The sequence below is a fragment of the Rhodococcus mengyinensis genome, assembly GCF_048381435.1.
GTDB lineage: Bacteria > Actinomycetota > Actinomycetes > Mycobacteriales > Mycobacteriaceae > Rhodococcus_F > Rhodococcus_F opacus_D.
Genome location: NZ_JBLWIT010000103.1, coordinates 1 through 51,585, shown reverse-complemented (window position 1 = coordinate 51,585; position 51,585 = coordinate 1). Strand labels below are relative to the sequence as shown.

Genomic DNA, 51,585 nt, shown 5'->3' with positions numbered 1-51,585 from the left:
GGCGTATTCAGTCGGTCGACGCAACATCCCTGGTAAGGAAGGGTGTTGTGGATGGTGTTCAAGGGGCGGCCGCCGATCGAGCGGCGAGTGCGGGAGCAGTTCTGGGAGTGTTTGCGGGCGGGGCAGGACACGGTCAGCGCGGCGTGTGAGGTGCAGGTCTCGCTGACCCAGATGCGGCGGTGGCTGGTGCAGGTCGGTGGAGTGCGTCCCCGCCGACCTGTTCCCCCGTCGGGGCGGTATCTGTCGCTGTCCGAGCGGGAGCAGATCGACGAATTCCGCCGGGACGGGTGGACGATCCGGGCGATCGCCCACGCACTGGGCCGCAGCCCGTCCACGATCAGCCGGGAACTGCGGCGGGCGTTGTCCTCTCGCGGGAAGTATCTGGCCTCACGGGCCCAACGGGACGCCGAGGCCCGCGCCCGGCGCCCCAAGACCGCCAAGCTCGCCGCCCACGCCGAGTTGCGGGAGCAGGTGCAGGGGTGGCTGGGTGAGGACTTGTCACCGCAGCAGATCTCGCACAAGCTCAGGCGGGAGTATCCGAGCCGGCCGGAGATGTGGGTGTCACACGAATCGATCTATCAGGCGTTGTTCGTCCAGTCCCGGGGAGCGTTGACGCGGGAGCTGACCGCCCATCTGCGGACCGGCCGCTACCTGCGTAAACACCGAAGCACGGTCGGTGAGCGGCGGGGGAAGTTCCCGGACATGGTGATGATTTCCGAGCGTCCCGCCGAGGTCGAGGACCGGGCGGTGCCCGGGCACTGGGAGGGCGATCTGATCATCGGGGCGAACAACAAGTCGGCGATCGGGACGTTGGTGGAGCGGTCGACCCGGTTCGTGATGCTGTTGCACCTGCCGGATGGGCATTCCGCCGAGCAGGTGCGGTCGGCGATGACCCGCAAGATCACCGAGCTTCCCCAGCACCTTGCCAAGTCGATCACCTGGGATCAGGGTGCGGAGATGAGTCAGCACGCCCGGTTCACTGTCGAGACGGGGGTGCCGGTGTATTTCTGTGATCCGCGTTCGCCGTGGCAGCGCGGGACGAACGAGAACACAAACGGCTTGCTGCGCCAGTACTTCCCCAAGGGGATCGCGTTGGACGGGTTCGAAGAGGTCTACCTCGACGTGGTGGCCGATAAACTCAATCGTCGTCCCCGTATGACGCTCGACTGGGACAGTCCAGCCGAGCGTCTCGGGAAACTCGTTGTTGCGACGGCCGCTTGAAAACGCCGTAGCTGTAACTACCAAAAAGGCGCACGGGCGGCGGAGCCGCCTCACCGGAGGGTGAGGACACTCTTCCCGACGGTTCGGCGATGTTCGAGATCGAGCAGGGCCTCGGCTGCCGCGTCGAACGGGTACCGGGTCGGCTCCGAAATCGTCAACGCGCCCGACGCGAGCAAGGGACACAATTCGCTCCACTGCGCCGACAGTCGTCCGGGGTCCTCGGCCCACCACGAGCCCCACGCGACTCCGACTACGGACGCGTTCTTCAGGAGCAGCCGGTTCACCTTCACCGAGGGGATGTCCCGGCCGGTGAAGCCCATCACGAGAATCCTCCCGCCCGTCGCCAGCGATCGGACGCTGTCGGTGAAGCGGTCGCCCCCGACGGGATCGACCACGACGTCCACCCCGCGGCCGTCGGTGATCGCGAGGACCTCGTCCCGCCAGGTCCCGGTGGCCACGACGTCGGAGGCGCCGAGACTCCGCACGTACTCCGCCTTCTCCTCACTGCTGACGACCGCGATGGTCCGCGACGCGCCGAGGTGAGGCGCCAGTGTCGTCGCGGCGGTGCCGATGCCTCCCGCCGCGCCCTGGACGAGCACCGACTCCCCCGCCTCGAGGCGTCCACGACGTGCCAGCGCGAAATGCACGGTGAGGTAGTTGAACAGCAGGGCGGCGCCTGCGGCCATCGAAATCGTTTCGGGGAGGAGGAAAGTCGTCTCCGGCGGCAGTGCAACCACTTCGGCCATCGCGCCGCCCACACCGGTCAATCCGACGACCCGGTCGCCCGGAGAGTATCCGCTGCCGCCAGGCGCTGACCGTACGATCCCGGCGACCTCTCCGCCGGGGACGAAGGGCAGTTCCGGCTTGTACTGGTACCTGCCCTGGGTGAGAAGCAGATCCGGGAACGACACCCCGACCGCATGAACCTCGACGAGGATCGCGGATTCGTCCGCGACGGGTTCGTCGACCTCGACCGGGGCGAGCGCCCGGGGACCGTCGAGCGCGGTGACCATCAGGGCGCGCATGCGGTTGTGCCCGTTCATGTGATCGGGAGTTCGCGGACGGCCGCCCGGCGCAGCTTGCCGACTTCGGTGCGCGGGAGGTCGGGCCGGAAGTCGACGACTTTCGGTGCCGCATAGGGGCCGACGCGCTGCGCGACCAGGTGTGCGAGTTGCGTGACGAGGTCGCTGTCGTCGGCCCGGTCGTCCGCGCGGACGACGACGGCCCGGACCACTCCGCCGCGGATCGGATCGTCGTACGCGACTGCCGCGGCGTCGGCGACCGCCGGGTGCTGCAACAGCGCGTTCTCGACCTCGACCGGGCTGATGTTGTGCCCCGACGCGATGATCATGTCGTCGTCCCGGCCCAGTATCTGCCACCGCCCCTGGGGGTCTGTGACGGCTCGGTCCTCGGTGAGGAATACGTCGCCGCGCCAGCGGTCGGCCCACAGGTCGGGGGTGTTCTCGTAGCCGCTGGACATCTGGTACCGGGGCTGCCGTACCGCGATCAATCCCGGTTGGCCGTCGGCCACCGGTTGCCCGTCCCGGTCGGCGAGGAAGGTGTCGAACCCGGGAATCGTGGCGGACATCCAGCCCGGGCCGGACCTCGTTTCGGTGCCCTGGGTGTCGCCCAGGAGCATGCCGACCTCGGACAGTCCGTACCCGTTGCGCACGGCGGGTGCACCGGTGCCGGCCCAGGCCGCGGCGACCACTGCGGTGAGCGGTTCGCCGGCAGCGGCGACGGTGCGGAGCGTCGGCGGGACCCCGTCCTGCGCGAACGTCGCCGTCAGTCGCCGCAGGGCGGCCGGCGCGGTGGTGAGGATCGTGGCCTTCTCTTCCCGGATGACGCGATGCCAGGCCTCGGGGACGAACTTCCCGGAGTACATGACGCGTGGCACGCCCAGCGCCATGACGGCGGCACCGGTGCTGTACAGCCCGAACGCCCACGCCGGGTCCGACGTCGAGAAGACGACGCTGTCGCGGGTCGTCCCGAGAACGGCCTTCGCGTAGGGCATGACGGAGACGAAGGTGGCGTGGGTCATGGTGCACGCCTTCGGTGTTCCGGATGTTCCGCTGGTGAACAGCAGGGTGGCGGTGTCCCCGAGCGCCGTGGTCGCGAGCGGGCCGTCGGCGTCGGCCCGGTCGACCTCGGTCCAGAAGGACCTGTCGTCCGTGCCGGCCGCGACGTCGCCGACGACGAACACCGCGGGATCGAGTCCGTGGGTCGCCTGCGCTTCCGCGAGGACCGGCCGGTACCGCTGATCGACCACGACCGCGCGGACTCCCGCCGCGTCGAGGCGCAGGCCGATCGCATCCGGGGCGAACCCGCCGAACAGCGGCACGTACACCAGCCCGGAGCGCCACGCCGCCAGTGCGGTGATCCAACTCTCGACCTGTCGCGAGAGCAGTCCGCCGACGCGATCTCCCCGCGTCAGTCCCGCGCGTGCGAACACCCGTGCCGCCTTCGCGGCGAGCCTGTCGAGTTCGCGGTACGTCCAGCGGTCGGCCGAGCCGTCCTCGTGCCGGACGGTCAGCGCCACCCGATTCGGGTCGGCCGCATAACGGGTGCAGATTTCGTGGGCGGTGTTGAAGTCGCCACCGAACGGGTCGCGGTCCAGCAGGGATTCGATGTCCTGCCAGGCACCGGCGAGTGCGGACGTTGCGAGTCTGTCGGGAGACATCAGTGATTCACCTTTGCAGTTTTCGTCAGGGTCAGGACCAGGACCGTGATGGCGCACGCCGCTGCGATGTACGCAGCCAGTGCCCACGAACCGTCCGTCTCGGCAGCGATCGCCACCGCGATGAACGGAGCGGGAGCACTGAACACGACACCACCGAACTGGTAGGCGACGGACGCGCCGGTGTATCGGACTTCGGCCGGGAACAGACCGGTGACGTAGCCGGCCACCGCGGAATAGGTGACGGCGTGACCGATAGTGATGATCAGAATCATCGCCAGAAGGACGGCGACACCCACTCCGGTCGACAGCAACCAGAAGAACGGATACGCGATCGCGGCCATGTAGAGGGACCCGTAGATCAACATCTTCCGTGCTCCGATCCGGTCCGCGATCATCGACGTGTAGGGCACCGTCAGGATGTCGAGGACGCACGCGACGAGGATGCTCAACAGAATCGTCTGCCGCGAGATGCCGAGTTCCTTCGGACCGTACGACAGGACGAAGACGGTGACAAGGTAGAACGGCACGAGGGAGGCGGCCTGGGTGAGAATCCCGACGCCCAGCGCCCGCTTCTCACCCCGCAGGACCGCGAGGATCGGGAAGTCGGCAATCTTCTTGTTGCGCTTGACGTTCTCGAACTCCGGCGATTCGACGACCTTCAGTCGCACGTACATGCCGACCGCGACCAACCCGGCACTGGCGAGGAACGGAAGCCGCCATCCCCATGCCTGTACCAGGTCATCCGGAAGATGCTCGACCAGGAGGAATGCGAGCGTTGCGAGAACGAGTCCGGCGGGCACGCCGGCCTGCGGCCAGCTGCCGTAGAACGCCCGCTTCTCGCGCGGTGCGTGTTCGACTGCCATCAGCACCGCGCCGCCCCATTCTCCGCCGACCGCGAAGCCCTGTGCCAGGCGCGCGAGGACGAGCAGCACGGGCGCGGCGAGACCGATCGCTCCGTAGGTGGGGATGAGTCCGATCGCGACCGTCGACGACCCCATCAGCACCAGGGAGAACACCAGCATCTTCTTGCGGCCGATCCGGTCTCCGAAGTGCCCGAAGACGATCGCGCCTGCGGGACGCGACACGAACGCGACACCGAACGTCGCGAACGCGGCCAGCGTTCCCGACAGCGGACTCAACGACGGGAAGAACGCCTTCCCGAATACCAGTGCGGCCGCGGTCCCGAAGATGAAGAAGTCGTACCACTCGATTGCCGTTCCGACGAAGGACGCGAAGGCAACCTTCCGGGGTTTGACCCGAGTGACCTCCAGGTCGTCGATGACTCTCATATCGAATCTCCCATCGCTGCTGATGTGGGGCGGTGCGGCTGCCGCGTGTCGATCCGGTGCCACCGCGGTTATGAGCGGGCCGTCGGGCCTCGTCCGGGGTTCGCCGATCGGACATCGTCCGCGCCGTCGCCCCGTGTGGCCACGGTCACAGGTCTAGCACATCCCGGACGTCGACCGCAAGCATTCTTGTACCGATCGATCCATGTCGCGAACCGCTTCAAATCTCCAGTTAATACAAGTTTCAGACCGACTTTCACGAACACTCTGGACTATTTTTGGATCGATCAGTACATTTCTGAACATGAACGAGAACGATCACGACGATCCCCGCGTCGCGCTGGTCTCCGGCGGTTCCCGCGGCATCGGAGCCGCCGTCACCACGGCCCTGACGCAGCGCGGCTGCCGGGTGGGATGCACGTACCGGACGAGACGTGACGACGCCGAGAAACTCGCCGCGGACGCTCCCGAGCAGGTACTTCCGATCCGCTTCGACCTGCACGACGACACCACGGCGCTCACGGCGGTGGAGCGCGTCGTCTCCCACTGGGGACACCTCGATTCGCTCGTCCTGAACGCGGGCCAGTGGTCGGGCGGGCGGCTCGTCGAGACGGACCCGGACGCCTGGTGGAGCGTGATCGAGACGAACCTCCGCGGCACCGTCGCTCTCGCGCGGGCAGCGCTGCCCCACCTCGTGCACGGCAGGTCACCGAGCATCGTGCTGGTGTCGTCGGTCGTCGGCCTGATCGGTCACGCCGGCGACACCGCGTACGCGGGTGCGAAGTCCGCGATGATCGGCTTCGGTCGTTCACTCGCCAAGGAGGTCGCGCGGGACGGCATCCGGGTCAACGTGCTGGCCCCCGGCTTCGTCAGTACCGACATGACCGATGCAGTGCCCGACTCCGCGCGCAGGCGCATCGAACGAGAAACCGTCCTCGGCCGATTCGGCACCGTCGACGAAATCGCCAAGGCCGCAGTCTTCCTCAGCGAAGACGCCACATTCTGCACCGGCTCCGTCCTCACCGTCGACGGCGGCTGGGCGCTGTGACACACCACGACCGCAACGACCAACAACGAAGGGACACAACACCATGACCGCGACACTCACGCATTCGGTCGGCATTCCGGAGTCGGAGTACCTGGCGCTCCGGGACCGCATTTTCGAGGCGATCTGGTCCGAACTCGATCCACTCGAACAGCGGATCGAGAACGACGAGCAGGTTCCACACGACATCGTCATGCCCATCCTCGAGCGGATCGGCGCGCTCGGCCTGCTCGTCCCCCGCGAGTACGGCGGCAGCGGCCTGTCGATCGCCCAGTACCTGCCGGTCATCGCCGAGTTCGCCAAGGTGCAGGGCGGGCTCCGGGTCATCGTCCACGTGCACAACTCCTTCGCCCACGCGCTCTCCGAGATCGGCAGCGACCGACAGAAGGCGGACGTCCTCCCGGGCACGGCCACGGGCCGGAACTCGGTCGCGTTCGCGCTGACGGAACCGGGTTTCGGGACGGGCGCCGACCTCGGGTCGACCGCGGTGCGCGAGGGCGACGACTACGTCCTGAATGGCGAGAAGTGGTTGATCACCAACTCCGACATCGCGTCTCACTTCATCGTCTTCGCGAAGACGACCGCGACCGACGTCTCCGCGTTCCTCGTTCCCCGCGAGACCGACGGTCTCTCGATCGCAGCGCTTCCCGAGACGATGGGATGCAAGGGCACCGAGCACGGACGCGTCACCCTCGATTCCGTCCGGGTGCCCGCCGCCGCGCTCGTCGGCGTGGAGGGGCAGGGAAACGAGCACCTCGAACGCGCACTGGAGATCAGCCGGGTGTTCATCGCCGCTAGCTCCCTCGGCACGTCCGAGCGCGCCCTCGAACTGTCGATCGCCCACGCGAAGAGCCGTGTCACGTTCGGCAAGCCGATCGGCACACGGCAGGCCATCCAGCGCTACCTGGCGGAGATGGCCACCGACGTCTACGCCCTGCGCGGGATCCTCGCCGACGCAGCACAGAAGTGGGATGCCGGCGAACGGATTCCCGCCGAGGCCAGCATGTGCAAGCTGTTCGGCCTCGAGGCCGTCGGCCGGGTGACCGACCGGGCTCTGCTCATCCACGGCGGAATCGGATACACGCGCGCGCACCCGATCGAGCGCCTCTACCGGGATGCCCGCCTCAACTGGCTCGAGGAGGGCACCCCGACGATCCAGTACCTGGTCACGGCGGGACGCCTGCTCGACGGGTACGCGTTCTCCGACGCCTTCGAGACGTCGCGTACTGACTGACATCAGCCGCCCTGCGGCCGGGAACGGCCGCAGGGCGGCACCACGCTCGCGAAGGAGACGAACAATGACCGACCACCACGACCCCACCGTCCTCGTCGCGGGGGCACGAACCCCGTTCGGACGCTTCATGGGATCCCTGTCGAGCCTGAGCGCCCAGGTACTGGGTGGCCACGCGATCGGTGGTGCGCTGGAATCGGCCGGTGTCGACGCACGCGCCGTCGACCACGTCGTCATGGGCCAGGTGCTCACCGCGGGCAGCGGCCAACTGCCGGCGCGCGTCGCGGCGGCAGCCGCCGGAATCCCCATGACCACACCGGCACTGACCATCAACCGGATGTGCCTCTCGGGAATCGACGCGATAACGCTGGCGCACCAGATGATCTCCGCCGGCGACGCGGACATCATGGTCGCCGGCGGTCAGGAATCGATGAGCACGGCGCCGCACCTCCTGACGAACAGTCGGCGCGGGCACAAGTACGGCGACACGGTACTGATCGACCACCTCGCGTTCGACGGGCTCCAGGACGCCTTCACCGGGTCGTCGATGGGGGCGCTGACCGAGTCGAGGAATCCCGAGTACGGGATCACCCGGGACGCCCAGGACGAGTGGGCCGCTCGCTCGCACCGTGCGGCCGCACGCGCGCGCAAGGACGGCGTCTTCGCGGCCGAGATCGTTCCCGTTCCGATCAGGTCCGGGCGGGGTGAGTCAACCGATTTGAGCCACGACGAGGGCATCCGGGCCGACACCTCGGCAGCGGACCTCGCGGGTCTGCCCCCGGCTTTCGCCGCAGGGGGCTCGCTGACGGCCGGCAACTCGTCACCAATCTCCGACGGTGCCTGCGCCGTCGTGGTCACACGGAAGTCGACGGCCGTCCGGCTCGGACTGTCGTGGCTGGCCGAGATCGGATCACGTGCCGTGGTCGCCGGACCCGATTCGGGTCTGCACGAGCAGCCGTCCAACGCCATCCAGGCTGCATGCCGACGGGAGGGGATCGCACCTCGCGACCTCGATCTCGTCGAGATCAACGAGGCGTTCGCCGCGGTCACACTCGTTTCGTCCGAACGCCTCGGTCTCGACGCGGACCGGGTGAACGTCAACGGCGGCGCGATCGCGCTCGGCCACCCGATCGGTGTCTCGGGGGCACGGATCGTCCTGCACCTCGCGCTCGAACTGCGACGCCGCGGCGGTGGCGTCGGCGCAGCGGCGCTGTGCGGGGGCGGCGGCCAGGGGCAGGCCCTGATCGTGCACGTCGAACGGTGATTCGATGAGCACCAAATACGACCTCAACCGCGCCGAAATTCTGCGCGTGTCCGCCGAGTTGTTCGCGAGGTCGGGCTACCACGGCACCGGGATCGCCGACCTGGGCACGGCGGTGGGGCTCGGCCGCGGGGCCCTGTACCACTACATCGGCAGCAAGGAGGAGGTGCTGTTCGCGATCAGCAGCCGGCAACTCGCGCAGATGAACGACGTGGCCGACGAACTCGCCCTGACCGAACCGGATCCGGAGCGCCGCCTCCGCGGTCTGGCACGGGCCCTGCTCCGCAACATCGCCGAGTACCGCGCCGAGTGGACGGTGTTCTTCCGCGAGTACCACGCCCTGACCGGTGATCGGCGTGCGCGGGTCGTCGCGGCACGCGAACGGTACGAATCGCATTGGCGGCACGCGTTCGACGAAGGCGTCCGAGACGGGGTGTTCACCCTGTTGCCGCCGTTGATAATCAAGGGTGTGCTCGGCATGTTCAACTACAGCTACCTCTGGCTCACCGCCGACGGGGCCCGCACCCCCGAAGAGATCGCCGACGGCTTTCTCGACGCCCTGATCACCGGACTGGCCGCGCCGAACCCGTGATCTGGGCCGTCTAGACTCACATCTTCGACCGCCGGGAGACAAAGGGGCCCTTCGATGAGCGACAAGTACGACGCCAACCGGGACCGAGTCCTGCAGGTGGCCGCCGAATTGTTCGCGAAGTCGGGCTACCACGGCACCGGGGTCGCCGAGATCGGTGAGGCGACCGGGCTGGGCCGGGGAGCGCTGTACCACTACATCGGCAGCAAGGAGGCAATCCTCTACGAGATCAGCAGCCGGCAACTCGCGCAGATGAACACGGTGGCCGACGAACTCGCGCTGTCCGAGGCCGATCCGGAGAAACGGCTGCGCGGCCTCGCACGGGCGCTCATGCGGAACATCGCCGAGCACCGTGCCGAGTGGACGGTCTTCTTCCGTGAGTACCACGCCCTAACGGACGAGCGTCGTGATCGCATCATCGCCGAACGTGAACGCTACGAATCTCATTGGCGGAACGCGCTGGAGCAGGGTATCCGCGACGGACAGTTCCGTGCTCTGCCGCGGCTGATGGTCAAGGGCCTGCTTGGCATGTTCAACTACAGCTACCTCTGGATCACCCCCGCGGGCGCCGAGACACCCGAGGAGATCGCGGACGAGTTCCTCGACGCCGTCGTCACGGGGATGCGGGCGTGAGGCGCTTCGCGCCCGTGCGCGGTTAGCGAGTCTCTGCACTCGTTCGCCGCGCACGGGCGGCGGAGCCGCTGGCTTGGACGCACCAAGCCAGTACGGACTATCCTCGTTGCATGAGTCCGTCGTCGGCCACCCCTGCCCGTTGCTCCATCGCGCGCACCCTCGAACTCCTGGGCGACAAGTGGACGCTGCTCATCGTCCGCGACGCCTTCTGGGGCCACAGCCGGTTCTCGGAGTTCACCCGCAGCCTCGGGGTGGCGTCCGACGTGCTCACCGCACGGTTGGCATTGCTCGTCGACGAAGGGATCCTCGCACGTCGCGCCTATCGTCAGGAGGGGTCGCGGGAACGTCTGGAGTATGTGCTGACGGAGAAGGGCAAGCAGTTGCATGTCGTGATCGGGGCGCTGGGCCAGTTCGGTCGCGACCATCTGCCGCGTCCGGGTAGCACCTCCCCCGAGTACACCGACGAGACCACCGGCGAGGCCGTGTCCCTCGCCTTCGTCACCGACGACGGTCGCCGCGTCCCCGCATCGACTCTGCATGTACAGCAGGGTGCTCCGGCCCCGGCGGGCGATTCGCAGGGTTAACCCGAACTCGTGAAGAACGGGGCGCGACCTCGTCGTATCCATGCTAACTTGGAAATTCCAAGTTAGCGAGGGAGCAAGGAAACCATGTCTGTACAACACGGAGTTCACGCAGTCGAGAATTTCTGGGCCCGGGTGTGGCAGTCACCCCAGGACCCGCACGCGATCGACGAGCTCGTCGTCGACGACTTCGTCATCGTCACCGGCGGGGAGGCGATCCGCGGCCGGGACGCCTTCAAGGAATGGGTGCTGAAGTTTCAGTCGACCGTCGAGGATCTGGAGTTCATCCCCGTCGAAACGTTCCAGAACGAGGACGGTTCCCGCGTCGCGTCGCTGTGGGAAATGACCGGCCGCAACCGCGGATTCATGGGCACCGAACCCGACGGGCAACCCATTCACCTGACGGGAACCGCGGTGTGGAGCGTCCGCGCCGACGGGATGCTCGAATCCAATCGCGTCGAGCGCAATGCCTGGGAGCTGCACCTGCGGCTGACGGCCTAGGCGCTTCGCGCCCGTGCGCCTTTCTGGTTGCGGGAGCTACCAAAAAGGCGCACGGGCGGCGGAGCCGCCTACCTGGCTGCGGCGATGCGGGCCTCGGCGACGGCGTCGGCTGCGGCGCCGGCGAGGATGCCGTCCCGCTTCGCGACGTCGAGGATTTGGACGACGGTGGCGAAGATCTTCTCGACCTGCGCGCGGACGTCGTCGGCGGACGTGCCGAGCCGCTCGCCGGCGACCTGGATGAGTCCGCCGCCGTTGGCGACGTAGTCGGGAACCCAGGTGATGCCGCGTTCGCCGAGGTCGTGCTCGACCGCGGGGTGGGCGAGCTGGTTGTTCGCGGCCCCGCAGATCACCTGGGCGGTGATCGCGGCGACGGACTCGTCGGTGAGCGTGGCGCCCATCGCGCAGGGTGCGTAGACGTCGAGCTCCTGGTCGATGACGGTGGACGCGATCTTGACCTCGGGGAAGTCGCGGGCCACGCGGTCGAGTGCGGCGGCGTTGACGTCGGTGGCGACCACCGACGCGCCGTCGGCGAGCAGCAGCTTGATCAGCTGGTAGCCGACCTTGCCGGTGCCCTCGACGCCGACGGTGCGGCCGGCGAGGCTCGCGGTGCCCCACGTGGCCTGGGCGGCGGCGCGCATGCCCTGGAACACGCCGAGGGCGGTCATCGGGGCGCTGTCGCCGGACCCGCCGGCGGCCGTGTTGCGTCCGACGACGTAGTCGGTGGCGCGGCCCATCACGTCGAGGTCGTCGGAGTTGGTGCCCACGTCGCCGGCGGTGATGTACCGGCCGCCGAGCGTCTGAACGAACCGGGCGTACGCCTCGAGCAGCGCCTCCGACTTTCCGGTGGCCGGGTCGCCGATGATGACGGCCTTACCGCCGCCGAGGTCGACTCCGGCGATCGCCGACTTGTAGGTCATGCCCCGCGACAGGCGCAGGACGTCCTTGAGTGCGGCGGCCTCGTCGGCGTACGGGTAGAAGCGGGTTCCGCCGAGCGCCGGTCCGAGGGTGGTGTCGTGGATCGCGACGATCGCCTTGAGTCCGGTGGCGGGGTCCTGGAAGAACGTCACCTGCTCGTGGGCGGTGTCGGTGGGGAAATCGGTGCGCTCGAACACTCCAGCGTTTTCGGGCAGTGCGGTGTCGTGACGTTCCGCGGTGAGAGTCATGTCTTCTCAGGACCTTTCCGGAGTGGTGGCAATCGTGATGGTGGAGGTGTCGACGCCGAGTTCGGCGAGACGCTGGAGGTAGACGGTGACGTTGCGCAGCTTCACGTCCTCGTAGCCCCGGACGAGGTCGGGGGTCGCGGCGATCAGCGTTGCGGTGTCGTAGGTGTCGGCGGTGAGGTCGGCGACGAGGCGGGCCACCGTGGTCTCGTAGTGTGCGAGCAGCTGACGCTCGAGGCGACGGACCTTGGCGTAGCCGAACGGGTCGAACGCGGTGCCGCGCAGGAACTTCGCCTTGGCGAGGGTCTTGAGCGCGACGTGCGAGCGGGGGCCGAATCCGATCTTGGTCTTGCGGCCCATGGCCTTGAGGACGGGCGGGTGCAGCTTGTAGGTGAGCTTGCCCGCGCCGGGGACCTCGCCGGCGGCGGCGTCGAGGAACGCCTGGTCGGTGAGCATCCGGGCCACTTCGTATTCGTCCTTGTAGGCGGTGAGCTTGTGCAGGCCGGCGGCGACGGCCTCGCTGAACTCGGTCCGGCTGCCCAGTTCGCGCTCGGCGTCCCATGCCTGCTGCACCAGGGCGATGTAGCGGGCGGCAACGCGGTCGCCCTGGAAGGCAACGAGGTTCGCGGCGCGGCGTTCGGTGAGCTCGAGCGTCGTGCCGTCCAGGGTGGATCCGGCGAACAGGTGCGTCGGGACGACGCTGTCGCTGCGCTGGGGCACGGCGGCCGAGCTGGTGGCGGCGAGGAAGGCTTCCCGGTCGGCGACGGCGACGCGTCCCCAGTGGAATGCGGCCTTGTTGGACTCGACGGCCACCCCGTTGATCTCGAGGGCTTCCTCGATGAAGCGGGCGGGGACGGGCAGTCCGCCGGCCTGGTAGGCAGCGCCGACCAGCAGGAAGTTGGCGGCGGCCGTGCTGCCGAACAGTGCGGTGGCGGCGGCGAGCCCGTCGATCGCGGTCAGTTCGCGGGCCGAGACGTCGAGACGCTCGAGCAGCTTGTCCTCGTCCGGGTAGCGGACGGCGGGGTCGTAGACCATGTCGCCGGTCGGGGTCTGGCTGGTCGACGCGACGGTGATGGTCCGCTCGGAGCTGCCGAAGCCGGCGTACTTGGCGTCGGCCGCCGTCAGCAGGTCGAATGCGAGGACGCAGTCGGCGGTCGCGGGGCTGATTCGGTTGGACGGCGCCGAGCTTCCCGACCGTGTCTTCTGATCGCTGAGCCGCAGGTGCGAGGTTACGGGTCCGGCCTTCTGACTGAGTCCGGTCTGGTCGAGTCCCTCGACGTGCAGCCCGGCGCGCAGTGCGGCCATGCCGAGCACCTGGTTGACGGTGACGATGCCGGTACCACCGACACCGGCCATGAACAGGTTGTGCGTTCCGGTCCACACGGCGGGGTCGGGGTCGCCGACCTCCGGCGGAACCGGGATCTCGCGCAACGTCTTCGGTGCGCCTTCCTCGGGCAGCTCGACCGTCACGAACGACGGGCAGTCGCCCTCGAGGCAGGAGTAGTCGGTGTTGCAGCTGGTCTGGTCGATCTTGGTCTTGCGGCCGAATTCGGTGTCGACGGGCTGCACGGACAGGCAGTTGGACTTGACGCCGCAGTCGCCACAGCCCTCGCAGACGGCCTCGTTGATGACGACGCGGGTGCGGCGGGCGGGCAGCTTGCCGCGCTTGCGCTTGCGGCGGGCCTCGGCGGCGCACTGCTGATCGAAGATCAGCACGGTGACACCCTCGACGTCGCGCAGGACGCGCTGCGCCTCGTCGAGCCGGGTCCGGTCCCACAGCAGTGTGTTGGCGGCGAAGTGGGCACCCTTGTGCCGCTTGGGGTCCTCGGCGCACACGATGATCTGCTTGACGCCCTCGGACGCCAGCTTGTGGGTCAACTGCGGCACGGTCAGCCCGGCCTCGGCGTCCTGCGCCCCGGTCATCGCGACGGCGGAGTTGTAGAGCACCTTGTACGTGATGTTGACGCCTGCGGCGACGCACGCCTGCACGGCGAGCTGGCCGGAGTGGAAGTAGGTGCCGTCGCCGACGTTCTGGAACATGTGCTTGACGTCGCTGAACGGGGCCTGCCCGATCCACTGCGCGCCCTCGCCGCCCATCTGGGTGAGCATCGTGACGGCGCTGTCGGTGCGGCCGGACATCGTGACCAGGGTGTGGCAGCCGATGCCGCCGCCCGCGATCGATCCCTCGGGCACCGCGGTGGAGCGGTTGTGCGGGCAGCCGGAGCAGAAGTACGGGGTGCGCGACGTCGGGAGGACGGTCAGCTCGAGGCGCGGCGGCGGGGCCGGCGTCAGCGCGACCCGGTCCTTGAGGACGCGGCGCAGCGGTCCGGTGAGACGGGCGGCGGTCAGTTCACCGTCGACGGGAATCAGGTTCTTGCCCTGCGCGTTCTTCTTCCCCAGCACTGCCGGTGCGCTGGCGCCGCCGTAGAGGATGTCCTTGAGCTGCGACTCGACGAACGGCATCTTCTCCTCGACGACGAGGACCTGCTCGACGCCGTCGGCGAGTTCGCGAACCTTGTCGGCGCCCAGCGGGTAGGGCATGCCGACGCGGAGGATGCGGATGCCGGCGTCCTCGAGCTGGGAGTCGCCGAGCCCGAGGTCGAGCAGGGCCTGGCGCAGCGAGTCGTAGGCGGTGCCGACGGCGGCGATGCCCAGCCACGCGCTGCGCGGGTTCACCTCGATCTTGTCGATCTCGTTGGCGGCGTTGAACGCCTCGACCATCGCCCAGCGCGGCCCGTACAGGTCGGCCTCGGCATAGACGCTGTCGGGCGGGGACGCGAGCACGCGCTGCCGGTACGACCACGGCTTGCCGTTCCACTCGATCTCGGGGAGCACGATGTCGAGGTCGGCGAAGTTGCGGTCGAGGGTCCAGAGTCCGTCGGCCACGTCGGCGACGATCTTCATGCCCGACCAGCAGCCGGAGATCCGCGACAGCGCCACACCGTAGAGGCCGAACGTGATGACCTCCTCGGCGTTGCGCGGGAAGAACACGGGCATGCCCATCGCGGCCATGGACCGCTCACTGGCGCAGGGGATGGTGGAGGACTTGGCGTTGGGGTCGTCGCCGACGAGGACGAGGACGCCGCCGCGGGCGTTCGCGCCGTACATGGCGGCGTGCCGGATGGAGTCGCTGGCGCGGTCGAGGCCGGGACCCTTGCCGTACCAGACGCCGACGACGCCGTCGTGGGTGCGCTCGCCCTGCGGGAGGTCGACCTGGCTGCCCCAGACGGACGTCGCGGCGAGTTCCTCGTTCATGCCGGGCACGAACTTCACGTCGTGGTCGGTGCTCAACGTGGGGATGGCGGTGATGGTGCGGTCGAGTCCGGCGAGGGGGCTGCCCTGGTAGCCGGAGACGAACGTCGCGACGTTCAGTCCCGCGCGGCGGTCGCGTTCGTGCTGCTCCACCAGCTGGCGGGCGATGGCCTGCACACCGGTCATCAACACCGGGCCCGAGTCGGCCCGGTATCGGTCGGCGAGATCAAAGGATGCTGCACTGGTGCGAGCGTCGTCTAACTGAGTCATCTGCGATTCCCGATCCGTCGCGTTGAGCATTTCGTGAGCTTGATCCTGTATCTGGTCTAAGATTTGGTCAACGCAAATCGGATCAACTGATCAGTTCACGCAACAGGTGACGGTCGTCACTTCCCGGAGGTACCCAAAGTGCTCAGCATCGACAAGCTCGACGTGCAGTTGCTCGGACTGCTCGGCCAGGACTCACGCATGAGCGTGGCCGAACTCGCCAACTCGCTGGGCGTTGCCCGCAACACCGTCCAGTCCCGGATGAAGCGCATGGAGACCAGCGGACTGCTCACCGGCTTCCGCCCGAACCTCGACCTCGCCGAGGTCGGGATTCCCATCCAGGCGTTCGTCGGGCTCGAACTCGAACAGGGCAAGCTCACCGCCGTCGGCAATCGCCTCGTCGACCTGCCGGAGGTCATCGAGATCCACGCGACCACCGGCCGCGAAGATCTGCTGGTGCGGGTGGCCACGTCCACGCACGCGGAGCTGCAGAAGTTGCTGGAGAAGATCGCGAACCTGCCCGGCATCACGCATTCGACCACCACCATCGCGCTGACCAGCCCGCTGCCGTACCGGATTCAGCCCCTGCTCGAGCACCTCACCGACGACTCCGGGTGGGGCCGGTCCACGGCACTGCCCCGTTCACAGCGCTAGCTCCGGTGCAGTAGTTTCAGACCATGAGTGAGAGTCAGGGACGAATCGCGTTCATCCAGGCCACGTGGCACCGCAACATCGTCGACCGCGCGCGCGAGGGCTTCACCGACGAGGTGAACACGCTGGGGTATTCGAAGGACGAGCTGGACTTCTTCGAGGTGCCGGGCGCGTTCGAGATCCCGCTGCACGCGCGCCGCCTCGCCCTCACCGGGCGTTACGACGCCGTCGTCGCGGCCGCGCTCGTCGTGGACGGTGGCATCTACCGGCACGAGTTCGTCGCGACCGCGGTGATCGACGGCCTCATGCGCGTGCAACTCGACACGGACGTGCCGGTGTTCTCGGTTGTGCTGACGCCGCACCACTTCCACGAGCACGACGAGCACCTCAACTACTTCCACGACCACTTCGTGAAGAAGGGTGCCGAGGCCGCTCGTGCCTGCGTCGCCACCGTCACGTCGCTGAAGTCGCTGCCGACCGCGAACTGAGATTCGCCCACTCCGAACCGCAACGAGAAACCACCGTCAGTACGTACTGACGGTGGTTTCCTCGTATTGGAGGCTTGCTGCCGCTACACGGCGACGAAATGCGACAGAATCGCCTGTACCTCATAGATGTCCACGGACTTCGAGAACTGCTTTTGCAGCGGCACCGGATTGCCGGAGATCCAGATCTTCAGTTCGGCGTCGAGATCGAAGTTTCCGGCGGTCTCTACCGCGAAATGCGTAATCGATTTGTAGAGCACGCTGTGGTATTCGATCTTCTTGCCGGTGAATCCCTGCTTGTCGACGAGAATGAGTCGTCGGTTGGTAAACAGGAAAGCATCGCGTACCAGCAGATACGCAGCGTGGATCTGCTCACCGTTTCCGAGGAGTCTCGAGTACTCCGCGTGCGCAGCCGCCGGGTCGATCTTTCCCGCATTACCCATGAGGCCGTTCATCAAGCCCATTTTCATCTCCGCGATTCCACTCGAATGTCGACAGTCACGCTGGCTGTCGTCGGGACGAGCGAGATCGTTACGGGGCCGAACTATCGGTCCTTCGCGTGCCGGTGCTGGACGTAGAGGAGCCAGAACACGGGCGCGCCGACGACGGCGAGGATCGTCGCGAACACCCTCAGCCCGACGTTCCCTTCCCCGAAGGGGGCGATCATGAGGACAATCGTGCAGACGACGGCGCCGAGGAGTCGCCAGTGGGCGCCGAAGAAGCCTGCGACCATCGCCCATGCGTTGCGGGCGACGATGCGCGCCGGCGATTCGGGCTCCGGTGGGGGCGGCGGGGACGGGGCCACCGCAACCGTCGAGTTACGCGCGGCGGCCACCAGTTTCGGGGCGTGGACACCGACCGGCGGGGTTTCGCCGTCGGGCTCGCACCGGAACAGGGCGATGCCCACCGTGTCCGCGTAGTCGACGGCCTCGTCCGTGTATCCGGGGCCGGAGAAGTACAGGAGCTTCCGGGCGTGGCTGGTTCCGCGGGTGCCGTAGAGATTCGCGAGGTCCGACTTGCCCGCACTGCCGCCACGCCACTTCACCTGCGCGTACGCGCGTGACGAGTAGACGTCGATGCCGCCGTCCGCGCCTCCGAGTAGCGCTGTGGCGTCGCCGTAACCGAGCTTCTGCATCTGCTCGGCGGCGTTGATTTCGGCTTCAGCCGCCGTGCGTATGCGTGCCATGCCTCACTCCCCCAGATCGAACCAGTCTTTCCCCTCGAAGGTACCCGCAGATCCGGTCAAACCAGCTATCGGCCGGTGAACGTCACACCGGCGCCATCGAATGCAACACACTGCAACTCTTCCCGCCCCCGGCCGCGCGCCCGTACCGTTCCCCGAATCAGCACGTTCACAACGTAGTGAGGGCGGATTCATGAGGGCAGCACGCTTCCACGGCCGACGCGACATCCGGATCGACGACATCCCGGAGCCGGAATTGCGGCCGGGCGCGGTGAAACTCCGGGTCGCGTGGTGCGGAATCTGCGGCACCGACCTCCACGAGTACCTGGAGGGCCCGATCTTCATCTCCCCGCCGGGGCATCCGCATCCGCTGTCGCACGAGAATGCTCCGGTGACGATGGGCCACGAGTTCTCCGGGACGGTCGAGGAGATCGGTGAGGGCGTCACCGATGTCGCCGTGGGTGACAACGTGGTGGTGGAGCCGTACTTCGTGTGCAATGAGTGCGCGTCCTGCAAGGCAGGCAACTACCACCTGTGTACGAAGATGGGTTTCATCGGATTGGCCGGTGGCGGAGGCGGACTCAGCGAGAAGGTGGTGGTCGACCGCCGGTGGGTGCACAAGATCGGCGACATCCCGCTCGACGAGGCGGCCCTGATCGAACCGCTCAGCGTCGCGCACCATGCGGTCGTCCGCAGCGGGGCCAAGGCCGGCGACGTCGCGCTGGTCGGCGGCGCGGGGCCGATCGGACTCCTGGTGGCCGCGGTCCTGAAGGGCCTGGGTGTCACCACGATCGTCACGGAACTCAGCGACGCCCGGAAGCAGAAGGCGCTGTCCAGTGGGGTCGCGCATCACGTGATCGACCCGTCGTCGGAGGACGCGAAGACCCGGGTGCTCGAGCTGACCGACGGTGTCGGCGCCGACCTCGGGTTCGAGTGCGCCGGGGTCAACGCCGTCCTGGACACCATCCTCGACGCCGTCCGGCCCGCAGCCGTGGTGGTGAACGTGTCGATCTGGGGCAAGCCCGCGACGGTCGACATGCAGAAGCTCGTCCTCAAGGAGATCGACCTGCGCGGCACCATCGCCTACGTCCGCGATCACGAGGCGGTGATCGAGATGGTGCGCACCGGCGTGATCGACCTGGCCCCGTTCATCACCGGCCGGATCGAACTCGACAACCTGGTCTCCGAGGGCCTCACGACGTTGATCGAGCACAACGACACGGCGGTGAAGATCCTGGTCCGGGCGTGACCGTCAGTCGGGTTCGTCCGTCGACGGCGTCACCGCCCTGGCCTTGAGCGCCAGCCACAGCTCCATGCGGTCGTCGGCCTGGTCGAGGTTCCGCCCGGTCAGCGCCGCGATCTTGTCGATCCGGTTCCGGACGGTGTTGCGGTGCACGGAGAGGGCGGCCGCCGCCGGGTCCCAGGCCCCGTTGGCTCGCAGCCATTCCTCGAGCGTTCGCTGGAGTTCGACGCGTTCGCGCGGCTCGAGCTGATCGAGGGGTGCGAGGACGGCGGTCGAGAAGCCGCTGAGCACGTCGGCCGAGCCGAGTCGCAGCAGCAACTGCACGGTCTCCCCCTCCTTGGCGTCGACGGCGCGGCCCAGTCGGGCACTGACGGCGACGAGGGATCGCGCCTGCATCGCCGACACGGCCAGCGCGTCCACCGGAACCAGCGCACCGATCCCGATCGCGCATCCCTCTGCCACGCCCGACAGCAGGTCCGCCAGCCCGGCGACCTCGGGGTGCGCGATCTCGATGTCCGAATTGCGCTGTCTCAGGACGGATTCCGGAAGGACCGAACCGATCCGGACGGTCAGGTCGGCCACAGCCTCGGGAGTGGAGCGCACGACGGCGATCTGCAGGGGGTCCCGGGACAGCCCGATGCCGGCCGCGATCTGATGTGCGCGCTCCCGCCGGAGTCCGGGTCTGAGCAACTGCGCCAGCGCCGCCGCCCGCCGCTGCCGCTCCGGTTCGCCGGCCACGTGACGCCGTTCGAGTTCGAGCGACAACAGCGAGACGAGAACATTGGACGCGTGCCGCAGCGCGCTGTCCGCCGACCGCTCGAGCACGACGAACGCGAGCGGGTTGTCGATGCGAACGGGGTGCAGTTCGAGTTCCCGCCGACCGGCACCGCCGAACGCCGTCCAGCCCTTCGCCCGGGTGGTGTAGCGACCCACCTGGTCTTGGGCGTCCTGCAGGAACGCCGCATCGACTCCGTCGGAGAGTTGGACCACCCCGCCGGACGCGTCCAGCACCGCGCAGAGGGAGCCGCTGACGCACCGCCACTTGTCGAGCAGTCCGCTCAGGGGCGACGGTCCGGCCGCGACCGCGGTGAGCTGATAGCTGAGTTCGATGGCGTCCTCGAGCGCACGTTTCTCCTCCTCGGCGATCCGGGAGAAGATCCATTTGGTGATGGCGATGAACGGCACCGAGTCGGGGGCGATGAGCAGCGGGACGCCGAATTCGCGCGCCGCCGCAACGAGCGGCGCCGGTGGCGCCTGGTAGGGCAGCCCGTGCCCCAGACCGAGGCACAGTGCGGCGACCCCGCCCGCGACGCAGTCCCGCACGTAGTCGCGGCACCCGGATTCGGTGGTGGGAAGCATCAGGCCGACGGTCATCAGCAATTCGCCACCCTGCAGCCAGTCCCGCGGACGCGTCAGTTCGGACACGTGCGCTGCGGTGATGGGGTTGCCGACTCCCGCCGTCCCGCTCATCGACGTGAGCCGCAGCGTGGGAGCAGACAGGACGTCCTGGACGGTGATCACCGGCGACCTCTTGTACGAATTGCCCAACCGTAATAGACGAACTGTACATCTCGCCTCTGGTGCCGGGGCGGCGCAGTGCGCAGAGTGGTGATCAGAGCCACAGCACCTCCAAGGAGTTTCAGTGTCAGATCACTCCGGCGACACCGCCGCGACCCTCGGTGGCACCATCGAGACCCGCTCGATCGACTACGTCCCCGAGGACGAACGTCACGGGAAAGTCCGCGACCAGGGCCCCTTCTGGTTCGTCGGAAACTTCCAGCCCTTCACGGTGGCCATCGGCTTCGTCGGCCCCGCCCTCGGCCTGTCGCTGGGCTGGACGGTCGTCGCGGGCATTCTCGGCATCTTCTTCGGAACGCTGTTCATGGCGTTCCACGCGTCGCAGGGACCGGTGCTCGGACTCCCGCAGATGGTGCAGTCCCGCGCGCAGTTCGGCTATCACGGTGTCGTCCTCGCACTCATCGGGACGTTGTTCACGTACGTCGGGTTCAACGTCGTGGACGTCGTCATCATCAAAGCGGGCCTGCACAGCATCTTCGGGTGGAACGCGGCCGTCATCGCCGTCGTCATCACCGCGGTCGCCACGCTGCTCGCGATCTACGGTCACGATCTGCTGCACCTGTCGTTCCGTGTCCTGTTCTGGCTGTCGCTGCCGCTGTGGGCCATCCTCACGTGGGGCGTCGTATTCGGGCACGCCGGCGGCGACGCGGGCGCGGCGACGGGCGGGTTCACCCTACTGGCGTTCATCGCCCAGTTCAGTGTCGCGGCCTCCTACAACATCACCTACGCGCCGTACGTGTCGGACTACTCGCGGTACCTGCCGCGCAACACGCGCACGTCGGCCATCGTGTCGGCTGTGTTCCTCGGCGCCTCCGCGTCGCCGGTCTGGCTGATCCCGGTGGGTGCGTGGATGGCCACCCGGCTCGGAGCGACGGATGCGCTCGCCGGCATCCACGACGCCGGCAACTCGGTGGTCCCGTTCCTCGGCAGCGTGCTCGCCCTCGTCGCGACGCTCGTGCTGGTGGCCACCATGGGCCTGAACGCGTACAGCGGCATGCTCACCGTGATCACCGGCATCGACTCCTTCCGGAAGGTGACCCCGTCCCGCCGGATCCGGGTGGTGACCGTCCTCGCGCTGGCCGCGGTCTGGCTGGTACTGAGCCTGCTGTTCACCGATTCGACGACCGTCCTGAACACGACGCTGCTGATCATGCTGTACCTCCTCGTGCCGTGGACCGCCGTCAATCTCACCGACTTCTTCTTCGTGCGCCGCGGGCATTACGCCATCACCGACCTGTTCACGCCGGACGGGCTGTACGGAATGTGGTCGTGGCGGGGAATGACGGCCTTCTTCGCCGGCATCGTCGCCTCCGTTCCGTTCATGGTGCTGCCGTTCTACGTCGGGCCGATCGCCGCGGCCCTCGGTGACGTCGACGTCGCGTTCGCGGTCGGACTCGCCGTGTCGGGGATCGTGTACTGGGTCCTGTCCCGGTCGCTGGACCTCGACACCGAGGAACGGTTCATCGAAGACAGCGAAGCCGCGCTGGCAGTCGAGGAGACCCCGGCTCATGGCTGACACGAAATCGGCTGACGTCCAGCACGCGATCGACGCGCTGATCCGGGCATTCGGCGAGCACGACACGACCGCCTACTTCGAGGCGTTCAGCCCGGACGCGACGTTCGTCTTCTACACCCACCCGGTGCCGCTGCCCAGTCGCGAGGCCTACCGCGACCTCTGGTCCGAGTGGGAGTCGGACGGGTTCCGCGTTCTGGCGTGCCGTTCCAGCGAGCAGAACGTCACGTTTCCGGCCCCGGATGTCGCGGTGCTGACGCACCGGGTCGGCACCACCGTGCGGGATTCGACAGGAACGGTCGAGCTCGACGAACGGGAGACGATCCTGTTCCGGCGGCGTGAAGATTCAGGCTGGATCGCCGTCCACGAGCACTTGTCGCCCCAGTCGATCACAGCCTGATAGCTGACAGATAGCTGGCTCGACGTGGACCGCGTCACATCAGGACCCTGTCGAGTTGCGGACGCAGTCGCCCGACGGTGTACTGGTCAGTAAACCTGCCCGGCTCGGCCTATCGCGAAGGTGCACAGATGACGGACGAACGGCCCGGCAAGACTCAGACCCCACCGGACAAGGCGACGCGACCGACTCCGAAGGAGGCGACCCCGGACGTCTCCAAGACCGATCTCGCGGCCGTCGTCGACGCGCTCACCGCGACGAACGAGAAGAATTTCGACTTCTGACCTCGCTCCTCAGGCCCGTTCCCGGTGCGGCACGAACTCGAACGTCAGGCACGCGAACGCCACGGGCAGCAGGTAACGGAAACGCAGGAGGACGTAGCGCCGGTTCCCCGTGGAATGGAACTTGCCGAGGTAGCGGTACAGCGACTCGAGCGAGATCAGCACGTCGCCGAGGTGCAGGACACGGCGGAAGAGCCACGCTCCCGCGCCGGGTGCGTCGGGGTCGAGGAGTTCGGGGAACGCCGCGAACGACAGCGAGACGTATCGCGCACCGGTGTGCCCGGCGTACCGGATGACGTCGACGGTCATGCGTTCGTCGGTGCCGTTCGGCGCGCCGTCGCCGCGCCACGGAACGTCGAGGCTCAGTTCGCGGGCGGAATCGGCGGTGCCGTAACGCTGGAAGGCGACGGCGCGCCCGGTGCAGTCGCGGGCGATGACGAGCAGAACACCGGGGAGTGCGCCGTCCAGCAGGTGGTCGAGGATCATCGAGAACCCGCGGCGCTGATGTCCGGCGCGGGCGGCCTCGACGATGTCCGACAACTCCCGGCGCGTCGGTTCGTCGAGCGCGGCTTCCGGGACGATCTCGGTGGTGAGCCCGGCGTTGTGGGTGCGCTGCACGGCCTGCCGGAGGTTGCGGAACTTCCTGCCGTGCAGGGTGAAGTGTCCGACGTCGATCACCACGTCACGGCCGATCGGGACCGCCGACAACGGCTTTCGGGTGTCGCCGCCGATCTCCCACAGCCGGGCGACGCGCTCCCCCGCTCCAAGCACGGCGACGCGCCAACCGCGTTCGGCCGCGAACTCGGAGAACTCGTCGAGGAGGGCGCCGAATTCGAGCGCGTTGCCGATGGGATCGCCGGAGACGACCGCTATTCCGGATCGCGCCCGGTAGGCGATCGCCGCGGTGCCCGACGCGTTGAAGTAGTACGACTTCGCCGAATTGAGGGCGAACGGCGACAGCGGATCGTCCGTGGTCTGCTGGATCAGCGAGAAGACGCGGGCACGGTCCTCGGGCTGCGGAACACTGCGCACCGGCAGCATCAGGACGGGTCCGGTGGCCACGAGGAGGAGAAATCCCGGAGTCGAATGTGCGCTCGTGTACGCCACATCCGCGGCCGCAACGAACAGCACCGCCGCCACCGAATGTGTCATGGTGACGGGCCGCCGCAGATGCAGTCCCCGGGCCACCAGCAGGACGGCGATTCCGGCCGCCACCATCCACGTGCGAACGGGACCCGACCGCCCGGCCATCCACATGAGCACGAGGCCGACCACGACGGTTGCGCCGACGAGCGCCATCCGCGCCGCGGGCGATTCGGGCCGGTACACCCGCAGCCCCGGCACGGTCATCGGTGTCGACTTCGAATTCTGCATCCGCACCCCTGCCCCAGGTGACGACTGTTCCGGTGCCTCCAATCTAGCGGCTCCGCCACCCGTGAGTGGTTGACGAGTCTCTGGACTCGCTACGCACTCACGGGCGAAGCCTCGGCGGCGGTGCCCCGTGCGGCAGGGACGGCCCGACCGCCGTGAGCGAGCCTGCGGCACGCCCCTTCCCCCAGCCGAGCTTCTCGCGGTACCGGCCGATGTGGTCCTCCGGGATGTCCTGCCCGTCGACGAGTGGCGTGGACTGCGGATCCACGTACAGCGCATCGACCGGGCAGTACGCCTCGCACATGAAGCACGTCTGGCAGTCCGATTGCCGCGCGATCACGGGGATCCCGGTGTCGGTGCGGTCGAACACGTTGGTGGGGCATGCGTCGACGCACTTGTCGCAGCCGATGCACGCGTCGGCCAGCAGCACCTCGATCACGAGGCCACCCGCAACAGCCCACTGCGTGCCGCGCCGGTCGAGGTCCACACGTCGTCCAGCCCACCGGTGAGCACGTGGTGGTGCTGCGCGGGGTCGAGGTCCGGGTAGTCGGCACGCTTGCTCATTCCACGGGTTTCCGTCCGCGCGAGCGTCGAGTGGTACATCCACCGCCCCACCGCGGTGATCGCCGCGGCCTGACGGGCCCGGACACGTTCGTCGCCAGTGTCGCCGCCGAGCCCCAGCGACAACGCCGTCCACAACGACTCCAGCTCGTCGAGCGCACCCTGCACACGCACACCGTCCCGCAGGTAGTTCTTCTCGTACGGGATGAGTTCCGCCTGCGCGGCCGCGACAACGGCGGATGCCTCCAGCCCCGACCGCCCCGTGGGCCGCAGTCCGGCCCGGCCGGCGGGACGCAGTTCGCCCGCCCGGACCCGACGTTCGGTTCGCGCGAACCGCGCGGCCCCCGTGCCCGCCCAGCTGCCGGACGACATCGCCCACGCCGAGTTGTGGCTGCCGCCGCCGGTGAAGCCGCCGCAGATGCGTTCACGGGTCGCGGCGTCACCCGCCGCGAACAGGCCGGGGACGGACGTCGCGCAGGTGTCGTCGACGACGTCGATGCCGCCGGTTCCGCGCACCGTCCCCTCGGCGAGCATGCTGACCTCGAAGCGGTCGGTGAACGGGTTGATGCCGCGACGGTCGAATTGCAGGAAGAAGTTGGGCTGGCCGAGTCGCATCTGGCGCTGCACGTCGTCGTCCGCGCGGTCCAGTTGGGCGAACACCGGCTCGGACAGCAGCGTTTTCGCGATCACCGAACGCCCCTTGGTGGAGCCGGCGCCCTCGAGGACCCGTCCGTCGGCGTGGAAGAACGTGGCGTAGCCGTAATAGGCGGTCTTGGTGATGGTGGAGTTGGCGGGGACGATCGCGTACGCGTTGGAGAACTCCATGCCGGAGAACGTCGCACCCACCTCGGCGGCCATCAGCGCGCCGTCGCCGGTGTCGACGTTCGTGCCCAGGGCGCGGGACAGGAACGCGCAGCCGCCGCTCGCGATCACGACGGCGCCCGCGGTGATCCGGTAGTCGCGGTCGTCCTGGCGCTGGTAGCCCGCCGCGCCGCGCACCTGGCCGTCGGTGTCGACGAGCAGTTCGAGGGCCGGCGAGTGGTCGAGAATCCGGACGCCCGCCTTCTTCACCCACGCCCGCATCCGCCGCATGTATTCGGGCCCTTGGAGTCCGGTGCGGATCTGCCTGCCGGTGTCGGGGTCGACGGGGAACGGGTACCGGCCTTCCTCGGCGAGGAGGTTCATGTTCGCGTATGTCTGGTCGAGGACGCGGTCCATCCAGTGGTGGTCGGCGAGATGTCCGCCGAGCGTTTCGCGGCTGGCCTTGGCCTTCGCCCGCGCGGACGGGTCGGGGTCGACGTACCAGACACCGGTGCCCGAAGGCGCGGTGGCGCCGCTGGTTCCGCAGTACCCCTTGTCGACGAGGACGACGTCCGCCCCGGATTGCCGTGCGCGCAGCGCGGCCCACGTTCCGGCGGGGCCGCCGCCGATGACGAGGACATCGGTGCTCAGGTCGAGAAGTTCGGTCATGAAGGGCGCTCCTGTCGAGGCGGAACAACTGCCCATCAACGCTTCCGCACAGGACGCGTCACCGCCATCGTCAGAATCACCGTGAGCTGAACGCCCGTGCGCCTTTCTGGTTGTCCCAGCTACCAAAAAGGCGCACGGGCGCTACGCGCCTTTGCCGTAGTCGACGCTCAGCCAGTGCTCCGGCCGCATGCGGATGACGATTGCGCTGTCGTCGTACGCCTCCTCGACGAAACTGTCGACCTCCTCGGCGGGGAGGTAGCGGGTGGCGAGTTCGCGGACGACGTCGGCGGTGGGTGATTCGTCGAACTCCGCCGGACCTTCGACGCTGACGTACCGGTACGGCGGCTTCTCGTCCTGGGCGACGAGGCTGAAGCGGCCGGCGGCGCGGATCAGCCGCTCTTTCAGCGACCCGCGACCGGTCCAGACGTACACCTCGCCGCCGGGTTCGTAGCCGTACCAGATGGGCACGGCGAGCGGTGCCCGCCCGTCGCGGTCGACGGCGATCACCCCCACGTGTACGTCGGCGAGGAACTTCTCGCGCTGTTCACTGGTCATCGACAACTGCGACATGTCAGTCTCCGCTCTGGTGTTCGGTTTTCGACGATGGTGCGGGGTCGAGCAGCTGGGCGAGGTGTTGGGACGATCGGGTCGGGTCGAGTTGCCGCACCTGCATGTGGCAGCTGAAGCCGTCGGTCAGCACGACTGCGTCTTCGGGACTGTCGCGGAGGGCGGGGGCGAGTGCCTGTTCCGCGACCTGCATGCTGAGGTCGTAGTGGTCGGCCTCGAACCCGAAGTTTCCTGCGACGCCGCAGCATCCGGTGGCCTCGCGCACACGCTCCACTCCGATCGCTTGCAGCGCCTTCCGCTGACCGGCCGCGCCGAACACGGCGTATTCGTGGCAGTGGGTCTGCACGGTGACGTCGTCGGGCAGCGGCACGCTCGGGGTCCAGCCCGCCTGGGTGCGTTCGAGGACCGCGCCGGCGAAGCTCTGCACGCGGGCGGCGACGCGTCGGGCGGCGTCAGTGTGGACGAGTTCGGGCAGGTCCTTGCGGAACGCGGCGGCGCAGCTCGGTTCGAGGACGACGATGGGGCGGTCGGTGCCGTCGTCGAGGAGTTCCGCCGCCTTGGCGAGGGTCTTCTTCGCCTGCTTCAGCTGTCCGGTGGAGATCCAGGTGAGCCCGCAGCACACGTCGCTGCGGCACTGCGAGCTGAGGCCCGCCTCGGCGAGCACCCGCGACGCGGCGCCGACCACCTCGGGGCGAAACCCGCGGGTGAACGTGTCGGCGAGCACCACGACGTCCGCGGTGCCGTTCCGCGACGTCTCCCCGACCTCGCGTCGGATCTGCTTGCGGGACGCGAACTCCGGCATCGACCGGTGCGGGGTGAGCCCACCCAGTTTTGCCGCGACCTTCGCCAGCCTGCCTGCGGTGAGCCGATTCACCACAGGGGCGGACCGTTCTGCGATCTTCAGCCACACCGGCAGCCACCCGAGGGAGTAGTGCGACAGTGGACGCACCCGGCCGCGGTAGTGGTGGTCGAGGAATTCGGACTTGTACGTGGCCATGTCGACGCCCACCGGGCAGTCGGTGGAACAGGCCTTGCAGGACAGGCAGAGGTCGAGGGATTCCTTGACGTCCTCGGAGCGCCATCCGTCGGCGACGGTCGGCGAGTTGCGGACCATCTCCTGCAGGGCGCGGGCCCGGCCGCGGGTGGAGTCTTTCTCGTCTCCGGTCGCGCGGAAGCTGGGGCACATCACCCCGCCGGTCGAGGCGCGGCAACGGCCCACCCCGATGCACCCCTGGACGGCGTGGACGAACGGTGCGACGGGGACGTCGCTGGTGGGGGTGAGGTCGAAAGTCGTCTGCCACGACCGCGGGTTCACGCCGTCGAGGGCCAGGCTGCCCAGCAGCGGTTCGGGGTCGACGATGCTGCCGGGGTTCAGCACGGCCGCCGGATCCCAGAGCCGCTTGAACGTCGCGAACGCCGCCATCATGGTGGGCGTGTACATGATCGGCAGCAGAGCCGACCGTGCGCGACCGTCGCCGTGCTCCCCCGACATCGATCCCCCGAACCGCACGCACAGTTCCGCGGCGCGGTGGATGAACCGCGACATCACGTCCCGGCCCTCCTCGGTGCGCTGGTCGAAGTTGATGCGGATGTGCATGCAGCCGGCGCCGAAGTGCCCGTACATCACGCCGGTGAGGCCGAATTCGGCGAGCAGGGCCTTGATGTCGACGAGGTAGTCGGCGAGCTGGTCGGGTGCGACGGCGGAATCCTCCCAGCCCGTCCAGGATTCGCCGCCCTCGACGAGTCGGGCCGACAGTCCGGCGCCGTCCTCGCGTACCCGCCACAGCGACGCGCGTTCCGCCGGGTCCCCGACCACCCGCGAGTCGACGAGCCGTCCGGCCGCCCGCAGCTTCGAGACCAGTTCGGCCCCGCGCAGTTTCACCTCGCCGAGGTCCTCGCCGTCGAGGTCGACGTACAGCCAGGCCTCGCCGTCGGGCAGCCCGACCACGGAGTCGGCGCCGCGCAGGTGCCGCATGGTGTCGACGATCGCCGAGTCGATGCCTTCGATCGCGGCGGGTGAGTACGCGAGGATCAGCGCGTTGTCGCGGGCGGCGTCCACCAGGTCGCGGTATCCGAGGCACAGCAGCATGGCTGCGGGCGGCACCGGCACGAGCGCGACGGTCGCGGCCACGATCACCGCGCACGTCCCCTCGCTTCCCACCAGGGCGCGGGCCACGTCGAAGCCGTTCTCGGGCAACAGGTTCGCGAGGTGGAATCCCGATACCTGTCGCGGGATGCGGCCCAGCTCGAGGCGGAAGTCGCCGAGATGCTCCTGTGTCAGCGCGTCGAGTCCGGCGGCGATCCGTTCGGCCTCGCTCACTGCGGATGAGTCTTCCGGGTCGGTGGCCCGCAGCCCGTCGTGGGTGGCGGTCAGCCGGTGCCCGTTCGCCGTCACGAGGTCGAGTGCGACGACGTGATCGGACGTGCGGCCATACCGCACAGAGTGGTTGCCGCAGGCGTCGTTGCCGATCGCACCGCCGACGGTCGCGCGGGACTTGCTGGACGGGTCGGGGGCGAAGGTGAACGCGCCGTCCGTCGCCAGTTGCACGTCTTTCTGCAGGTCCGTGAGGACGATACCGGGTTCGACGACGGCAGTTCGGGTGGACGCGTCGACGGCCCGCACCTGATTCATGTGCCGGGAGAAGTCGAGCACCACTCCCCTGCCGATCGCGTTGCCCGCCAGTGACGTACCGCCACCCCGGCTGGTGATGGGGATGCCGCGGTCGGTGCAGGCCCGGACGATCGCCACCACGTCGCCGGCGCTGCGCGGAAATGCGACGGCCAGCGGCGGCACCCGGTAATTGGAGGCGTCGAAGGAGTATTCGGCGCGCCGCCGCGATCCGGTGTCGAGGTCGATGCCCAGCTCGGCGAGCTCGGCGTGCAGGTCGGCGGCGGGACGTGTCAGCTCAGCCACGCGTCGATCTGTCCCGTCTCGTCGGAGTCAGCTACCGGAATTCTCGTCAGCGGGGCCATGGCTACATGGTCGAGCCGCTCCCGAAGATTGTCAACAATCCTCTCGGTGAGCCGGGTACGGTTCGGAGGGGTGAGCGTCGTGCGAACGCCGTCACCCGCCCAGCGACTGTTGGCTGTGCGGGCCGGAGCCACGGCCTGGGTGCTCATCGCCCTGTATTTCCTCGCGGAGGTCGTGACCGCACGCGCCTGGCCGCGGCCGTACGAGGTGCGGACCAACTCGGTCAGCAACCTGGGTGTCACGGGCTGCGACGGTTCCGCGGCCCAGGTCGCGGCCGCCCGGCTCTGCTCACCGCTGCACACGGTGATCAACAGCGCTTTCGTGCTGACCGGGGTGCTCATTCTCGCGGGAGCGGTGGGCCTGCGCGAATTCCTGCCACCGGGACGCCTGCGCCGGGCCGCGTTGACGCTGCTCTGCCTGGCGGCCGTCAGTGCGGCCATGACGGGCGTCGTTCCGATCAACGTGGACGCCCACCTGCACCAACTGGTCGCGACCCCGACGTTCGTCGCCCGCAACGCCGCCATGATCGTCATCGCAATCGCGCTCTACGAGCGTTGGCGCATCTTCGCGCTCTGGACCGGTGTGTGCTGCCTCGTCGGTGTCGTCGGAATGGTGGCGATCCTCCTCCCCGGCGAACCATTCGGCATCACCGAACGCCTGGCCCTCTACCCGTTCACGGTGTGGGTCGTGACAGCCGGTGTCGCGGCGCTCCGCACCCGTGCGCCGTTCCGGTCGCCCTGACTACCAAAAAGGCGCACGGGCCGCCGAAGGCGCACCATGGAGTGATGTCCACAGCTCTCACGCACGCCGCCGACACTCAGCAGTTCGCGGAGAACGGCCGCATCTCGATCGAACCCAATCACAAGCGCATCCGGGTGTTCTTCGGCGGTCAGGTGGTCGCCGACACCACCCGTTCGGTGTACCTGTTCGAGAAGGGGCACCTGCCCGTCTATTACATTCCCCGCGACGACGTGAACTTCGACTTCCTCGAGCCGGTCGACGCGACCACGACCTGCCCGTGGAAGGGCAAGGCCCGGTACTGGGACCTCGTCGTCGGCGACCGTCGCGCGGAGCAATCCGTGTGGGGTTACGACGTGAAACTGGACGATTCCCTCGACCTCAGCCCGTACGTCGCGTTCTATTGGCACAGGATGGACGCCTGGTACGAGGAGGATCAGCAGGTGTTCGTCCATGCCCGCGACCCGTATGTCCGCGTCGACGTGCTGCCGTCGTCCCGGCACGTCGAGGTGTTCATCGGCGACACGCTCGTCGCCGACACCGTCCGCCCGCGACTGCTGTTCGAGACGTCACTGCCGGTGCGCTACTACGTTCCCCGCATCGACGTGCGGTCCGAGTTCTTCACCGCCTCCGACACCAGGACGTCCTGCCCGTACAAGGGGACGGCGTCGTATCTGTCGTTCACCGGGTCGGGCGGCTCCGACCCCGTCCAGGACGCCGCCTGGTACTACCCGTTCACCACCGCGGAGGCGTCGGGCATCGACGACCACGTGTCGTTCTACCCCGACCGCGTGCGGATCGTCGTGGACGGCACCGAGGTGGAGAACTGACGTCAGTCGCGAGGGGGCAACGGGGGTAGTTCCAGATTGTCCCGGAACGTGCCGCCCACGTAGTCGTTGCCGACGATTCCGCGACGCCGCAGTTCGGACAGCAGGCCGTTGACGACGAAGTCCCGGGTTCGTTCCTCGGCGAGCCCGCCGAGGGAGATGACGTCGAGGACACCGGCGTCGTAGCGTTCCTGGACGGCGTCGGCGAGTTGTTCGGGTGTTCCCGCGACCGCCCAGTGGCCGGTGTCCTTGGACGCGATGATCAGTTCGCGCAGGGTCCGCCCGGAGGCGGCGAGCCGGCTGAAGATTTCGACCCGGCCGCGGCGGCGGTTCACCGACCGGACGTCGGGCAGGACGTCGGCCGGGATCGGCTTGTCGAGCGGCAGCCCGGACAGGTCGATGTCGCCACCGAGCATGTCCTCCAGCCTGATCCGGCCGGCGTCGAGGTCCGTCGCCTCCTCCTGTTCCCGGACCAGCCGGCGCACTTCCTCCTCGGACGCGCCGTAGGTGGCGTGGAAGGAGCTCATGATCAGCGGCAGTCCGTCGGCGCGGCCCAGTTCGGTGGCCCGCGCCCGAATGCTCTTGGTGTAGGTGACGGCGTCCTCGAGGGTGGGCAGCGACGTGAACACGACCTCCGCGAACCGGGCACCGAGTTCCACGCCGGCCGCGGACTGGCCGGCCTGGAATTGCACGGGACGGCGCTGCGGCAGCGGCGGGATGTTCAACGGTCCCTTCACCGTGAAGTACGTGCCCGCGTGGTCGATCGGCCGCACCCGATCGGCGTCGAGTGTGGTTCCCCCGGCACCGTCGGACGTCAGTGCCCCGGGTTGCCAGCTGTCGAACAGCGCGTTGATCACCTCGAGGGATTCCGTGGCGCGGGCGTAACGCTCCTCGGGGCTCGGCAGGTCCCGGTCGCTGTAGTTCTCCTCGCCCAGTGACGACGTGACGGCGTTCCAGGCGGCGCGCCCGTTGCTGACGTGGTCGAGGGTGCCGAACAGCCGCGCGAGATTGTAGGGGTGGTGGAACGTGGTGGTCACCGTCGCGATCAGCCCGACATGCGAGGTCACGGCACTGAGCGCCGACAGGAAGATCAGCGGTTCCTGCGCGCCGATCGCGCCCTGCGCCCCGAAACTCAGCAGGTCGGCGGCGAACAGCGCGTCGAACTTGTTCGCCTCGGCGATCTTCGCGATCTCGATCGACGACGCGACGGTCGACTGCTGCGGATCGATGGCGGCGGCATAGGTGCTCACGGCGCCGCTGACTCCCGTGACCGTCTTCAGCGGCCGGCGACGTGGGGTGCTCATCGTCGATAGCCTAGGAACGACGGCCCGGTCGGCCCAGCGTTTCGATCAGGCGGATTCTGACCGCCCACGGGACGTTCCGGTTACCGTCGGGGTGTGCTGTTCTCGCAGATCGTCGCGACGTCCCGGGACGTGGGGGCCACGCGGTCGCGCAAGGTGAAGGTCGGGGCGCTGCGCGAGGTCCTCACCCAGCTGGAGCCGGCCGAGGTGGAACCGGTGGTGGCGTGGCTGTCCGGGGAGCTTCGGCAGGGCCGGATCGGGATCGGCTGGCGGACACTCGCCGACATTCCCGCCACCCCGGCCGACGTGCCGTCCGTGACGGTGTCGGAACTCGACGGGACCGTCACCGCCGTCGCCGCGATCTCCGGCTCCGGATCCGCCGCTCGCCGACGCGAACTGCTCGCGGACCTCTTCGCCCGCACCACCGCCGACGAGCGGGACTTCCTGCTGCGGCTGCTCACCGGCGACCTGCGCCAGGGCGCGCTGGAGGGGGTGATGACCGACGCGATCGCGGCGGCCGCCGACCTTCCCGTCGAACCGGTGCGCCGGGCGTTCATGCTGTCGGGACGGCTGCCGGCGACCGCGGTCGCGGCGTTCGACGGCGGGGTGGACGCCCTCACCGCGTTCCGGCTGGAGGTCGGTCGTCCGGTCCGGCCCATGCTGGCCTCCCCCGCCGAATCACTCACCGACGCGTGGACCGAACTCGGCGGCGACGTCAGCGTCGAATACAAACTCGACGGTGCACGGATCCAGGTGCACCGCAACGGCGACGAGGTGCGCATCTTCACCCGCACCCTGCGTGAGATCACCGGCAGCGTGCCGGAACTCGTCGAACTCGTCGCAGGCCTGCCCTGCACGTCGGCGGTGTTCGACGGGGAGACGCTGGCGCTCACCGACAGTGGCCGGCCCCGACCGTTCCAGGAGACGATGAGCCGCTTCGGCGCCGAGTCCGCCCGCGACCTGCTGCTGCACCCCTACTTCTTCGACTGCCTGCACCTCGACGGCGTCGACCTTCTGGACGCGCCGCTGGAGGAGCGGCTGGCGGCCCTGGAACGCGTTGCCCCGCAACATCGCATTCCCGGGCTGATCCGCCCCGACAGCGACGGCGCCGCCACCCATTTCGACGACGCCCTTGCCGCCGGCCACGAAGGTGTGATGGTCAAGTCGCTCACCGCGCCGTATGCGGCGGGTCGACGCGGCCGCGCGTGGCAGAAGGTGAAACCGGAGCACACGCTCGACCTGGTGGTGCTCGGCGCCGAATGGGGTTACGGGCGGCGCACCGGCTACCTGTCCAACCTGCACCTCGGTGCGCGCGACCCGGACGGCGGCGAACCGATCATGGTGGGCAAGACGTTCAAGGGTCTCACCGACGCGCTACTGCAGTGGCAGACGGACGAATTCCCGCGCCACGAACGCAGCCGCGACGATCACACCGTGTACTTGCACCCCGACCTCGTCGTGGAGATCGAACTCGACGGCGTCCAAGTCAGTACGCGTTACCCCGGCGGGCTCGCGCTGCGATTCGCGCGGGTCCTGCGCTACCGCCCCGACAAGACCGCCGCCGACGCCGACACCATCGACGCCGTGCGGGCCCTGCTGCCGGGCTGACGGCGCTCGCTCGTCCTGCGGGGCGAGCGTGTGCGCGGTAACCTCCCCGGCACTGATAGGACGCCGTGCTGTGAGGGGGTCGACTGGTGAACTTCGTTTTCCGTTTCGTGCCGTCCCCCGTCGAGCGCACCGTCCGGAGGGCGGCCTCGGCCGCCGAGGGACCGGTCCGGGTCGCCGTGTGCGCCGTGACCGTGCCGATCGAGGTCGCGAAGACGTCGTTCCACATCCTGCGGCTCACCGAGGAACTGCTCGAGGAGGTCGTCTTCCTGCTGCGGACGATGCGTCCGGTGGTCGAGGCGGTGAGCACCACCCAGCAGTCGGATAATTTCGACACGGTCTTCCGGACCCTCGAACAGATCCATCAGTCGGCCGACGCGATTGCCCGCACCCCGATCGGTGTCGTCCGGAGCGTGTTCGCGCCGGCCCGTCCGTCGCCCGAGCAGGTCGACTATCACCCCACGATCATCGACGCCGAGCCGCCGACGCCCTCGGGTCTGGTGGTCCGGATCGCGTCCGTCACGGTGACGGCGCCGAGCATCACGTTCGGCAGGCCGAATCGCTGACAGCGGTCAACGTCCGGGGAAGAAGTCCGCGCTCTGCACGTAGTCCATTGCGGCGGTGAATGTCGGGTCGCTCATGCGCCTGGTCATCTCGGCCTCGTCGACGTCCTCGATGTGGGTCTGGACCCACCAGAGGTTGCCGAACGGGTCGCGGACGCGGCCGACGACGTCGCCCCAGAACAGGTGCGTCGCCTGTGTGACCAGGGTGCCGCCGGCGGCGACGGCCTGCGCGAGCACGGCCTCCGCGTCCTCGACGTACAGGCGGAGGAACCCGGGCGTCGGCGGCCAGTCGGGTCGCGCGTCGAACATCATCACGATGCCGTTCCCGATCCTCACCTCGGCGTGCCCGATGGTGCCGTCCTCGCCCACCATCCGTCCGAGTTCCTCACCGTCGAACGCCGCCTTCACGTAGTCGATGAGCGCGGCGGTGTCGCGGGAGATGATCCACGGTGTGACGGTGGTGTAGCCCTCGGGAATCGGATCGACGGTCATGCGGTCCTCCTGCGTCGGCGAATCGGTTTCACTCACCGTAGAACCGATAGCGGTCAGCTTTGGTCCGCATTTGATCGCCCGGATACGCTCGTATCGTGTCCGAACACATCCTCGTCACCGGCGGATCCCGCGGCATCGGCGCAGCGGTGGTGCGCCTCGCCGTCCATCGCGGTTATCAGGTGACGTTCACGTTCCAGAACGACGACGAGGCCGCCGAGCAACTCGTCCACCACTGCGGTGTCCGCGCCACCGCCGTGCGGGCAGACGTCCGCGACGCGGATGAGGCTGTCGCCGTCGTCGATGCGGCCGACCAACGCGGTCAGCTGGTCGCGCTGGTCAACAACGCGGGGACCACCGGCGCGCTCGGCACGTTCCTCACCACCCCGGACGAGGTGGTGCGGGAGGTGTTCGACGTCAACGTCTTCGGGGCGATGGCCTACGCCCGCGCGGCCGCCGAGCACTGGATCCGAACAGGGCGCCCCGGCGTCATCGTCAATCTCAGTTCGATCGCGGCCCGCACCGGCGCACCGGGCGAATACGTCGGGTACGCGGCCTCCAAGGCGGCCGTCGACAGTTTCACGACGGGACTCGGGCGGGAACTGGCGAGCGCGAACATCCGCGTCGTCGGCGTCGCTCCCGGTACGACGGACACCGACATCCACGCCGCTGCCGGCGATCCGGAACGACCCGGGCGAGTGGCCGGGAAGGCGCCACTCGGCCGGGTCGCGGAGCCCGAGGAGATCGCCGAAGCGGTGCTGTGGGCGCTGTCGCACCAGGCGTCCTACGTCACCGCCACGACCATCGACGTCGCCGGGGGTCTGTGACGCTAGCGCCCTCGCGAGCCGACCCTCGGGACGAGCATCGGCACCCGCGAGCGGTAGGTGCGGTAGTCGTCGCCGAACGTGTCGACCAGGTCGTGCTCCTCGAAACGCACCGCCACCAGGATGAAGCCGGTGGTCCCGACGGCGAACAGCAACCGGCCCCAGGTCATCGTCGGCGCCACCCAGAACGCGATGATGAAACCGGCATACAGCGGGTGCCGGATCACCCGGTACATTACAGGTGTCCGAAAGTGACTGGGCAGAGCCGACTTTCCACTCTGGTTCCGCAGCACCTGACGCAGCCCGAACAGGTCGAAGTGGTCGATGGCGAACGTCGCCGCCAGCACGAGGGCCCACCCGCCGAGCGACACGACGTAGATCACGACGCGGACCCAGTCGGTCTCCACGTCCCAGATCTGGTCGGGTAGCGGACGCCATTGCCACATCAGCAGCGCCAGCGCGGCCGTGGCGAACAGGACGTATGTCGAGCGCTCCATCGGTTGCGGGACGATCCTGGTCCAGCGTTTCTTGAACCAGGGCCTGGCCATCACCGAATGCTGCATGGCGAAGACCGTCAGCAGCGCCACGTCGATGACCACGGCGACAGCGACGGGGGCGTCGGGGCCGTCGTTGATCGTGTGGGGCACCACGAGCCCCTCGACCCATCCGATCGCGTACAGGAACACGATCAGGAACGTCGCGTAGACGACCATTCCGTACACGGTGATCAGTGTTCGGGCGACACCACCTGTGCGGTGCGCCTGGGGTGATTCGACCATCTCGGCCATGCTGTTCTCTCCGATCGCTGGATTCCCCCGACGCTCCGAAGTCTCCGATCGGGCGAGGTGCGGAACAAGGAACCCTGGGGTGGGAGTCACCGCACCCCGGCGACCGTGTCGGATCGGTTGGCTACTCTGTGGCCATGCTTCCCGGGGACTTGCGCGACATCGACGTGGCGTCGATCAAGGCGGTCCTCGGCACCACCACCTACACCCGCGGCGAGCAGTACGCCCGCGACAACGCGGTAATCCAAATGTCGTGGGATCCGGCGGCCAAGGAGCTGTGGGGTGAGGTGGCAGGAACGGCGAGGGAGCCGTACTCCGCGTCGGCGTTCATCGTCTCCAGCAGCGGCCGCACCGTGTACCGGTACGGGATCTGCACGTGTCCGGTCGGCATGAACTGCAAGCACGTCGCCGCCCTGCTGATCACCGCGATGAAACAGGCGAGGTCCCAGGCGCAGGCGGCGGTCGCGCCCACCTGGGAACGCTCGCTCGGCTCCCTGCTCACCGCCGATCCCTTCGGCGACTCCGGCCGCCGTTCGCCGCTCGCCATCCAGTTCCGGGTCCAGGCGTCGGCCGCCGACGCGGCACCTCAGTTGCTGGTGCGGCCCGTCCAACCGGGCAGCAAGGGCTGGATCGTCGGCGGGCTGGCGTGGAACAAGTTGGGCAGCCAGTTCCAGCATCCCGCCGAGCAGATCCGGGTGTTGCACGAGATCCACCTGCTGTCCGTCGGGGGTCTGACGTACCGCCGCCAGAACCACACCGATCTCGATCTCGGCGTCTTCCCCAGCCGCCAGCTGTGGTCGCTGCTCGACGAGGCTGCCCGGGTCGGTGTCGAGCTCATCCACTCCTCCAAGCGTCTGGGCGCACTCGCCCCCTACCGCTCGGCCGAGGTCTGCCTCGACGCCACCCGCGACGACGCCACCGGCGCTCTCGTCGTACGGCCGGTGGTCCGCGTCGACGGCGAACCCGTCGACGCAGTGACCGTCGGCTTCATCGGAGTCCGGGCCCACGGCCTGTTCTACGTCGACGCAGACGACCGCATACACCTCGCGCGCCTCGACTCCGTCGTGCCCGGCCCCTTGCAGGATCTGGTACGCCGCCGCACGCCCATCGAGGTTCCCGCCGCCGAAGAGTCCCGTTTCCTGACGGACTTCCTGCCGAAGCTGCGCAACCTGGCCACCGTGATCTCCTCCGACGGCTCGTTCGTCCCACCCGCGATCTCCGAGCCCACCCTGGTGATGCGGGCGGAGTATCTCCCCGACCACGAGGTCACCGTCGACTGGGAATGGCTGTACACCGTCGGGGACGACGAGCACCGTGCGCCGCTGACTGCCCGGACCCCCGGCGACGAGTACCGGGACGACGCCCGCGAGCGCGCGCTGCTCGACGAGCTCGACATCGCCTGGGACAGATACAGGTTGGGGTCGGGCGGTCCGGAAGCGACGGCGCTGCGCGGACTCGACACGATGCGGTTCACCACCGAGGTCCTGCCCCTGCTCCACGGCAAGTCCGACGTGTCGATCGACGTTTCGGGCGAACCCGCCGACTACCGGGAGGCCGGCGACTCCCTGGCCATCGGGGTGTCCGTCACCGCATCCGAGGGCGGCACCGACTGGTTCGACCTCGGCGTCACCCTCACAGTGGAGGGCCGGGACGTGCCGTTCGACCAGGTCTTCTCGGCGCTGGCCGCGGGGAAGACCGAGTTGCTGCTGCCCGACGGCGCCTACTTCTCCCTCGACAAACCCGAACTCCACACGCTGCGGAAGCTGATCGACGAGGCGCGGGCCCTCCGCGACCGCGCGGACGGGACGTTGCGGCTGAGCCGTTTCCAGGCGAGCCTGTGGGACGAGTTCGCCGCGCTCGGCACCGTCGAACGTCAGGCGACGCAGTGGCGGCAGCAGGTGGACGGCCTGCTCGCGCCCACCAACATCGGGCCCGCGGAAGCCCCGAGCACGCTGGACGCCCAGCTGCGTCCGTATCAGCTGGAGGGATTCCGCTGGCTGGCCTTCCTGTGGGAGCACGGGCTGGGCGGCATCCTCGCCGACGACATGGGGCTCGGCAAGACGCTGCAGGCGCTGGCACTGATCTGCCATGCGCGGCAGTCGAATCCGGACGCGCCGCCGTTCCTCATCATCGCGCCGACCAGTGTTGTGTCGAACTGGGAGTCCGAATCGGCCCGCTTCGCTCCGGACGCGACCGTCGTCGCGATCTCCGACACCCGATCCCGCAGGCGCGTTCCGTTCGACGAACTGGTCGAAGGCGCCGACATCGTCGTCACCTCGTACACCCTGTTCCGGTTGGAGTTCGAGGCCTACGCGGAGTCCGCGTGGTCGGGGTTGATCCTCGACGAGGCCCAGTTCACCAAGAACCATCAGTCCAAGATCTACCAGTGCGTCCGACGGCTGGAGACTCCGTTCAAGCTGGCGATCACCGGCACGCCGATGGAGAACAACCTGATGGAGCTGTGGTCGCTGCTGTCGATCACCGCCCCGGGACTGTTCCCGAATCCGGCCCGGTTCACCGACTACTACCGCAAGCCGATCGAGAAGCAGGGCGACACTGAACTTCTGGCGCAGCTGCGCCGCCGGGTGAAGCCGCTGATGCTGCGCCGCACCAAAGAGCAAGTGGTGAAGGATCTTCCGGCCAAGCAGGAGCAGGTCCTCGACGTCGAACTGCACCCCCGGCACCGCAAGGTCTACGACACCCACCTGCAGCGTGAGCGGCAGAAGATCCTCGGCCTGCTCGCCGACGTAGACAAGAACCGCTTCACGATCCTGCAGTCGCTCACCCTGCTGCGGCAGCTGAGCCTCGACGCCGGTCTGGTGGACGCCGAGTACCACGACGTCCCGTCCGCGAAGGTGGACGCCCTGCTCGAGCAGCTCGCCGACGTCGTCGCGGGCGGTCACCGGGCACTCGTGTTCAGCCAGTTCACCGGGTTCCTCGGCAAGATCCGCGACCGGCTCGCGGACGCCGGGATCGCGCACAGCTACCTCGACGGCAGCACCCGTCGTCGCGGCGACGTGCTCCGCGAGTTCAAGGAGGGCGCCGCCCCGGTGTTCCTGATCAGCCTCAAGGCCGGCGGCTTCGGGCTGAACCTCACCGAGGCCGATTACTGCTTCATCCTCGACCCATGGTGGAACCCGGCCACCGAGGCTCAGGCCGTGGACCGGGCGCATCGCATCGGGCAGACGCGGAACGTGATGGTCTATCGGCTGATCGCGAAGGACACGATCGAAGACAAGGTGATGACGCTGAAGGCGAAGAAGTCGGCGCTGTTCGCGAGCGTGATGGACGCCGACTCCCTGCTCAGCTCCAGCCTCGACGCCGACGACCTCCGCGGGTTGTTCGAATAGTCCCCTGAGAATGCCGGTGTGTCGGCATCTGGGTAATGTCCGATCCATGCCTCGTTACACGATTGCCCTGCGGAACAACGCCACGCCTGATGCGCCGGCGTCCGTGAGCCGCCATGTGCCGTTCTACTGCGCGCACGAGGCGGCGGGCACGGCGTGGAGTCGGGCGCTCGTCGAGGCGTGCGGCGACCTGCTCGACCCGGTCACGCAGACCGCCGTGGTGAACGTCGTCAGCAACTTCGGACGCGAACTGTTCACCGGCGACGCGGACGTCGTCATCGCCCTGGACCGGATCGGCACCACCTCGCTGACCTTCCTGATCACCCTCCACCAGGACGGCGTGCCAGCCGCGGAGCTGACCGTCGTACTCGTGCACCTCGATTCGAGCCGGGTGAACTCGGCGCCGTGGTCGCCGGCGCAGATCGCGGCGCTCGAGGCGTTGCGGAGCGCTCCGGCCGTCGCCTGACCTCGATCGATCGAAGTTTCAACGAAGCCTGATCTGGGCATGTGATGCGTATGAGTATCGAAGACGGGCCCGGTGACACGCTGAGCCCCAGCGAGAGCCTGGACTCCGACGACGTGCGCAACAACGACGGCGACGACGTCGTCGATCCGCCCGACGGGTGGAGTGAGGCCGACAAGTTCGGCACCACGGCGCGCGAGGAGCGGGAGGGTGAGTCCCTCGACGAGAAGTTGTCGGAGGAAGAGCCCGACGTGATGCTCGAGGAGCAGAGCGAGGTGTCGTTGGCGGATCTCCCCGACGACCAGCTGAGCGAGGACGTCGACCGTGTCATCGACGAGGAGGACATCGACATTCCGGTGTTCGGAAACAAGCACGCCGACGTGGTCGAGGGCGTCATCGTGCAGGACTCGCGCACCGACCGGGGGCAGATCGACGGGTCCGCGGAGGACGGCGATTCGTTCTTCACGGTCCTGGACTGACGGCAGCAGCGTCAGCCGCGCTGCGTTTCCCGGCCGTAGCGCAGGTAGAGAAAGTCGTCGTTGATCAGAGCATGCTCGAGTGAAAGTGTGCGCGGCGCTTGCACTGTCGGGCCAGACGATGCGGGCAGTGTTTGCGGACCGGCCAATCGCGGGGCGAGGGTCAAGCACATCTCGTCCACCAGATCGTGCGTGACGAGATCGTGGAGGAGGGTGGGGCCGCCCTCGCACAGGATGCGGCCGAACCCGCGGTCCCGCAGAGCGGCCATGAGGGCAGGCATCTCGACGCTGTCGTCACCCGCCACGACGATGTCCGCCGACTCCCCGAGTGCTGCCCCGCGCGTTTCTGCCACCCGTCGGGTGGTGACGATGATCGGCCTGACACCACCCGCGAACAATGGCGAATCCGGCGGAACGTTGCCCGTTCGTGTGACGACAGCAATCGGCGGTGGTGCGTCGAGTCCCCACCGTTCGAGTCGATACCGAGCCTGTTCCTCCGTCAGCTGCACCGGTCCGTACGTTTCGGCGCGGACGGTGCCGGCCCCGACGAGCACTACGTCGGCATACGCACGCATCGCGCGGAGGAGTTGGTGATCCACCGGGTCGGACAGGGGCCGGACGCGTCCGCCGAACGCCGCCGCACCGTCCAGGCTGGCAACCATGTTCACCCGTACCCCGTCCGGCGGGTCGCGGTAGAACTCTTCCGCCGACACCTCGTCGGCACCGCTGCTCAGCTTGCGCATCTGCGGCATCACGCCTCGTGCCCGGGTTCGAGGTCGCGCACGTCGGAGAAGGTGACCAGCTGACCGAGGTCGTCCGGGGGCGGATCCGGTCTCCGGGGCGAGGAGGAACGCGACGTGGTCACCCAGTTCGAGTCGTTCGAGGATTCGGCCGCTGAACCATGCAGGTGAATCGTCCAGGATCGGCAGCCCGTGCGGGCCGGGATGCCAGTCGCATCGGGCGAACTTGTCGATCTCGTCCCCGGTTTGCGCGCCGAAGAGCGTCGCGAGCGCGACGTGGTCACGGGTCAGGAGATGCACCGCCAGACGCTCCGCGTGCGAGGCCACCGAGAAGGTGTGATTCTTGTTGGACAGTCCGACCAGGAAGCGCGGCGGGTTGATGCTGACCTGCGACGCGAACCCGACGAGGCACCCCGACATCTCGTCTTCCGACCGTGTGGTCACCACGAACATCGGATAGTTCAGGAGCGCGACGACGTCCTCGAAAGCCTGACAGGCATCCCGATCAGTTGCGTCGATGTCCCCGGTGCGATCGGCCATGGGTCCTTCCTAACGGATTCCGGCCGGGAAGCGTCCGACGTGGTACTTCGCGTCCGACGCTTACTCCAAGGCGGTAGCCGCACCGCAGCGCCTAGACTGGGCAGGATCGCACTCGCGACAGCCACCGAAAGGCCCGACATTACTCAATCCTCCGCTCCGCATGACGTCTACTTCGTACCCCCGGAGCAGGAGACCGCGGACGCCGTTGCCCATGCCTCCGCCGCCGCGGCGTCGAGATTGCGCGACCGCGCCGACGTGGTCCGGTTCAAGGGCCGCTTCGCGCTGCCGATCACGCACACCACGCCGCACGAGGCGATGGTCGAGGACCTGCTGTTCGTCCGCGACGTCCTGGACGGCGCCGGGATCGAGTACCTGCTGGTGCGGGGCAACGACGAACGCCCGGTCATCGCAGTCAACTGGGCGCAGCGGAAGGCGTTGCGGGCGGCCCTGGTCGCCGCGTGTGAGGACCGTCCGTTCTACTCCAAGACCGTCGACGCCAAGGGCCCCGCGGTCCTCGTCTCCGACGGCAGCCTGTCCGCGACGTCGAAGGCCCGCATCTTCCGGCTGTTCCGTCCGCGCGTGCACCTGGCGAGCGGCCTGAGTTACGGGGCGTCGACGGGTGTGCAGATCGAGCTGTGGTCGATCAGCGACGACGAGATCGTGCTGCCGATGGAGAACTCCCTGACCCGGCGTGTGGTGCGCTCGGAGGAGGCCGTCCGCGGCACCGTCGAGCGGTTCGGACGGGTGTGGCCCACCATCGAGAACATGTTCGCCGACCATGCGTCGGACATCAACTTCGACGTCGACCTGGTGTTCTCCTGGGTGGACGGCTCGTCCGCGGAGTTCCAGGCGCAGCGCGCCAAGCGGATGCAGAGCTACGTCGTCGGCGAGGGTGACGATTCCGCCGCCCGGTTCCGGCAGATCGACGAGCTCAAGTACGCGCTGCGCTCGGTGCACATGTACGCGCCGTGGATCCGCCGCATCTTCGTCGCCACCGACTCCGACCGTCCCGCGTGGCTCGCCGACGACCCGCGGGTCACGTTCATGCCGAGCGAGGAGTTCTTCGCCGACCCGTCAGTGCTGCCCACTCACAACTCGCAGGCCGTCGAGAGCCAGCTGCACCACATTCCCGGTCTCGCCGAGCATTTCCTGTATTCCAACGACGACATGTTCTTCGGCCGTTCGGTGGGTCCGCAGATGTTCTTCTCCCCCGGCGGCATCACGATGTTCATCGAGGCGACCACCCGAATTGGATTGGGCCACAACGACGACGAGCGCAGCGGTTTCGAGAACGCGGCCCGCGTGAATCGCCGGCTGTTGCAGGACCGCTTCGGTCTGATGACCACCCGGCACCTCGAACATGCCGCCACCCCACTCCGCAAGAGCGTGATGGAGGAGATGGAGAAAGAGTTCCCCGACGAGTTCGCCGCCACGGCCGCAAGCACTTTCCGGGCGAGTTCCAACATTTCGGTGACGAACTCGCTGTATCACTACTACGCGTTGATGAGTGGCCGCGCGGTGGTGCAGACGGCGGCGCGGGTGAAGTACGTCGACACCACGATGAAGTCGGGGCTCCGCGACATGGACTCGTTGCTCGCGAAGCGGTCGATGGACTTCTTCTGTCTCAACGACGGCAGCGCACCCGAGATCGACCTGGAGTTGCGGACCAGGAAGGTGACGCAGTTCCTGGAGAACTACTTCCCCATCCCGGCGCCGTGGGAGACCGGCGTCTGATCAGACGGCGGGAAACGCGTCTTCCGGGCGCTCGCCCTCGTCGTAGACCGTTGAGGGAGGACCGATGAGGAGCGGGTCGGGGGTGCCGACCACCTTCGGGTCCTTACCGGTGTAGTCGAATTTGTGGAGCACCCAGCGGATCGCCTCGATCCGGGCGCGCTTCTTGTCGTTCGATTTCACGACGGTCCACGGCGCCTGCGGGGTGTCGGTGTAGAAGAGCATCGCCTCTTTGGCCTCGGTGTAGGCGTCCCACTTGTCGAGGCTCGCGAGGTCGGTGGGTGACAGTTTCCACTGCTTGACGGGGTCGGTGCTGCGGGAGACGAACCGGGCGTGCTGCTCCTCGCGGCCCACCGAGAACCAGAACTTGACGATGTGGATGCCCGACTGCACGAGCATCCGCTCGAACTCCGGCGCAGACCGGGTGAACTCCAGGTACTCGTTGGGGGTGCAGTAGCCCATGACGCGTTCGACGCCGGCCCGGTTGTACCAGGAGCGGTCCATCATCACGATCTCCCCGCCTGCGGGCAGGTGCTGGACGTACCGCTGGAAGTACCACTGGGTGCGTTCGCGTTCGGTGGGCTTCTCCAGCGCCACCACCCGTGCGCCACGAGGGTTGAGGTGTTCGGTGAACCGCTTGATCGCGCCACCCTTGCCGGCCGCGTCCCTGCCTTCGAAGATGATGACGAGCTTCTCGCCGTTCTCCTTCACCCAGGCCTGGAACTTGAGCAGCTCGATCTGCAGTTTGCGCTTGCGGTTCTCGTACTGCCGCCGCGTCATCTTCTCGTCGTACGGATAGCCGTGCCGCCACGGCGCGTCGCTGTCGTCGATGGCGTGTTTCCGCTTGGACTTGCGCAGCAACTCCCCGATCTCGTCTATCTCCGGTGTCACGTCGATCTGGCCGGCACGCGCGAGTTCGAAGGCGTCGGGATCGTGCAATTCATCCACACAGCAAGGCTACCGCCAGAAGGCCGCGCCGTCCGGGCTCGTGAGATCGTGGACCCATGAGCATCGACCACATCGTTTCCGCGCTCGACTCGACGGTCGCGGCCGAGCTCCGGACCGCCCTCGACGCGTCGCCGATCGTCACCCTCGACGGAACGGTGCTGTCTGACCAAGCGCGCGACGCGGTGCTCGAACTGCTCACGCTGCTCGCGGACGGGCAGAGTGTGGCGCTCGGTGCGGTCGCGGACCTGCTCACCACGTCGCAGGCCGCGGAGATCCTCGGCGTCTCCGACACCTATGTGCGCCGGCTCGCCGATTCCGGCGCGCTGCCCATCGAGATGCGCGGCACCCACCGCCGGTTCCGGCTCTCCGACGTCATGGCGTACCGGGAGAAGTTCCCGCGCAGGGGCTGACTACACCCGCACCCGCGTGACGGCGTGCTCCCCGGTGTCCGGGATCCGCACGCCCTCGGCCGCGAGCCGCTGCTCGGTTTCCTCGGCGGTGACGTATTCGCCGACGGTGTCGTAGCTGCCCATCGGGACCACCGAATGCACGATCGTCTCCGGGTACACGTGCACCAGGTTGTAGCCCTGCGCGCCGTCCCGTCCGCGCAGCGCCCCGGCCGGGACGTTGAGGTCCTGGGTGTAGCAGGTCGCCGACGCGACGGAGACGGGGATGCCCGCGAACGTCGCCGTCGTCGAGTAGTGCAGATGTCCCGCGAGGATCGACCGGACGTCGCTGCCGCGGAGCACGTCGGCGAGGCGCGGCTGATCACGCAACTCCACCAGCACCGCCAGGTCGAGCACGCACGGCACCGGCGGGTGATGCAGCGCCAGGATGGTCCCGTGCGGCGCCGGAACCGCGAGCTGCTGTGCCAGCCAGATCAATTGGCTCTCGGAGATCTCCCCGTGGTGATGTCCCGGCACGGTCGTGTCGAGGGTGACGATGCGCAGTCCGTCGACGTCGTAGACGTGATCGATCGGCTCGTACGACGGTTCCTGCCCGAGCAGTTCCGTCCGGAAGTGGCCGCGGTCGTCGTGGTTGCCCATCGCCCAGATCACCTGCGCACCGAGCGACGCCGCCACCGGTTCGACGATCGCCCGCAGCTTCTCGTAGGCGCCCGGCTGACCGCGGTCGGTGAGGTCGCCGGTGAACACGAGGGCATCTGGGCGGGCGTGCGACGACTCGATCTCGGTGAAGATCTGCCGCAGGGTGGCCTCGCTGTCGACGGCCCCGTACAGCAGGTCGTCGTCGACGAGATGGGTGTCGCTGAGGTGCAGCACGAAATGTGACGGTCGCGGATACTCGGCCGTCCGTATGTCGGCTGCCTCTGTGCCGCTCATCGGTCTCTCGCTTCCGCTCGCCCCGACGGGGGCAGGTGCCCGGGTGGACGCCACTGTTTGTCCACCCTAGCCAAGCGCACTCCGGTCACCTCCCGGGGCACGCGCGGTGGCCGGACGGTGAACGGTGGGGCACGACGTCAGTTTCGTGCGTGGTGCGGTGCGCGCGCCTCCGGACCGGCGGGCGGGATCATCGCGGCCAGGTTGGCCTGGGCCTCGAACCGGGCCCGTTCGTCGCCGTCGTCCGCCGCTGCCGCGTCCTTGGCCGCGGTGAGGAACGGGCGGACCAGGTCGAGGGGCATCGGGAAGACGACGGTGGAGTTGTTTTCGCCGCCCATGGCGCTGAGGGTCTGCAGGTAGCGCAGCTGCAGAGTCGTCGGGTTGCGGCTGATGACGTCGGCGGCCTCGACGAGTTTCGCGGAGGCCTGGAACTCGGCTTCGGCGTTGATGATCTTGGCGCGGCGCTCGCGTTCGGCCTCGGCCTGCCGGGCGATGGCCCGTTGCATGTTGGCGGGGATCTCGACGTCCTTGATCTCGACGGTGGTGACCTTCACACCCCACGGCTCGGTCTGCTGGTCGATGACCTTCTGGAGGTCCTCGTTGAGGCGTTCCCGCTCGCCCAGCAGGGCGTCGAGGTCGGCCTTGCCGAGGATCGAGCGCAGGGTGGTCTGGGCGATCTGCAGGGTGGCGGCCAGGAAGTCCTCGACCTCGACGATCGCCCGGTCGGCGTCGACCACCCGGAAGTAGGCGACGGCGGTGACCTTGGCAGGCACGTTGTCGTGGGTGATCACTTCCTGAACGGGGATCTTCAGGGTCACGGTCCGCAGGCTGACCCGCTCCATCCGGTCGATCGCCGGGATCAGCAGCACCAGTCCCGGGCCCTTCAGGTCGACCAGCCGGCCCAGCCGGAACACGACGGCCCGCTCGTACTCGCGCAGTACCCGGATCGAGCTGCTCGCGACGACGGCGAGGAGGGTGATGACGACGCACAGGATGACGATGATGGTGGTCATAGTTGCAGCTCCCAGGGTTCGCGGCGGCGCACGGTGAGGGTGAGTCCGCGGATCTGCTCGACGATGACGGAGTCGCCGGCGGTCGGCGTCTCGTCGTCCCCGAACAGTGTTTGCGCCTTCCACAGGCTTCCGGCGGCCTCGACCTGACCTTGCCGTCCCTTCCAGTTGCGGACGGTGGCGTCGGATCCGATGAGGGATTGCATTCCGGTGCGCACGGGCGCGTGCCCGGCGGCGAGCGCCTTCCGGCCGCCCACCACGGCGAGACCCACTCCCACCACCGCGACTCCGGCGGCCGCCGGGATGGCGATCATCTGTGCGGTGTCGCTGGACGTGAACAGCAGCCACACCCCGGCCCCGACGAACAGTGCCCCGAGCCCGCCGAGCACACCCGCGGTCGGTGCGTGTGCCTCGACGACGATCAACAGCACACCCAGCACCAGCGCCAGCACGCCCAACGCGGTCATCTCGCATCACCCACGATCACGCTTTGCGAGGACCCGGTCGCACTCGCATAGCCTCTTCGCGATCGAGCCCTCAGTTCAACGGTAAGCGCAGGTCGACGGCAATGCCACCGGCAATTTCCGGCGGGGTACCGTTCAACGAATGACCAACCTTGATCACGGAGATCCCGGTGACGCCCCGACCGTGCCGCCGCCGCTGGAGGAGGTCGCCAACCCGGCCCGCCCGTCCGCGGCCGAGGAGGCCCGGACGGTCGCGGCCACGACGAACGTAGGCACCCTCGCGAGCCTGACCAGGGACGGCGACCCGTGGGCGTCGTTCGTCACCTACGGTCTGCTCGACGGCTCGCCCGTGCTGTGTGTGTCGCAGATGGCCGAGCACGGCCGCAACCTCGCGCACGATCCCCGCGCCAGCATCGCGATCGTCGCGCCGAACCCGCCCGCCGATCCGCTGGCCAGCACCCGCATCACCCTCGCCGGGTACGTCTACCGCCCGGAAGGCGACGAGCTCGCCGCCGCGCGCGAGGCACACCTGGCGGCCGTCCCGGCGGCGCACGTCTACATCGACTTCAGCGACTTCTCCCTCTGGGTGCTGCGGGTGCAGCGTGTGCGATGGGTCGGCGGCTACGGGCGAATGGACTCCGCGAGCGAAGAGTCCTACGCCGCCGCGACAGCAGACCCCATCACCCCGCATGCCGGCCCGGCGATCGAGCACCTCAACGCCGACCACGCCGACGCCCTCCGCGCGATGGCCCAGGCGCTCGGCGGCTTCCCCGACGCGAAGACGGTCACCTGCGAAGGAGCCGACCGCTACGGACTGGACCTGCGGGTCACCACCCCCCGCGGCGTGGCCGTGACTCGCGTCGGATACGCGGAGCCACTCGACTCGATCGACCAGTTGCGCGCGGCGACAGTCGCATTGACAGATCAGGCCCGGGCGCTCACCGGTCGGTGAGCACGTGACACCTGGAGTGTCCCCCTCCCCGACCGACCAGCCCGGATGAGAGCGGCGAGCTTCGCGCTCGCCGCTCTCGCGCATTACCCGACTGGGTGACCACGTAGCGGACCACGTGGTCACCCGCCTGTGTGCAGCCCGCGGACAGACCATTGCGATTCAGGTCATACCGCGATCTCGCCCCCGCCGACACGTGCGGTGGACGAGGAGCCGAGTTGCATACCAGGAAGGTCATTTCCATGACGCAAATCCGCACGATCCGGCTCGACAGCTCAGCGATATCGGACTATGCGGTGCCGGGTCGCGACGTCGGGGTGCTCGGGCGACAAAACTCCACCCAAGTCATCATGCCGCACGGGAACTTAGAATCTTCAGGAACTTCGGGCGTTATCGAATCGGCGATATCCGCATACTTCTTCGATAACCCTTCAAAACGCGCCGCGGATCGCTCGAAGAACCACCCCAATAGTGCCAACCCAAGCAGGGCGACCGGGAGCATCACGACAAACGGCGGTCGATCTTCACGAACCACCCAAATGAATGCTGTCAATGAAATCGGGCCGAACAGCCACGCGAGTGCCCGCCCTGTGAAGTACAAGGTTTGCGACCGCGAGAGTGCCGCCTTCGCGAACTTGCGGGCGGCGTCGGGATCGACGAGAAGCGGCGGGTACACCCACTCACTCCCGAAGTCAGCCCGAAATCGGATCGCCTCCTCGCTCTCTACGTATCCTCCCGGCTGCAGAAAGAGGGGCGTCGTTGCATTAAGCCTGGATACACCGATCCGGATGAGTCCTTGGGTGGGTCGTAACGGCGAAATGCCCTGCCGTGGTGGAAGAATTGAACTTCTCACAGAAACAATTCGGCCACGACGAAGGGCATCTCGTAGGTGCAACTATCTCACACTCGACCCGTCTCGGCGGCGAGGTTCGACGACCCCAATCTGGTGGCGACCGCGGGGCTGGTCCCGGTGATGGCATTGGCGCAGGCCAGCGGCCTGCTCACCCTCGCCGACGAACACCTGAGCGTCCCGACCGACAAAGGCGCCCACCCGGGCCGCAAGATCGGATCCCTGATCGGTGGGATGGTCGCCGGCGCCGACAGCATCGCCGACCTGGCCATTGTGCGACACGGGGCGATGGGAACGCTCTTCGACCGACCCTATGCCCCGTCGACGCTGGGATCGTTCCTCCGCCAGTTCACCTTCGGACACGTCCGGCAACTCGACGCCGTCGCCTCACGGTTCCTGGGCAACCTCGCCGAGAAGACCCCGCTGGTCACCGGGATCGACACCGGGCGGGTCTTGGTCGATATCGACGATTCGATCATCGAGGTCCACGGCCACGGAAAGCAAGGGTCCGGATACGGCTACTCCGGCGTGCGCGGGCTGAACGCACTGCTCGCCACCGTCACCACGGAGACCGGTACGCCGGTGATCCTCACCCAACGCCTGCGCCGCGGAGCCTGCGGCTCCCCGCGCGGGGCCGCCCGGCTGGTCGCCGACGCCCTGGCCACCGTCGACCGGCTGCGCACCCAGGCCGGCGGACCGAGCGGTGGCGGCCCGCTGAAACCGCTGGTCCGGTGCGATTCGGCGTTCTACGGATATCCCACCGTCGGTGCGGCGATCCGCGCGGGCGCCGACGTCTCGGTCACGGTGCGCCTGACCGCCACCATCAAACAGGCGATCGCCTCGATCGACGTGGACGAGTCCGCGTGGACGCCGATCGAGTACACCGACGCCGTCTACGACGAGGGCGCCGACACCTGGATCTCGCGGGCGGAGGTCGCAGAGATTCCGTTCACCGCGTTCACCTCCCAGAAGAAGGCCCACCAGATCCCCGGGCGGCTGGTCGTGCGCCGCATCCCCGACCTGCGACCACCCAAAGACCAGGGACAGGGCACATTGTTCGACATCTGGCGGTTCCACGCCTTCTTCACCACCACCGACCCCGACCATGTAGACACCGTCGCCGCCGACAAAACCCACCGTCAGCACGCGATCATCGAACAGGTGCACGCGGACCTGAAGAACTCCGCCCTCGCGCACCTGCCTTCGGGCCGGTTCACCGCGAACGCCGCCTGGCTCGTCTGCGCGGTAATGGCGTTCAACCTCACCCGAGCCGCCGGCACCCTCACCGGCGATCCGAAGCTGACGCGGGCGACCACCGGCACCCTCCGGCGCACCCTCGTCTCGGTCCCCGCACGCATCGCCTCCTCGGCGAGGCGACTGACCCTGCACCTCCCTCAGGATTGGCCGTGGGAAACGGCGTGGCACACGCTGTTTGACAAAACCTTCGGCCGCAATCACCCGGCCATCGTCTAACACCCGCGACTCCTGCCCGACCTCGACGCGAAAGCCCCAGTGGAACAACCCGACACGAGAGGTCGGACGCTCAACCACGCCCACACACCGCCCACTGCTGCACACTGAAACTCACCCCGACTGGATCAACGAATCGGTGCATTCGGG

Annotated in this window: 48 protein-coding genes and 1 pseudogene; 26 read left to right on the top strand and 23 right to left on the bottom strand. The window is 68.1% G+C overall.

Annotated elements, in window-relative coordinates:
- The first annotated feature begins 51 nt into the window (after positions 1 to 51).
- On the top strand, positions 52 to 1,221 hold the full coding sequence (locus tag ACNJ7E_RS20900; protein WP_418339463.1) for an IS30 family transposase: 1,170 nt from the start codon (positions 52 to 54) through the stop codon (positions 1,219 to 1,221).
- A gap of 50 nt (positions 1,222 to 1,271) precedes the next feature.
- Here the strand turns inward: ACNJ7E_RS20900 and ACNJ7E_RS20895 are convergent, their stop codons facing one another.
- Genes ACNJ7E_RS20895 through ACNJ7E_RS20885 form a run of 3 tightly spaced genes read right to left on the bottom strand, consistent with a single transcriptional unit; the run spans position 1,272 to position 5,190 of the window.
- Entirely contained in the window at positions 1,272 to 2,246 is a 975-nt protein-coding gene (locus ACNJ7E_RS20895) for an NADPH:quinone oxidoreductase family protein (protein ID WP_418340885.1), read from the bottom strand.
- Positions 2,247 to 2,260: 14 nt separating this feature from the next.
- The gene (locus ACNJ7E_RS20890) at positions 2,261 to 3,901 is read right to left on the bottom strand and encodes an AMP-binding protein (RefSeq protein ID WP_418340884.1); all 1,641 of its coding nucleotides are present in this window, start codon (positions 3,899 to 3,901) and stop codon (positions 2,261 to 2,263) included.
- A complete protein-coding gene (locus tag ACNJ7E_RS20885) occupies positions 3,901 to 5,190 on the bottom strand; it encodes an MFS transporter (RefSeq protein WP_280781965.1) in 1,290 nt (429 codons plus the stop codon). The genes ACNJ7E_RS20890 and ACNJ7E_RS20885 overlap by 1 nt, the downstream gene beginning before the upstream one ends.
- A gap of 301 nt (positions 5,191 to 5,491) precedes the next feature.
- Here ACNJ7E_RS20885 and ACNJ7E_RS20880 point away from each other — a divergent pair, with 301 nt between their 5' ends.
- The 7 genes from ACNJ7E_RS20880 (at position 5,492) to ACNJ7E_RS20850 (ending at position 11,028) form a co-directional block, all read left to right on the top strand.
- A complete protein-coding gene (locus ACNJ7E_RS20880) occupies positions 5,492 to 6,235 on the top strand; it encodes an SDR family NAD(P)-dependent oxidoreductase (protein WP_280781966.1) in 744 nt (247 codons plus the stop codon).
- Between the two features lie 43 nt (positions 6,236 to 6,278).
- Complete coding sequence (locus tag ACNJ7E_RS20875) at positions 6,279 to 7,466, top strand: acyl-CoA dehydrogenase family protein (RefSeq protein WP_280781967.1); 1,188 nt, start codon at positions 6,279 to 6,281, stop codon at positions 7,464 to 7,466.
- A 64-nt stretch (positions 7,467 to 7,530) separates the two neighbouring features.
- Complete coding sequence (locus ACNJ7E_RS20870; protein WP_280781968.1) at positions 7,531 to 8,727, top strand: acetyl-CoA C-acetyltransferase; 1,197 nt, start codon at positions 7,531 to 7,533, stop codon at positions 8,725 to 8,727.
- A 4-nt stretch (positions 8,728 to 8,731) separates the two neighbouring features.
- A complete protein-coding gene (locus ACNJ7E_RS20865; protein WP_418340883.1) occupies positions 8,732 to 9,316 on the top strand; it encodes a TetR/AcrR family transcriptional regulator in 585 nt (194 codons plus the stop codon).
- A 54-nt stretch (positions 9,317 to 9,370) separates the two neighbouring features.
- The gene (locus ACNJ7E_RS20860; RefSeq protein WP_005252730.1) at positions 9,371 to 9,946 is read left to right on the top strand and encodes a TetR/AcrR family transcriptional regulator; all 576 of its coding nucleotides are present in this window, start codon (positions 9,371 to 9,373) and stop codon (positions 9,944 to 9,946) included.
- Positions 9,947 to 10,056: 110 nt separating this feature from the next.
- Positions 10,057 to 10,530 (top strand): winged helix-turn-helix transcriptional regulator, encoded by a 474-nt coding sequence (locus ACNJ7E_RS20855; protein ID WP_418340882.1) that lies wholly within the window; start codon positions 10,057 to 10,059, stop codon positions 10,528 to 10,530.
- 84 nt (positions 10,531 to 10,614) lie between these two features.
- Positions 10,615 to 11,028, top strand: coding sequence for an ester cyclase (locus ACNJ7E_RS20850; protein ID WP_280781971.1), 414 nt, complete (start codon positions 10,615 to 10,617; stop codon positions 11,026 to 11,028).
- 68 nt (positions 11,029 to 11,096) lie between these two features.
- On the opposite strand, the gene ACNJ7E_RS20845 is transcribed toward ACNJ7E_RS20850, so the two are convergent.
- On the bottom strand, positions 11,097 to 12,191 hold the full coding sequence (locus tag ACNJ7E_RS20845) for a Glu/Leu/Phe/Val family dehydrogenase (protein WP_280781972.1): 1,095 nt from the start codon (positions 12,189 to 12,191) through the stop codon (positions 11,097 to 11,099).
- Between the two features lie 6 nt (positions 12,192 to 12,197).
- Positions 12,198 to 15,710, bottom strand: a complete 3,513-nt coding sequence (locus tag ACNJ7E_RS20840) for an indolepyruvate ferredoxin oxidoreductase family protein (protein ID WP_418340881.1) — start codon at positions 15,708 to 15,710, stop codon at positions 12,198 to 12,200.
- A 138-nt stretch (positions 15,711 to 15,848) separates the two neighbouring features.
- On the opposite strand from ACNJ7E_RS20840, the gene ACNJ7E_RS20835 reads away from it, so the two are divergent.
- Both ACNJ7E_RS20835 and ACNJ7E_RS20830 read left to right on the top strand, forming a co-directional pair.
- Positions 15,849 to 16,361, top strand: a complete 513-nt coding sequence (locus tag ACNJ7E_RS20835) for an Lrp/AsnC family transcriptional regulator (protein ID WP_009474314.1) — start codon at positions 15,849 to 15,851, stop codon at positions 16,359 to 16,361.
- A 23-nt stretch (positions 16,362 to 16,384) separates the two neighbouring features.
- On the top strand, positions 16,385 to 16,846 hold the full coding sequence (locus ACNJ7E_RS20830) for a 6,7-dimethyl-8-ribityllumazine synthase (RefSeq protein ID WP_005252720.1): 462 nt from the start codon (positions 16,385 to 16,387) through the stop codon (positions 16,844 to 16,846).
- Positions 16,847 to 16,929: 83 nt separating this feature from the next.
- On the opposite strand, the gene ACNJ7E_RS20825 is transcribed toward ACNJ7E_RS20830, so the two are convergent.
- Positions 16,930 to 17,307, bottom strand: coding sequence for a PH domain-containing protein (locus ACNJ7E_RS20825; RefSeq protein WP_073360680.1), 378 nt, complete (start codon positions 17,305 to 17,307; stop codon positions 16,930 to 16,932).
- An 80-nt stretch (positions 17,308 to 17,387) separates the two neighbouring features.
- A complete protein-coding gene (locus ACNJ7E_RS20820) occupies positions 17,388 to 18,029 on the bottom strand; it encodes a restriction endonuclease (protein WP_280781974.1) in 642 nt (213 codons plus the stop codon).
- A gap of 190 nt (positions 18,030 to 18,219) precedes the next feature.
- On the opposite strand from ACNJ7E_RS20820, the gene ACNJ7E_RS20815 reads away from it, so the two are divergent.
- Positions 18,220 to 19,275, top strand: coding sequence for a 2,3-butanediol dehydrogenase (locus tag ACNJ7E_RS20815; protein ID WP_418340880.1), 1,056 nt, complete (start codon positions 18,220 to 18,222; stop codon positions 19,273 to 19,275).
- 3 nt (positions 19,276 to 19,278) lie between these two features.
- On the opposite strand, the gene ACNJ7E_RS20810 is transcribed toward ACNJ7E_RS20815, so the two are convergent.
- Positions 19,279 to 20,790 (bottom strand): PucR family transcriptional regulator, encoded by a 1,512-nt coding sequence (locus tag ACNJ7E_RS20810; protein ID WP_418340879.1) that lies wholly within the window; start codon positions 20,788 to 20,790, stop codon positions 19,279 to 19,281.
- Between the two features lie 121 nt (positions 20,791 to 20,911).
- Between ACNJ7E_RS20810 and ACNJ7E_RS20805 the strand changes: the two genes are divergently transcribed.
- The 3 genes from ACNJ7E_RS20805 (at position 20,912) to ACNJ7E_RS20795 (ending at position 23,041) form a co-directional block, all read left to right on the top strand.
- Positions 20,912 to 22,363, top strand: a complete 1,452-nt coding sequence (locus tag ACNJ7E_RS20805; protein WP_418340878.1) for a purine-cytosine permease family protein — start codon at positions 20,912 to 20,914, stop codon at positions 22,361 to 22,363.
- Entirely contained in the window at positions 22,356 to 22,760 is a 405-nt protein-coding gene (locus ACNJ7E_RS20800) for a YybH family protein (RefSeq protein ID WP_418340877.1), read from the top strand. Before ACNJ7E_RS20805 ends, ACNJ7E_RS20800 begins: the two co-directional genes overlap by 8 nt.
- Before the next feature lie 128 nt (positions 22,761 to 22,888).
- Positions 22,889 to 23,041: a hypothetical protein gene (locus tag ACNJ7E_RS20795; protein WP_198601986.1), complete on the top strand. Its 153-nt coding sequence runs from the start codon at positions 22,889 to 22,891 to the stop codon at positions 23,039 to 23,041.
- A 9-nt stretch (positions 23,042 to 23,050) separates the two neighbouring features.
- Here ACNJ7E_RS20795 and ACNJ7E_RS20790 read toward each other — a convergent pair whose 3' ends face one another.
- The 5 genes from ACNJ7E_RS20790 to ACNJ7E_RS20770 all read right to left on the bottom strand — a co-directional run bounded on the left by ACNJ7E_RS20790 (position 23,051) and on the right by ACNJ7E_RS20770 (position 29,921).
- Positions 23,051 to 24,412, bottom strand: coding sequence for a bifunctional lysylphosphatidylglycerol flippase/synthetase MprF (locus ACNJ7E_RS20790; RefSeq protein WP_105413600.1), 1,362 nt, complete (start codon positions 24,410 to 24,412; stop codon positions 23,051 to 23,053).
- A 97-nt stretch (positions 24,413 to 24,509) separates the two neighbouring features.
- Positions 24,510 to 24,848, bottom strand: a complete 339-nt coding sequence (locus ACNJ7E_RS20785) for a ferredoxin family protein (RefSeq protein ID WP_280781978.1) — start codon at positions 24,846 to 24,848, stop codon at positions 24,510 to 24,512.
- Positions 24,845 to 26,440, bottom strand: a complete 1,596-nt coding sequence (locus tag ACNJ7E_RS20780; RefSeq protein WP_418340876.1) for an FAD-dependent oxidoreductase — start codon at positions 26,438 to 26,440, stop codon at positions 24,845 to 24,847. Before ACNJ7E_RS20780 ends, ACNJ7E_RS20785 begins: the two co-directional genes overlap by 4 nt.
- A 141-nt stretch (positions 26,441 to 26,581) precedes the next feature.
- Entirely contained in the window at positions 26,582 to 27,010 is a 429-nt protein-coding gene (locus tag ACNJ7E_RS20775) for a pyridoxamine 5'-phosphate oxidase family protein (RefSeq protein WP_105413566.1), read from the bottom strand.
- Between the two features lies 1 nt (position 27,011).
- Positions 27,012 to 29,921 (bottom strand): FAD-binding and (Fe-S)-binding domain-containing protein, encoded by a 2,910-nt coding sequence (locus ACNJ7E_RS20770; protein WP_418340875.1) that lies wholly within the window; start codon positions 29,919 to 29,921, stop codon positions 27,012 to 27,014.
- Positions 29,922 to 29,978: 57 nt separating this feature from the next.
- Between ACNJ7E_RS20770 and ACNJ7E_RS20765 the strand changes: the two genes are divergently transcribed.
- Both ACNJ7E_RS20765 and ACNJ7E_RS20760 read left to right on the top strand, forming a co-directional pair.
- Positions 29,979 to 30,719: a DUF998 domain-containing protein gene (locus ACNJ7E_RS20765; protein WP_418340874.1), complete on the top strand. Its 741-nt coding sequence runs from the start codon at positions 29,979 to 29,981 to the stop codon at positions 30,717 to 30,719.
- A gap of 44 nt (positions 30,720 to 30,763) precedes the next feature.
- Positions 30,764 to 31,546, top strand: coding sequence for a DUF427 domain-containing protein (locus ACNJ7E_RS20760; protein WP_418340873.1), 783 nt, complete (start codon positions 30,764 to 30,766; stop codon positions 31,544 to 31,546).
- Between the two features lie 2 nt (positions 31,547 to 31,548).
- Here the strand turns inward: ACNJ7E_RS20760 and ACNJ7E_RS20755 are convergent, their stop codons facing one another.
- Positions 31,549 to 32,847 (bottom strand): NtaA/DmoA family FMN-dependent monooxygenase, encoded by a 1,299-nt coding sequence (locus tag ACNJ7E_RS20755; protein ID WP_418340872.1) that lies wholly within the window; start codon positions 32,845 to 32,847, stop codon positions 31,549 to 31,551.
- 93 nt (positions 32,848 to 32,940) lie between these two features.
- On the opposite strand from ACNJ7E_RS20755, the gene ACNJ7E_RS20750 reads away from it, so the two are divergent.
- Positions 32,941 to 34,452: an ATP-dependent DNA ligase gene (locus ACNJ7E_RS20750; protein WP_418340871.1), complete on the top strand. Its 1,512-nt coding sequence runs from the start codon at positions 32,941 to 32,943 to the stop codon at positions 34,450 to 34,452.
- 86 nt (positions 34,453 to 34,538) lie between these two features.
- Positions 34,539 to 35,015 carry a hypothetical protein gene (locus ACNJ7E_RS20745; RefSeq protein ID WP_418340870.1) on the top strand — a complete coding sequence of 159 codons (477 nt, stop codon included), beginning with the start codon at positions 34,539 to 34,541 and terminating at the stop codon, positions 35,013 to 35,015.
- 6 nt (positions 35,016 to 35,021) lie between these two features.
- On the opposite strand, the gene ACNJ7E_RS20740 is transcribed toward ACNJ7E_RS20745, so the two are convergent.
- The gene (locus ACNJ7E_RS20740; RefSeq protein ID WP_418340869.1) at positions 35,022 to 35,504 is read right to left on the bottom strand and encodes a VOC family protein; all 483 of its coding nucleotides are present in this window, start codon (positions 35,502 to 35,504) and stop codon (positions 35,022 to 35,024) included.
- A 95-nt stretch (positions 35,505 to 35,599) separates the two neighbouring features.
- On the opposite strand from ACNJ7E_RS20740, the gene ACNJ7E_RS20735 reads away from it, so the two are divergent.
- On the top strand, positions 35,600 to 36,328 hold the full coding sequence (locus ACNJ7E_RS20735) for an SDR family NAD(P)-dependent oxidoreductase (protein WP_418340868.1): 729 nt from the start codon (positions 35,600 to 35,602) through the stop codon (positions 36,326 to 36,328).
- 2 nt (positions 36,329 to 36,330) lie between these two features.
- On the opposite strand, the gene mddA is transcribed toward ACNJ7E_RS20735, so the two are convergent.
- The gene (gene mddA / locus ACNJ7E_RS20730; protein ID WP_317611788.1) at positions 36,331 to 37,113 is read right to left on the bottom strand and encodes a methanethiol S-methyltransferase; all 783 of its coding nucleotides are present in this window, start codon (positions 37,111 to 37,113) and stop codon (positions 36,331 to 36,333) included.
- A gap of 134 nt (positions 37,114 to 37,247) precedes the next feature.
- Here mddA and ACNJ7E_RS20725 point away from each other — a divergent pair, with 134 nt between their 5' ends.
- From ACNJ7E_RS20725 to ACNJ7E_RS20715, 3 genes are read left to right on the top strand one after another with little or no spacing between them, the layout of a single operon-like run.
- Positions 37,248 to 40,460, top strand: coding sequence for a DEAD/DEAH box helicase (locus tag ACNJ7E_RS20725; protein WP_418340867.1), 3,213 nt, complete (start codon positions 37,248 to 37,250; stop codon positions 40,458 to 40,460).
- 46 nt (positions 40,461 to 40,506) lie between these two features.
- Complete coding sequence (locus ACNJ7E_RS20720; RefSeq protein ID WP_418340866.1) at positions 40,507 to 40,923, top strand: acyl-CoA thioesterase; 417 nt, start codon at positions 40,507 to 40,509, stop codon at positions 40,921 to 40,923.
- A 44-nt stretch (positions 40,924 to 40,967) separates the two neighbouring features.
- The gene (locus tag ACNJ7E_RS20715; RefSeq protein ID WP_009474337.1) at positions 40,968 to 41,399 is read left to right on the top strand and encodes a hypothetical protein; all 432 of its coding nucleotides are present in this window, start codon (positions 40,968 to 40,970) and stop codon (positions 41,397 to 41,399) included.
- Positions 41,400 to 41,410: 11 nt separating this feature from the next.
- Here ACNJ7E_RS20715 and ACNJ7E_RS20710 read toward each other — a convergent pair whose 3' ends face one another.
- Together ACNJ7E_RS20710 and ACNJ7E_RS20705 are read right to left on the bottom strand one after the other, a co-directional pair.
- Entirely contained in the window at positions 41,411 to 42,148 is a 738-nt protein-coding gene (locus ACNJ7E_RS20710) for a pyrimidine reductase family protein (protein ID WP_418340865.1), read from the bottom strand.
- Positions 42,148 to 42,676: pseudogene (locus ACNJ7E_RS20705) on the bottom strand (flavin reductase family protein). Before ACNJ7E_RS20705 ends, ACNJ7E_RS20710 begins: the two are co-directional and overlap by 1 nt.
- A 39-nt stretch (positions 42,677 to 42,715) precedes the next feature.
- Here ACNJ7E_RS20705 and ACNJ7E_RS20700 point away from each other — a divergent pair.
- Positions 42,716 to 44,410 (top strand): stealth family protein, encoded by a 1,695-nt coding sequence (locus ACNJ7E_RS20700; RefSeq protein ID WP_418340864.1) that lies wholly within the window; start codon positions 42,716 to 42,718, stop codon positions 44,408 to 44,410.
- Here the strand turns inward: ACNJ7E_RS20700 and ppk2 are convergent, their stop codons facing one another.
- The gene (gene ppk2, locus ACNJ7E_RS20695) at positions 44,411 to 45,355 is read right to left on the bottom strand and encodes a polyphosphate kinase 2 (protein WP_280781991.1); all 945 of its coding nucleotides are present in this window, start codon (positions 45,353 to 45,355) and stop codon (positions 44,411 to 44,413) included.
- 56 nt (positions 45,356 to 45,411) lie between these two features.
- Here ppk2 and ACNJ7E_RS20690 point away from each other — a divergent pair, with 56 nt between their 5' ends.
- Complete coding sequence (locus ACNJ7E_RS20690) at positions 45,412 to 45,765, top strand: helix-turn-helix domain-containing protein (protein WP_280781992.1); 354 nt, start codon at positions 45,412 to 45,414, stop codon at positions 45,763 to 45,765.
- On the opposite strand, the gene ACNJ7E_RS20685 is transcribed toward ACNJ7E_RS20690, so the two are convergent.
- The 3 genes from ACNJ7E_RS20685 to ACNJ7E_RS20675 form a co-directional block, all read right to left on the bottom strand.
- Positions 45,766 to 46,695 carry a phosphodiesterase gene (locus ACNJ7E_RS20685; protein ID WP_280781993.1) on the bottom strand — a complete coding sequence of 310 codons (930 nt, stop codon included), beginning with the start codon at positions 46,693 to 46,695 and terminating at the stop codon, positions 45,766 to 45,768.
- 137 nt (positions 46,696 to 46,832) lie between these two features.
- Positions 46,833 to 47,705 carry a slipin family protein gene (locus ACNJ7E_RS20680; protein WP_009474345.1) on the bottom strand — a complete coding sequence of 291 codons (873 nt, stop codon included), beginning with the start codon at positions 47,703 to 47,705 and terminating at the stop codon, positions 46,833 to 46,835.
- Positions 47,702 to 48,169: an NfeD family protein gene (locus tag ACNJ7E_RS20675; protein ID WP_009474346.1), complete on the bottom strand. Its 468-nt coding sequence runs from the start codon at positions 48,167 to 48,169 to the stop codon at positions 47,702 to 47,704. Before ACNJ7E_RS20675 ends, ACNJ7E_RS20680 begins: the two co-directional genes overlap by 4 nt.
- Before the next feature lie 139 nt (positions 48,170 to 48,308).
- Here ACNJ7E_RS20675 and ACNJ7E_RS20670 point away from each other — a divergent pair, with 139 nt between their 5' ends.
- On the top strand, positions 48,309 to 49,118 hold the full coding sequence (locus ACNJ7E_RS20670; RefSeq protein WP_418340863.1) for a HugZ family pyridoxamine 5'-phosphate oxidase: 810 nt from the start codon (positions 48,309 to 48,311) through the stop codon (positions 49,116 to 49,118).
- A gap of 286 nt (positions 49,119 to 49,404) precedes the next feature.
- Here ACNJ7E_RS20670 and ACNJ7E_RS20665 read toward each other — a convergent pair whose 3' ends face one another.
- Entirely contained in the window at positions 49,405 to 49,791 is a 387-nt protein-coding gene (locus ACNJ7E_RS20665; protein WP_418340862.1) for a hypothetical protein, read from the bottom strand.
- Positions 49,792 to 50,004: 213 nt separating this feature from the next.
- On the opposite strand from ACNJ7E_RS20665, the gene ACNJ7E_RS20660 reads away from it, so the two are divergent.
- Entirely contained in the window at positions 50,005 to 51,438 is a 1,434-nt protein-coding gene (locus ACNJ7E_RS20660; RefSeq protein WP_418339173.1) for an IS1380 family transposase, read from the top strand.
- Positions 51,439 to 51,585 lie beyond the last annotated feature (147 nt).

Coding starts and splice junctions, on each gene's coding strand:
- ACNJ7E_RS20815 (WP_418340880.1), top strand. CDS start 18,220: ATGAGGGCAGCACGCTTCCACGGCCGACGCGACATCCGGATCGACGAC.
- ACNJ7E_RS20880 (WP_280781966.1), top strand. CDS start 5,492: ATGAACGAGAACGATCACGACGATCCCCGCGTCGCGCTGGTCTCCGGC.
- ACNJ7E_RS20690 (WP_280781992.1), top strand. CDS start 45,412: ATGAGCATCGACCACATCGTTTCCGCGCTCGACTCGACGGTCGCGGCC.
- ACNJ7E_RS20670 (WP_418340863.1), top strand. CDS start 48,309: ATGACCAACCTTGATCACGGAGATCCCGGTGACGCCCCGACCGTGCCG.
- mddA (WP_317611788.1), bottom strand. CDS start 37,113: ATGGCCGAGATGGTCGAATCACCCCAGGCGCACCGCACAGGTGGTGTC.
- ACNJ7E_RS20740 (WP_418340869.1), bottom strand. CDS start 35,504: ATGACCGTCGATCCGATTCCCGAGGGCTACACCACCGTCACACCGTGG.
- ACNJ7E_RS20845 (WP_280781972.1), bottom strand. CDS start 12,191: ATGACTCTCACCGCGGAACGTCACGACACCGCACTGCCCGAAAACGCT.
- ACNJ7E_RS20765 (WP_418340874.1), top strand. CDS start 29,979: ATGGCTACATGGTCGAGCCGCTCCCGAAGATTGTCAACAATCCTCTCG.
- ACNJ7E_RS20830 (WP_005252720.1), top strand. CDS start 16,385: ATGAGTGAGAGTCAGGGACGAATCGCGTTCATCCAGGCCACGTGGCAC.
- ACNJ7E_RS20790 (WP_105413600.1), bottom strand. CDS start 24,412: ATGCAGAATTCGAAGTCGACACCGATGACCGTGCCGGGGCTGCGGGTG.
- ACNJ7E_RS20875 (WP_280781967.1), top strand. CDS start 6,279: ATGACCGCGACACTCACGCATTCGGTCGGCATTCCGGAGTCGGAGTAC.
- ACNJ7E_RS20865 (WP_418340883.1), top strand. CDS start 8,732: ATGAGCACCAAATACGACCTCAACCGCGCCGAAATTCTGCGCGTGTCC.
- ACNJ7E_RS20840 (WP_418340881.1), bottom strand. CDS start 15,710: ATGACTCAGTTAGACGACGCTCGCACCAGTGCAGCATCCTTTGATCTC.
- ACNJ7E_RS20795 (WP_198601986.1), top strand. CDS start 22,889: ATGACGGACGAACGGCCCGGCAAGACTCAGACCCCACCGGACAAGGCG.
- ACNJ7E_RS20720 (WP_418340866.1), top strand. CDS start 40,507: ATGCCTCGTTACACGATTGCCCTGCGGAACAACGCCACGCCTGATGCG.
- ACNJ7E_RS20725 (WP_418340867.1), top strand. CDS start 37,248: ATGCTTCCCGGGGACTTGCGCGACATCGACGTGGCGTCGATCAAGGCG.
- ACNJ7E_RS20890 (WP_418340884.1), bottom strand. CDS start 3,901: ATGTCTCCCGACAGACTCGCAACGTCCGCACTCGCCGGTGCCTGGCAG.
- ACNJ7E_RS20820 (WP_280781974.1), bottom strand. CDS start 18,029: ATGGCACGCATACGCACGGCGGCTGAAGCCGAAATCAACGCCGCCGAG.
- ACNJ7E_RS20800 (WP_418340877.1), top strand. CDS start 22,356: ATGGCTGACACGAAATCGGCTGACGTCCAGCACGCGATCGACGCGCTG.
- ACNJ7E_RS20895 (WP_418340885.1), bottom strand. CDS start 2,246: ATGCGCGCCCTGATGGTCACCGCGCTCGACGGTCCCCGGGCGCTCGCC.
- ACNJ7E_RS20900 (WP_418339463.1), top strand. CDS start 52: ATGGTGTTCAAGGGGCGGCCGCCGATCGAGCGGCGAGTGCGGGAGCAG.
- ACNJ7E_RS20885 (WP_280781965.1), bottom strand. CDS start 5,190: ATGAGAGTCATCGACGACCTGGAGGTCACTCGGGTCAAACCCCGGAAG.
- ACNJ7E_RS20870 (WP_280781968.1), top strand. CDS start 7,531: ATGACCGACCACCACGACCCCACCGTCCTCGTCGCGGGGGCACGAACC.
- ACNJ7E_RS20850 (WP_280781971.1), top strand. CDS start 10,615: ATGTCTGTACAACACGGAGTTCACGCAGTCGAGAATTTCTGGGCCCGG.
- ACNJ7E_RS20715 (WP_009474337.1), top strand. CDS start 40,968: ATGCGTATGAGTATCGAAGACGGGCCCGGTGACACGCTGAGCCCCAGC.
- ACNJ7E_RS20825 (WP_073360680.1), bottom strand. CDS start 17,307: ATGGGCTTGATGAACGGCCTCATGGGTAATGCGGGAAAGATCGACCCG.
- ACNJ7E_RS20775 (WP_105413566.1), bottom strand. CDS start 27,010: ATGTCGCAGTTGTCGATGACCAGTGAACAGCGCGAGAAGTTCCTCGCC.
- ACNJ7E_RS20855 (WP_418340882.1), top strand. CDS start 10,057: ATGAGTCCGTCGTCGGCCACCCCTGCCCGTTGCTCCATCGCGCGCACC.
- ACNJ7E_RS20685 (WP_280781993.1), bottom strand. CDS start 46,695: ATGAGCGGCACAGAGGCAGCCGACATACGGACGGCCGAGTATCCGCGA.
- ACNJ7E_RS20710 (WP_418340865.1), bottom strand. CDS start 42,148: ATGCCGCAGATGCGCAAGCTGAGCAGCGGTGCCGACGAGGTGTCGGCG.
- ACNJ7E_RS20780 (WP_418340876.1), bottom strand. CDS start 26,440: ATGACCGAACTTCTCGACCTGAGCACCGATGTCCTCGTCATCGGCGGC.
- ACNJ7E_RS20680 (WP_009474345.1), bottom strand. CDS start 47,705: ATGACCACCATCATCGTCATCCTGTGCGTCGTCATCACCCTCCTCGCC.
- ACNJ7E_RS20760 (WP_418340873.1), top strand. CDS start 30,764: ATGTCCACAGCTCTCACGCACGCCGCCGACACTCAGCAGTTCGCGGAG.
- ACNJ7E_RS20675 (WP_009474346.1), bottom strand. CDS start 48,169: ATGACCGCGTTGGGCGTGCTGGCGCTGGTGCTGGGTGTGCTGTTGATC.
- ACNJ7E_RS20860 (WP_005252730.1), top strand. CDS start 9,371: ATGAGCGACAAGTACGACGCCAACCGGGACCGAGTCCTGCAGGTGGCC.
- ACNJ7E_RS20755 (WP_418340872.1), bottom strand. CDS start 32,847: ATGAGCACCCCACGTCGCCGGCCGCTGAAGACGGTCACGGGAGTCAGC.